Genomic DNA, 57,671 nt, shown 5'->3' with positions numbered 1-57,671 from the left:
TGATGCACCAGATTTTAATTTAAGACTTGAGCTTGCTTTGAAAAAAGTTGGAATTAAGACCGTGCATTATGTTAGTCCTTCAATATGGGCATGGAGATCAAAACGCATTTTAAAGATCGCTGCTGCTACAGATTTAGTTTTGACGATTTTACCGTTTGAAAAAAAAATTTATGATCAACATCGAATTGCTTGTAAGTTTATTGGACATCCTCTTGCTGATAAAATTCCTATGAAATCTGATCAATTTCAAGCTCAGAAAAAACTGTGTCTGAATAGTAATAAACGGTGGTTAGCAGTAATGCCAGGAAGTCGTGAAAGAGAGGTTGAATTAATAGCTCAGCCATTTATTGAAGCATGTTGTAAAATAAAACGGAAGTATCCAGATATTGGTTTTATAGTGGCTGCTGTAAACCAAAAGCGTAGAAAGCAATTTGAAAGAATTTGGCAAGCTACTAGGCCTGAGTTGCAGTTTCTTATTTTTGAGAACGCAGCATATGATGTTATCGTTGCTTCAGATGGTGTATTGCTCACTTCCGGTACGGTTGCTTTAGAGTGTATGTTGTTTAAAAGGCCGATGGTAGTTGGTTACAAAATGAGTAGGATTACAGGTTGGCTAATGAAAAAATTAGCGATTACAAAGTTTGTTTCTTTACCGAATATCCTAGCTGGGGAAGAATTAGTAAAAGAATATATTCTTGATCGATGTTCGTCTGAGTTTCTTTTTTCTGCTCTGAACTGCATGTTAAGAGGTAATCACCATATTCTGATTGAACGCTTTAACGATATGCATAAACTACTTCAACAAGGTGCTGATAAAAAAGCGGTTCAAGCAGTTTTCTCTCTAATCAATCAGTAAAAATTATTATGGCAACAAGAAAAGAGACAGCTATATTTCCACCTTTTATATATCCTGAGGGATATCGATTTATTGCAGGTGTTGATGAAGTAGGCTGTGGTAGTTTAGTTGGTGATGTTGTAGCAGCGGCTATTGTGCTAGATTCGAACAATTCAATTGAAGGTTTAAACGATTCTAAGAGGCTGTCTAATAAAAAACGTTTAATGTTATTTCGTGAAATTCAAAGAAAATCCCTAGCATGGGCAATCGGTCGTTCTTCACCACGTGAGATTGATGAATTAAATATTTTTAGAGCGACGATGATCGCAATGCAGAGAGCCGTATTTGCACTTAGTGTTAGACCGGATCTTGTATTAATCGACGGTAATAAGGGACCCAAATTATCGATGGATAGTATCTCAGTAGTGAAAGGAGATTCGAAGATATTGGAAGTTAGTGCCGCCTCCATTGTTGCTAAGGTTACTCGTGATCAGGATATGCAAGAACTCGACAAACTGTATCCTGAGTTTGGTTTTGCTAAGCACAAAGGTTATCCGACTAAAGCCCATTTAGCTGTACTGAAGGAAAAAGGTGTGATTGATCAATATCGTAAAAAATTTAAGCCAGTGAGAACGAGATTGAGTTTAGAATAACTCAATTTTTTTCTTGGAATTAATTAATGTCAGATCCTAAATTTATTCATCTTCGAATCCATAGTGATTTTTCGATGGTTGATGGTTTATCTAAGGTTCCAGAATTAGTCAAAAAAGTTGCTGAATTAAATATGCCTGCTATGGCGCTAACTGATTTTACTAACTTATGTGGCTTAGTAAAATTTTATGTTGCCGCACATAACTTTGGCGTCAAGCCTATTATAGGCGCTGATTTTTTGGTTCAATCTTTTTGTTTTGGTGATGAATTAACTAAATTAACCCTTTTAGCAGCTGACAATAATGGTTATAAAAATCTGACTTTGCTAATTTCAAGAGCATATTTACGTGGTCATATTCAAAACCAACCTGTGATAGATAGGAAGTGGTTGACTAAATATGCAAAAGGTTTGATTGTTTTATCTGGTGGTAGAAATGGTGATGTTGGTAAAGCTTTACTTAGAGGAAACGTTGCGTTAGCAAGGGAATGCCTTGCGTTTTACCAAGAATACTTTGCTAATTATTTTTATTTAGAATTAATTCGTACTGATCGTTCTGATGAAGAAACTTATTTGAATTTTGTTTTGAACTTAGCTGAAGAATTAGATTTGCCAGTTGTTGCAACCAATGAGGTAGTTTTTCGAGATCAGGAGTTATTTGATGCTCATGAAACTCGTGTTGCGATACATTGTGGTTTCACATTGGATGATCCGGATCGTCCTAAAGATTACAGCCCAAAGCAATATCTTCGTAATGAAGCAGAGATGTGTGAGCTTTTTTCTGATATTCCAGAAGCCTTACAGAATAGCGTTGAAATTGCTAAACGATGTAATGTAACTGTTCGATTGGGACAATATTTCCTTCCAAATTTTCCAACAGAAGGAATGAAAATTGAAGACTTTTTGATTAAAAAATCAGAAGAAGGCTTAGAGCGGCGGTTAAAATTTCTATTTCCAAACAAAAAAACGTATGTCGAACATCAATTAGAATATAAGAGGCGTTTAAAAACCGAATTAAAAGTTATTAATAATATGGGTTTTCCTGGTTATTTCTTGATCGTAATGGAGTTTATTCAATGGTCTAAAGATAATGGTGTTCCTGTAGGTCCAGGGCGTGGATCAGGCGCAGGTTCTCTTGTAGCTTATTCTTTAGGTATTACAGATTTGGATCCATTGGAATATGACTTGCTATTTGAACGTTTTTTAAATCCTGAACGTATATCTATGCCAGATTTTGATATTGATTTTTGTATGGATAAACGTGATCAAGTTATTGATCATGTAGCAGATATGTATGGTCGCAACGCAGTGTCACAAATTATTACCTTTGGTACAATGGCTGCTAAAGCAGTGATTCGAGATGTTGGGCGTGTACTCGGTTACCCATTTAGTTTTGTTGATCATATATCAAAATTAATACCATTGGATCCTGGAATGACGCTTTCGAAAGCACTTGATGCGGAACCTGAATTACTTAAACTTTATGATAATAATCAAGAAGTTAAAGAATTAATTGATAAGTGTCGTATTTTGGAGGGTTGCACTCGCAACGCTGGTAAGCATGCCGGCGGTGTTGTAATTTCGCCGACTTCTATTACCGATTTTGCACCAATTTACTGTGATTCATCAGGCAATTTTCCAGTTACTCAATTCGATAAGAATGATGTTGAGATGGTAGGCTTGGTAAAGTTTGACTTTTTAGGATTGCGTACCCTAACTATTATCGATTGGGCTCTAGGCTTGGCTAACTCTCGTTTAAAGAGAGAAGGTAAGGAGTTAATCAAAATTAAATCTATTCCACGCAATGATCAAAAGTCTTTCAATTTGTTAAAAAGCTCGGAAACAACCGCGATATTCCAGCTTGAATCGCGAGGTATGAAAGATCTGATTAAACGGCTTCAGCCTGATTGTTTTGAGGATATTATCGCTTTAGTAGCCTTATTTCGCCCTGGTCCATTGCAATCAGGTATGGTCGATAATTTTATCGATCGTAAGCATGGACGTGAAATGATATCGTATCCGGATAAGGTCTGGCAGCATGAATCACTAAAGGAAATACTTGCTTCAACCTATGGCATCATTTTGTATCAAGAGCAGGTCATGCAAATTGCTCAGATTCTTGCTGGTTATACGCTTGGTCGTGCGGATATACTGCGTCGTGCGATGAGTAAAAAAAATCCGGAAGAGATGAATAGGCAGCGTTCTATTTTTAAGCAGGGTTCTGAGGCAAATGGTATCAATGGCAGACTTGCTATGAAGATTTTCGATTTAGTAGAAAAGTTTGCAGGTTATGGTTTTAATAAATCTCATTCGGCTGCATATGCATTAGTTTCTTATCAAACACTATGGCTAAAGGCACACTATCCTGCCGAGTTTATGGCTGCAGTAATGACAGCTGATATGGACAATACTGAAAAAGTTGTTGGTTTGGTTGAAGAATGTATCCGTATGAACATTAAATTGCTTTCTCCTGATATAAATTCGGGATTGTATCAGTTTGATGTTGATCAAACTGGATCAATTCTTTATGGCCTTGGTGCTATTAAGGGTGTTGGTAAAAATCCAATCGACGTTATCATTAAAGCTCGTAACAAGGGAGGAAAGTTTAAGAATTTATTTGATTTTTGCACTCGAATTGATCTTAAAAAAGTGAATAAACGCATAGTTAAAAAATTAATTTATGCCGGTGCTTTAGATAAACTAGGTCCTCATCGAGCTGCGATGATAGCATCATTAAGCGATGCATTTAAGGTGGCTAGCCAATACCGCAAGGATGAAGCATTGGGTCAGGTTGATATGTTTGGTGTTTTGACTAGTGCGTTTAAAGAAGTAGGATATAATCCTATCGAGATCTCTCCTTGGTCAGAAAAAGTTTGTTTAGAAGGTGAGCACGACACACTTGGAGTTTATTTGACTGGTCATCCAATTAATTCTTACCTTAAAGAGCTTAATAATTGTATTAATTTTCGATTGAAAGACGTAGTTCCAAGCAAACGTATTACTGTTTCCGGTCTTGTTACTGCACTTCGCATTTATACAAATAAGCGTCGTGTGCGCGTTGGTGTAATGATACTTGATGATCATTCTGGACGTATAGAGGTTATATTGTTTTCCGACATATTAAAAAAGTATGCTGAATTGTTAGAAAAAAATAAAATTTTGATTGTTTCTGGAGAGGTGAGTGTTGATGATTTTAGTGGTAAATCGAAGATGTTGGCGCATGAAATTATGGATTTGAAGATTGCTCGTGAGAGGTATGGTTCTAGTTTATCTATTACAGTTAAGGAATCACAAATTGATGATCGATTTTGGAAATCTTTTATTCACATACTAAAGATGCATCAAGCAGGGAACACGATTGTTAAAGTATTTTACCAATGTTTAGATGCGAAAGCGTGTTTGACACTTGGCGACAGATGGAGAGTGAGTCCAAATGATGCACTGTTAGATGAATTAAGGAAGTTGTTAGGTCCTAGTCAGGTTGAATTTGAGTTCAGCTCTAAAAATTTTAAATAAAATCGACTACAGAAGAACGGGTATATGAGTTTAAATTTTCTAGAATTTGAAAAGCCAATTGTAGAGCTTGAAATAAAAATTGAAGCGTTACGTAATCTCTCTCATCAAGATGAGTCTATGATGGACTTAGAAAAAGAAATTAATCAGCTTGAGAAGAAAAGTCGAGAGTTAAAAAAAAAGATTTTTGGTGATCTGAGTGCTTGGGAAACTGCCCAATTAGCTCGTCATCCATTGCGTCCGCATACTTTGGATTATATCGAAAATATATTTACTGAGTTTGATGAATTAGCTGGTGATCGTGTATTTTCTGATGATAAAGCAATTGTAGGTGGGATTGCACGTCTAGAGGGTTCGCCGGTGATGATTGTAGGTCATCAAAAAGGTCGTGAAACAAAAGAAAAGATAAAACGTAATTTTGGTATGCCAAAACCTGAAGGTTATCGTAAGGCCTTACGATTGATGGAAATGGCAGAACGTTTTAAGATGCCAATTGTGACTTTCATAGATACAGCGGGTGCATACCCTGGTATTGACGCTGAAAAGAGAGGTCAGGCAGAGGCCATTGCTAAAAATTTAAAAGTGATGGCACGTCTTAGGGTTCCGGTAATTTGTAACGTTGTAGGTGAGGGTGGATCTGGTGGTGCATTAGCTGTTGGTGTAGGAGATTATGTAAATATGCTTCAATATTCAACATACTCAGTAATCTCACCAGAGGGTTGCGCATCTATTTTATGGCGTGATTCTGATAAGGCTCCTCAAGCGGCAGAAGCCATGTGTCTTACTGCTCCACGTTTAAAGGAACTTGGACTTATCGACGAAATTGTTGAAGAACCTTTAGGTGGAGCACACCGAGACTACTTTAAAATGGCAGCAAATATAAAAGTAATGCTAGTGGAACAATTGAATGAGTTGGAACAATTTGATAGATGTTCTCTTCTAAATCGTCGCTATCAGCGAATTATGGAGTACGGTTACTGTTGATTTAGATAGAAGAGTTTTTGTTTTTTACTAGGAAGTTTTAGGATTCTGTATGAGTCGCCTGTATGATCATTTTTCTCGTATTATTGATAAGTACTATAATTTAGGTACGAAAATTGTGTTGGGTTTTAGCGGTGGTGTAGATTCGCTCGTCATGCTTGATTTGCTTGTTCAATATCGTAATGCTAAGAGAATTGATTGTATTGCAGTACATGTACATCATAACCTAAGTCAGTTCTCTGATAACTGGGCTAATCAGTGTTTAAATTGGTGCACCAATTTATCTATTACTTGTTATGTTGAAAGAATTGAATTAAACACTTTAGGAGTTGTTAGCTTAGAAAAGGTCGCTCGAGAAGGTCGCCATCAAGCTCTAAAAAAGCACGTTGAAATTGGTGATCTTCTTCTAACAGGGCATCATAGTGATGATCAGTTGGAAACTTTTTTTTTAGCACTCAAGAGAGGTAGTGGTCCCAGAGGACTTTCTTCAATGGCGCAGTGCATGCCTTGGAATTCTGGGTTTATTGTTCGGCCTTTTCTTAATATCACTCGGAGTCTAATTGAGCAGTATGCTAAACAGAAAAAGTTTAGTTGGATTGAAGATGAAAGCAATAATGATACTCGTTTCGATCGTAATTTTATCCGTCACCGAGTACTGCCAGTGATTGTTGAGCGTTGGCCTTCATTTCATAAATCAGTTAATCGTAGCGCTATGCTGTGTGCGGAGCAAGAAAATTTACTTGATGATTTACTTGCGAGTTCGTTTCAAAACGCCATGTCTGTCGATGGAAGTTTATCAATTAGAACATTAGGCGAATACAGCGAAGTCGTAAGGAATAGAGTTATTCGGATGTGGTTTAAGAGCAAGGATTACTTAATGCCTAGCAAAGATCATCTTAGTAGGATTTGGAATGAGATCGCGTTATCGAGGCGAGATGCAAACCCAGTACTTAACCTTGTTGATGCACAAGTGCGAAGATTTAAGAAAAAGTTGTACTTAGTTAATCATATGCAAGATATTAGCGCTTGGAGTGCTCCGTTGAAATTAGGAGGTAGTGTTAAGTTACCGGATAGTTTGGGATATTTATCTCTTGTGAATGGTGAAGGTGCCACTTTATCTTTCAAGGCTCTTTCTCAACAAACCCTAAGTGTTATTTTTAACCCAGCAGGCTTATCTGCTCATCCTGTAGAAAGAGGTTGTTCTCGTAAGCTAAAAAAACTATTTCAGGAATATGAACTTCCGAGTTGGTTGAGGCGTCGAGTTCCAATATTAGTATCGGCTTCCTATAAGGTGGTTGCCGTCGCTGGCGTCTTTGTTGACAAAAAATTTTATGGTCAAGATTGTAAGCTTATTTGGAATAAATAATTTTTTGGTATGAACTCTGGAAGATTATAGTTTTGATAACTATCATCCTTTAAAGATATAAACGATAGCAGTTATTCATGGTTATATTGTAGTTCTGGGTTTAAGATATTAGTTATAGAAGAGATTGAAGCTATGTAAATACGAATTTAAAAAACGTTGAAGCTTCGTTGAGCTATTAAGTTTATATATTTCCTTTTTTTCATTGAACTTTTTAAAGGAAATGTATTATTTCTAAGCTAGAATGACAGAACCTTGAATCGGAAAATATTGAATTTGGTTTGATATTAAGTGTTTTCTAATACCTTAAATTTGATGGAATCGGTATGTTTTCTGATTTAAATGTAGGTCGTCTTCCACCATGCTTGCGATATTGTTTTAATTGGAATACATACGCTAGTACCTGGGCTACTGCGGTAAATAAACCATCTGGGATTTTTTCTTCTAGTTCTGTTGTGTAGTATAAAGAGCGAGCAAGTGTTGGAGCTGGAACGATCTGGATGTTATTTTCATTCGCTACTTTTTTTATTCTCAATGCCATATAGTCAATACCTTTAGCAATCAAAATTGGTGTTTTGTCTAAATTTTGTTTATAACGAAGTGCAACCGAAAAGTATTTTGGATTAGTGATAATAACATCAGCTTCTAGTACGTTTGTCATCATTCTACGTTGAGCCATTTCTCGCTGCAACAAACGAATTCGACCCTTGATTTCAGGTCTACCTTCTGTATTTCTATATTCATCTTTAACCTCTTGTTTGCTCATTTTTAGTTGAGCAGTATGTCGTAAAATTTGAAACGGAACATCTATAGCTACTATTGGTAATAACGAGCAACTAATAAGTAAGGTGAAATTTAGTAATGTACTCAGAGCATCGAAAATATTTTTTGGAAATGCACCCATGTTAAGTTGAAACAATTCTTTTTTAGAAGTGTTAATTAAATAAAATGCAATGCTGGAAACTATTAATATTTTTAAAATTGATTTAATAAGTTCTACCCAAGTATGAAGTCCAATCATGCGTTTAAAACCGATTGATGGATTGATTTTAGACAGCTTAGGCATTGCTGCTCGCGCCGAAAAGTGCAGACCTCCTACCCCAAATGTACCGACGAGTGAGGCGATAAATAATGTGATGAGAATAAGGATTAGTTGACTAAATAGATCTGATAAAGAGTTTAAAATAATGTGATTTAATTTAGAGAGACTAAATATTTCCTCATGACTAAGTGTAAATAAACGATACATAGTGCGAAACAGTGCTTTGGCTAAGGCATCTCCAAACCATATAAGTGAAATTGCGCCAAAAATTAGTACTAGCACCGAAGATAATTCTTTTGATCTCGCAACTTGTCCTTTCGATCTAGCCTGCTGTAGGTGTCTGGGTGTGGCTTCTTCTGTGCGTTCTTCGCCGGAACTTTTCATGGTGCATTTTCTTCTAGAATCGTTATAAGCAATTTAATTGAATTAAACGACATACTTGTTGTTCGATTTGAATTCTGAATAAGTGATAATGGCTATGCAAACTACTGAGGATATACCAACAGAGTAAAAGTCCTACTAAGAGTGTAAAAGCAAAACTGAGTGAATAGATGTTTAACTGCGGTGCGGTGCGGGTCATCATCCCAAAGGATAAGTTAACAGTTAGTAGCACAATGATTCCAGATAGTGATATGTTTAACGCAGTCTTGAACATAATACCGAGCCACAACGCTATTTCTCGAAAATCAACAGCGCTGAGTGAACTTTTTTCTATTGGCAAGGTTTTAAAACTTATAGCCATGAGTTGAATCATTTTCAAATGTCCATCAGTCGATAGAAAAAACATTATTGATAAAAACATAAATAATTGACCAAGTAATGGGGTATTTTGTCCATTCACTGGATCAACCATAGAGGCAAAACCTAAACTGGATTGCATACCGAGTATTTGACCTAAAATTACAAAAGTTTGAATCATAAACTGGGTTATAAATCCCATAGAGATTCCAATAATAATTTGCTCTAGAATAATTTCTAAACCTTTAAAAGAAAATGGAGAAATGTCGTTAGATACTGTTGGAATTGTTGTGCTTATAGTAAAAGTTATCGCGAGTCCTAGGTAAAGACGAATTCGAGGAGTAACGAATCTAGCTCCTGTTACTGACATAACCATCAACATTGATGAAACTCGTACATAAACCCAAAAATAATTCGATATCCAACTTAAAATTATGTTACTTGGATACTCTTCCATTGTCTGTTATATCCTAATATAGTATATGAGGTAGTCGATCAATAATATTAAAGAAAAATTCTGTTAAAATTTGTAGCATCCAATGAGCACAAAACATCAATGTTAGCAATGTAAAAATTAAACGAGGCAAGAAGCTTAATGTTTGTTCATTAATTGATGTTGCAGCTTGGAAGACGGCAATAAGTAAACCAATAAGTAAGCTCGGTACAATAATAACACTCACCATGATAAGTACTACCCATAGTGCTTCTCGGAATATTTCAACAAAAAATTCAGGATCCATAAACTTTAGTTACTATAAAGCAAAGCTACCAACTAACGTAGACAAAATCAAATTCCATCCATCCACTAAAACGAACAATATCAGTTTAAATGGTAGAGATACAATCATTGGTGACAACATCATCATACCCATAGCCATCAAAATAGATGCAATTACAAGATCAATAATCAAAAATGGTAGAAATAGCATAAAACCAATTTGGAAGGCAGTTTTAAGTTCAGAAGTAATGAAAGCGGGAATTAAAATTTGCATTGAAACTTCTTCTGGTGTTACTGCCTTAGATTCCGCGATATTAACAAAGGTTTCTAGATCTTTTATTCGAGTTTGCTTAAGCATAAATGCTTTGATTGGTTCTTGAGCGATTTTAAAGGCTTGACGAGCTGAAATTTCTTCGTTTAGGTAAGGTTGAACAGCTTGCGTATTAACCTTATTGATTACTGGAGACATAATAAAAAAGGTTAAGAATATTGCGATACCAATAATCACTTGGTTTGATGGGGTTTGTTGCAAACCTATGGCTTGACGTAAGATAGACATCACTACCACAATGCGTGTAAATGATGTCATCAAAACGACCATAGCCGGCAAAAAACCAAGTATCGTCATTAATGCAAGGATTTGCAAATTTATTGAGTAGTCTTCTCTACCATCCGGATTAGTGGTTATGGTGAAAGCGGGAATACCATTATCTCTTATCACTATATCGGATGATAGATTGTGTCTTTCTTCTGGCTTAAGAGAAAGACTCTGAGAATTTGCAATAATAGTATTCAGAGTAGGAATGTTAATTCTTTGTTGAGAAGAAGCTGAAAATGTAAAAAGAGAGAGTATAGCGATACATGCTATGTGTAGGATATGACTATTTTTTTTTTCTATTTTCAATGGTCTAATTTTCTTTAGAAAATTGTAAATGCTCTTGAGTTATAGATTTTTCCAATTTAGAGATGAGCTTAATCGATCGGCTGGTTACTCCGACAAGAAATCTCTCTTCTCCTGCTTCGATTATCATAATTCTTTCTTTAGCCCCGACAGGGAGTTGCTGAATAATACTTAAATTTTTTTGATTGATTAATATTGGAAGACGCATTTTTTTAAAAAACCAGGCTAAAAATAACATGAGTGCAATAACGAATAAGAGTGAGCCAAAAGTTGTCATTAGATTAATTTGATCTTCGGATGCAGAAAATGCACTGGATGGAAGTAAAGAAAATAATAAGACTTTAGGTTGCATGAGTTATTTACCTGTTAGAAACTTTTTCTTAGTAGCTAATATTTATTTATCTAAGTTTTTTAATGCGTTCTGTCTGACTAATAACGTCTGTTAAACGAATACCAAACTTGTCATTAACGACAACGACTTCACCATGCGCAATTAGAGTGCCATTAACTAAGACGTCAAGAGATTCTCCAGCAACTCTCCCCAATTCTACAACTGAACCTTGGTTAAGTTGTAATAGATTTCGAATGCTAATTTTAGATCGCCCAACTTCCATAGAGATAGTAACTGGAATATCCAAAATAGCATCTAACTTACGACGCTCATCTTCTGAAATTGGTGACGATGTATCTTTTAATTCATCCAGTGGTGCTGAAATAGCATCATTAACATCGATCTCTTCTGCTTTTGCATCTTCATCTAAGGCTGAAGTCCATTCATCTGCCAGTTTTTGGTCGTCATTTTGATCCATTCTTTGATTCACCTACTTTAATATTCATGATTACTATTTTCCGAAAGTTTTGAGATTTTATATTAGTCAGAAAAAATGAGATCTGTTTTAACTACATCAGGACGTTTAATTTTTTCAGAAATTTTTATTGCCATATTTTCGCCAACACGCCCCATTTTTACACGGAATGTCGGTAATTCTTCGATAAACATCGTGGCGTACTCCGGCATTGTAATTGGGATGATATCATCAACTTGTAGTTCCATTAAATCCCGTAGGGAAATATCTTGATCAAGTAAATTAACTCTAAAGTTAACGGGGACATCCATTATTTCTTCCCGCAGTGCTGAACTCCAGCGAATATCCGTTTCCATCTTATCAGATTGCACGCCTGCATCTAGTATTTCACGTATTGGTTCTACCATCGAATATGGCATAACGATATGGAAGTCACCACCTCCTCCATCGACTTCAATATGAAATGAACTTACGACGATTATTTCGGTTGGGCTAACTATATTTGCCATGCTTGGATTTACTTCAGAATCTAAGTATTCAAATTCTACTTCCATAACTGGAGACCAAGCTTCTTTGTAATCTGCAAAAATGATTTTAAGCAAAAGCTGAATAATTCGGCGTTCTGTTGGAGTGAACTCACGACCTTCAATACGTGCATGGAATCGACCGTCACCACCAAAAAAATTTTCTACCAAAATGAACACTAAACGTGCTTCCATAGTAACCAAGGCAGTTCCTTTCAGCGGTCTAAAGCGTACCATATTTAGACTTGTTGGCACATATAGGGTATTTTGGTATTCACCAAATTTTACCATTTGTACTCCATTAATTGATACTTCAGCAGTTTTACGAAGCATGTTAAACAGGCTGATGCGTAAATGTCGGGTAAAACGTTCGTTAATTAACTCAAGTGTTGGCATCCTTCCACGTACGATACGATCTTGAGAAGAGAAATCAAAATCTATAACAGAACCATTTTTATTTTTCTTTTCCGTTTCATCTTCTACTTTATCTGTTCCATGAAGCAGAGCATCAATTTCATCTTGACTTAATAGTTCGGTCATTTCCTAATACCTAATTTCTGAACAGGCACATATGTCCAATGATTGTCAATGTTCTATCACTGAGATCTTTTCATCTTTGCTTCCATGAGGTGAGATCTCAACAACTATTTCTACAATGGAACCCTTTCATTAAATCTAGTTCACATAGAATTTTAAGCGTAGCAGCTGATTCCATCATGTTTTGTTGTAATATTCAAACTTAAATCTAAATCTACCTTAGTATCTTTCTGATTGTTAATAATATCGTTTGAAGCTGGATTAAAATTTATTCTGCTCTGTTCTAAATAGCGATTTTCTTGTTCAGAATTTTGTTGTTGAACAGAGGTGTCACTTAACTGAATGCCCTGTTGGGCTAACATTTCACGTAAACGAGGGATGGATTGCTCGATTATATCTTTAGTTTGTGGATTAACTACTGTGAAATTTACAGTAGTGCTATCATTGCTTACGTTCATGCGAATTTGTATTTTCCCTAATTCAGAAGGATCGAATTGAATGTTAATATGCTTTAAGTTTTTTGACATTATCATATAGATATGTTCTGCAACTTGCTCTGATATCCTTGTTTTAAATTGCGAAGATATATGAGTCATTGGTATTTGTTCTAAACTCATTTGCGAGTCATTGAGAGTTTGTTGATTTAAAATAGTGATGAATTGCTGGATTAACGCTGTGCTTTTTTGTTCGATAAATAAGTTATGTTCTTCATTTAGATTCTTCATTATTTCAGAATTTGAAGCTGTTTTAGACAATGGTATTTGATTATTAAGTTGCTGTATTGTCAATGCATGAGGTGTTATTGATAATGGTTGAGGTGTCAGTTGGTTGAGATCAACTCGTATTACAAAAGCAGTTTTTGATTCTGACATGTTGTCGGTAGAGGTTATTAATTGAATGTTTTTTTGTTGGATTCTTTTAGCAGTTATAGCTTCTTGAGTTTTTTGATCAATGGTTTCAGCAGTTGTTGTATTCAAAACAGAATTTTTTGTTTGTTGATCTGAAGACAAAGTAACAATTTGTTTCGTCATAATTAGTTGATCAGTTTTCGCTCTTTGTTCTTGTCCAATCTCTTCTATTCCAAGTTTTTCGGTTGAAATTTCGTCAGTATTTTGTGCTGATCGTATTGCAGTTTTCTCTTTTTTTTGTATATTTGAGGTTTCAGTTTTTAAAGATTGAAATGCGTTGTCTTGCTCTTGAAATTTAGGATATTCAGTAAGTGTTTGGTTCTGATTTGGGACGCAATCAATAGCGACTAGGTTTTCTCCATCACTTTTATTTTTATAGAGTTTTTTTATCTCTGTATTGCTAGGCAAGAATTTGCCATCTTTGAGTTTAAATGTATTAGTAAGATCACATGAATTTAATACACCTAAAAGCTCGTCTTTTTCTTGTTTTTCTGAAGAAAAAAGTGATTCTGTGGGTGCTTGTATTGTTTTTTTATTAATATTCAGCTTCAGCTTGATATTTGCCTCTTTATTTTTATCCAATATCTTTTTTTTGATGACATTAGTTTCTTCATCTTTTTTATTGTTGCTTGAACTTTCTGCTAGTAGAGTGATGAGTTCCGTTGAAAAAGTATTACTTTTTATTGAATTAGAAGTAGTGTTTCTTTTTGTTGCGGTTTGATTTTCTTGAAACTGTTCTTCAATTTTAATTGAACTTACATTCATAATAGACGATGCTCATATTGTTGCTGGTAAATGTGATTGAGCTAATACTAAATTGCTAAGCAAAAAATACACCATTTAAAAAAATAAAGTTTATTTTAGTTTATGACGTTTAAATTGTGATGTGAAAAGTTCATCAATCTTCTTTTCTTCACAAAGATCTTGGTTTTTTTGATACTCAGCTTTCTTTTTTTCGATCAATTCTTCGCAAAAACGGCATTGTCTTCGAATTTCTAATAAGCATTTTTGAAAATTATTAATCCGTGATTGCAAATGAGCTTCAGTTTGTTCTTCTCTTGATAGTGTTTCATCAAGCTGTATGAGAAAATAATTTAGATGTTGATATTGATTAGCAGGTAGTCCAGCTATACCTTTTTTGATTAGTTGTTTACAGTACTCCAGTCGATATTCTTTTATCTTTAAAAGTTTTTGGTGATAATTTTTTAGTTCTGCATGAACGGTATTTAGTGCTGAGAGGGTTTGTTTTTCTCGTTTCCTAAATTGTTTTAATAAAAAAAACAGTTTTTTTTTCATCTCATTTTACTCAATTGGGTCAGTTTCAAGAATGCTTTCCAGCATATTAACAGACACATCATATGGCACCCTCTCTTTTATACCTTGTTGTAAGTATTGGTCAAGCTTAGTTTTTAGTGCAAGAGCATTATCAATAATTGGGTTTTTACCTGGTTGATAAGCACCAATAGAAATCAAATCTTGATTTTGACGGCAGATTGATAGTATTCTTCTGACTTTTTTTGAGAGCAGTATATGTTTATCCGTTGTAATCCGTGGCATAATGCGACTAACAGATTTTTCTATATCGATTGCAGGATAATGACCTGCATTGGCCATTTCTCTGGACAGAATAATGTGACCGTCAAGAATTGCACATGACGCGTCTGCTATTGGATCTTGTAAATCATCTCCTTCTGTTAAGATGGTAAAAAATGCTGTGATGGAGCCCTCATCTTTACCGCGATTGCCTGCTCTTTCAATAAGTTCACGAAGTTTGGCGAATACTGAAGGTGGGTAACCCTTAGCCACAGGTAGTTCCCCGACGGATAATGCAATTTCGCGTTGTGCTTGTGCAAAACGAGTTAATGAGTCCATCAAGAGTAATACATCAAAACCCTGATCGCGAAAATATTCAGCAATAGTCAGCGCGCTTTGACAACCTTTAAGTCGCATAAGCGGCGAAGTATCTGCTGGAGCTGCAATGACTACTGAATTCTTACGACCTTCAACACCTAAAATTTGTTCGATGAATTCTTTTACTTCACGCCCACGTTCTCCAATTAATCCTACTATTGTAACTTGAGCAGTTGTACCATGAGTCATCATTCCCAATGTAACCGATTTCCCTACACCGGAGCCTGAAAATAAGCCTATACGCTGACCTTTTCCTACAGTTAGTAGGCCATTAATTGCTTTTAATCCAACATCAAGTGGTTCACTAATTGGTTTACGGATAAGAGGATTGATAGGTTCAGTATTAAATGATGCTCTTTTTTCGGTATAAATTGGACCTAAGTTATCTAATGGATTTCCAACGCCGTCAATTACACGTCCCAGTAGTTCCATACCAACAGGTAGACCTATTTTGTCTGTTAGCGGCGTTATTTTAGCCCCTGGAAGAACTTCAATTATTTGCTCCATTGGCATGAGATATAAATCTTCGCCAGAAAAACCGATGACCTCTACCTCCATTTCACCATGCACAGTTTCAATTTTACACAAACTACCAATAGGTGCTCGGCATCCTGTTGCTTCCAGAGTCAAACCAACAACACGAATTAATTTTCCAGATACGACAGGTTGAGAATCGAGTCCTTGTATTTTATATCGAGTGAGACGTTCAACGAGTTTTAACACTATTCATTACTATTAATATTGTTAGAGATCAAAAAATTACGGATAACACTTTGAATTCTATCTTCTATTTTATAGTCTAAATTTGATTCGTTTACTTTGATTTGAATATCACCACGATTAAGTGTTGACTCAGCGGACAATATCCATTTTCGAGAATCGAGTTCTTTTTTACTATAGAATGAGTGGATAATTTCTATATCATCAGGATGAAGTTTAAGTATCGTGGTGTGTTCCGAAATCGGTAAAGCTTTGATGGATTGTTTAATCGTATCTAGAACAATTTTAGGATTGGTTTTCACCTCGATATGAACAATTTCTTTAACTAAAATCAATATCATATCAATTAGTTGTTTTTCTATCTGATCAGTTATCATTTCTAAAGGTTGATTAAACTTATCGGCTAATTTTATGAAAGTCTGTACTTGTTGTTGAATAAACTCTTGACCTTCTTTTATGCCTTTGATTTTTCCTTGATCGACGCCTTCCTGATAACCTACATCCAAGCCTTGTTTTTTACCTTTATCATATCCCTTCTTAAAACCCGTTTCCTTACCTTTAAGCACACCTTCCTGATAAGCATTTTTTTTAATTGATTCAATATCTTCTTCAGTGAGAGGAGGTATTTCTTTTTTTATTGGTTCATTAAAGTTTAGCGTCCGTTTAGGATTGTAATTAACTGCAGTCTCCTTTCTAATTTTTTTATTTGTTTTATCGCTGTAGTCAGGTAACTTCCATTTTTTAGCTTCCTCAACGATAGCCTGATTTTTGTTAGGGCGCAAGAAGCCTAGCTTTTTCTTATTGAACATATTTGTTCCCTGATTATTTAAGTATTTTCAATACAATTACAAGAATTCATCTGCACCGCTTGAAAGCATAATTTCACCTTTATCAGCCATACGTCGAGCAATAGCTAGAACCTCTTTTTGAGCGGCTTCCACATCAGATATTTTCACTGGTGGCATAGTGTCTAAATCATCTTGCATCATTTCAGCTGCACGTTTCGACATATTCTTAAAGATCTTATCACGCAAGGTGTCATCAGCACCTTTAAGCGATTTTTTTAGAATATCTTGTGGTATGTCACGTAGTAATTTTTGAATACCTTGATCGTTAATTTCTATAAGGTTTTCGAAAACGAACATAAGATCTTGAATTTGAGTTGCCATATCTTCATCTTGATCTCGGATCTGTTCTATTAAGACATTTTCAAGACTGTTATCCATGTAGTTCATAATTTCTGCAGCAGCTTTAAATCCACCAATTTTAGCAGCTTGAGCGCCAGCTTGGCCTGCAAATTGTTTTTCCATAATTTCGTTTAATTCAGCTAAAGCAGAAGGTTGGACTTCTTCTAGATTAGCAATGCGCATCATGAGATCAAGACGATCGCGTTCAGAAAATTGAGATAAAATTTCAGCAGATTGATTAGCTTCTAGATATGAAAGTACAATTGTTTGAATCTGAGGATGTTCATTAATGATAATGCTAGCGACTTGACGTGGGTCCATCCATTTCAATGAATCCAGTCCTTTTGATCCTGTGCCTAATAAAATTTGATCAACTAAATTATTAGCTTTGTCTGCACCAAGTGCTGCCGTTAAGGTGTTACGCATGAAATCTTCACTTTTCACACCGATATTGGTATATTTCTGGATATCTTCCAAAAAGGCACGATAGACAGCTCCTACCTTTTCTTGATTTAAGTTTGATGCGCGTGCCATCGCACTACCTACGCGTTGAACTTGCTTAGGTTCTAAGTGACGAATAATTCCAGCGGCATCATCTTCATTTAAGCTAAGTAGTAGGATGGCGGCTTTTTCATCGCCAATAATGCTAGAGATATCCACGCTGTTTTGTTTTTTTTTCTTGCTTGTGTTTTCTTGGTTCGTAATTTCGTTAGGCATTATTTCATCCAATTTTTTACTACTTGAGCAGCTAACTCAGGTTCATTGGCGACTAAAGATCGCACCGCTTTAAGTATGTCTTCATCTTTATGCAAATTAGGTAAATCAATGTTGGAAGTAAATTCTAATAGTTCATTATTCTCGATATTATCATCGATAAAATTTGCTTTGCTATCGTCGCTAATAGATAAATTGTCTGGTTTATGAAGCTGTTCTTCATTTGTTGTTGGGTTAAGTAATTTTTTCATGGCTGGCTGTAGGAGAACAACTACGATCACAATAATGATTAGAGCGCTAGTAATCCAACGCATCCAATTATTAAAATTTGGATGTTCCCAAATTGGAGTATCGATTGTTGATTCCACTTCAGGTACTGCAAACTGCATACTGAGGACATTTAGTAAGTCGCCGCGCATTTCATTGAAGCCGACGGCGCCAATTAGCAATTGACGAATTGAGTCAAGTTCGCTATTCGATAAGGGAGTATAGTTTGTTTGACCACTATCTGGGTTAATTGATGCTCGATTTTTGACTGCTACTGAAATAGTTTGACGACTAATAGTACCAGTTTGTCGTCTTTCATGACTGACCGTAGTGTCTAGTTCAAAATTACGCGTACTTTCTTTGCGAGTTGAAGCTTTGTCAGCAATAGAATCACTTTTCATTTTTGCTATATCTTCTGGAATTGATGCGTCAGCTGGAGGTTGATTACTAAGTGCTCCTGGTATACCACCAATTATATTACCATTGTTGTAATCTTCTAAAGTGTGCTCGCTACGAGTTGATGGAGATTTTGGATCAAAATGTTTGCGCGTTTGTTCAATTGTACTAAAATCCAATTCAATATCAACTTGAGCTGTGTAGTTGCCAAAGCCTAATATAGGGATAAGCACGGAATCAATTTTTTCACGTAGTGTCTGTTCTTGTTTACGTTCTAGTTCATGTTCTTTACTGCGTGCAGAAGATGCTGAATCTTGGGATCCAGAATTTAATAGGCGACCATGCTGATCGGTGACTGTAATACGGCTTGGTTTCATACCAGGAACGGCGCTTGATACCATATCAATTACTGAGTAAATTTCTTCTTGTTTTAGAAGTGAACCAGTTCGTAACGTTAAAAAAACTGAAGCTGATGCTTCTTGATGATGGCGGACAAAAACACTTTGTTTTGGTAGAGCAAGAAGAACACGCGCTTTACGTACCTGCTGCATTTCTTCAATAGCCTTAGAAAGTTGACGTTCTCTGCTAAGTTTAAGACGCTCCGATTCTAAGCGTTGTGAAACTCCAAATCCCATATCTTTTAATAGTATTTCGTCTCCGGCTTGCGTTTCTTGGTTTAACCCTGCACGAGCAAGATCAAGTTTAAGACTACTATACTTATTTACAGGCACTGAAAGAGTATTGCCTTCTAGTTTATAGTTAGCTTTTCTTTGATCAAGATAGTCCAAAATTGGAATAAGTTCATTTGTTTCATACGTACCCAAAGGACGCATTTCTGATTCTTTAGCCCAGAAAAATAGCATAATGATTAATGCAACACAGATTGAAATGGATAAAATTGAAACTATCTGGCGTAAGAGGTCTAGGTTACCTATTGTTAAGTTAAATTTAGCAAAGTTTTTTCTATTTAAACCAGAATTTTGTTTTTCTACGCTAGGATTTGAACTCGAAACCATTGCGTGATTATCTGATGAATCAGCGAGCGTTAAATCTGTTGTTTGATTTGCATCTGCCACTGCTAATTACCCAAGAACATTAAACTGGCATATTAATTAGTTCTTTATAAGCTTCAATAAGCTTGTTGCGTATCTGAACGGTTGCCTCAAATGCGATGCTAGACTTATTACGAGCAATCATAACATCGGATAACGATATGTTTTTGTCACCACGATCAAAGCTTGTTTGCAAATGACTAGAATTTTTCTGTAATTTATTTACGTTATTAATGGCTTCAGTTAGCATTTTGCTGAAATTCGAATTTACCCTTTGAAGGGTTGAGGAACCTTGCGAAATACTAGATTTGATAAACGAAGGTTGAATTTTATTATCTAAATTGTTGATTTCCATTTTTTCCTCTCATTTTTCATGCTTTGAATTATGCACTACTTTCTAAAATTAAATATAAGATAACGGATCGTTGCTGCTTGTTCTGAATTTAAGTTACAGCTTAATGGGAATTATCCCTAATTTTTTCATTTTTGCTAACTTATAACGTAGTGTGCGTGGACTAATTCCAAGTTTTTTAGCCATTTCCTTACGTCGACCGTTACATTCAGAAAGTGTCTTAAGTATAATAACACGCTCTTGTTCTTGTAGCTCTCCTTCAAGCGTTGTTGAATTGCTCTCTTTAATGTCCATAGTGGATGTTGTTTTTGTAGTTTTGGAATTTGAGTTGGACTCCAATATTTGTTGTAAACTTCCTGCATTTTCCCAATCAATGTTTTCCAACAAAATATGTTCGCTTGTGATGTATCTGTTATTGCTAAGTATTAAAGCTCGTTGTATCACGTTATCAAGCTCACGCACGTTGCCTGGCCAAGAATAGCGAAGTAGTTTTGATATTGCGCTTGCATGAATGCTATGAATGGGTAGTCCTAATTTTTTGCAGTTACGTTCAATTAAATATCTAATAAGGGGCTCGATATCACCTTTGCGCTCACATAGCGCAGGCCACGAAATTGGAAATACGTTTAAGCGATAGTATAAGTCTTCACGGAAGTTAGCTTCTTGTACGTATTGTTTAAGATCCCGATTGCTAGTTGATAGAACTCGTATATCCAGCTTTATGCTTTTATGGCTGCCTAAACGTTCTACTTCTCGTTCTTGAAGAACGCGTAACAGTTTGGCCTGTAGATTTAAGTCCATTTCGCTGACCTCATCGAGCAAAATAGTTCCTCCTTGTGCTTGTTCGAATTTACCTGGGCAAGCTTTGAATGCTCCAGTAAAAGCTCCTTTTTCGTAACCAAATAACGTTGCTTCTAACATGCTATCTGGAATTGCTGCACAATTAATGGCAATAAATGGACCATTTTTACGGTTGGAAGCATTATGGATGTATCGAGATATGATCTCTTTTCCAGAACCACTTGGCCCAAGTATTAGTACATTAGCATTGGTTTTCGAGACTTTATCAGCTAGAGCCATTAACTTTAAGCTTTTATTATCTGCTACAATAACATCACCGTTGTTGTCTGATTTTATGGGAGTATAGCGACTTACCATATTGAGTAAAACTTCGGGTGAAAATGGTTTTGTTATGTAGTCAACAGCACCTTCTTTTATTGCTGAAACTGCGTCTTCGACGCTGGCGTAAGCTGTTATAAGTAGCACTGGTAAGCTTAGATAGTTTCGCTTAATATTTCTGAGCAGGGCTAAACCGTCTGCACCCTCCATTTGTATATCGGAAACAACTATATCAATAGAATGTGATTTAAGCTTTATTAAGGCGTCTTCTGCGCTGTAAGATTCTAGACATTTATAGCCTGATAAGGTTAGTGTGTCTACTAGTGCTTCTCGCAGACCTGGATCATCTTCCACAATTAGAACTGTATTTTGAATCATCATTTATTTTCCTACGCGGATAGAATCTGGAGTATTGGATCTACTATACTGAAGAGGAATATACATAGTAAAACACGCACCATCCCCTAGTTTTGAAACTATTTCTAAGCGTCCAGAATGAGCGGTACATACCATTTGAACAACTGTTAATCCAAGGCCAGTTCCTTGGGAACGGGTAGTAAAGAATGGTTCTGTAATTTTGCTTTGGATGTTTTCAGGTATACCAGGGCCATTGTCTTGTACTGATATTTTAAGTTCATTATTTATAGTTCGAAAAAAAACATTTATTTTTGATTTTTTACCTGCTATTTGAATTGCATTTATCACCAAATTACTTATCGCTGAAGCAATAGAATTAATATTACCTAAGAGTGTGACTCCTCCGTTTTCGACTTCTTGAGAATAATTGATTTGATTATTTGTCAAAGATGTTTCGATCATAGGAGTTAATTCAGTTATTAGATCTGAAATAGTGCAAGTTTCGATAATTTTGTTTTGAGCACCCTTTGCGAACAATAGCATATCATTTATTTGTTTTTCTAGATCATGGAGTCGATCCATCAATTTTGATTGAAAACGTTGTTTAATTTCAGGTGATAAGTTGCTAATTGTGAGATTTGATGCATAAAGTATAGTGCTAGCAAGTGGTGTCCTTAATTGATGAGCGAGTGATGCAACCATACGTCCTAGTGAAGAAAGCCGTTGTAAATCACTTATGCGAGATTGCAGTAAACGTGTTTCTGTTAAATCAGTTATGAATATTAGCTGGCCAGTGCTCGATGGTGAAATGGCTAACTGTACTTTTCGTCCATTTCGTAAAGATATTTCATGTCCATCATCGTCTTTTGGAGCAAATGCTGTTTGAATGATTGAAAACCATTTTTTTCCTAGCAGAGGGACATTCAGCAATTTAAACGCTTCTGGGTTCGCCTCTTGCACAATACCTTGCGTATCGAGTAATATCAGACCAGCAGGCATTATATCCAGTACTTGTTTATATCTTTTGACTTGCTCTTCAAGATTGTCCAGATAGGATCGTTTTTTTTCTAGAGTTATTGGTTGCATGTCATATTTCTATTGGTAAATATAAGTGAATTAATCGGTAGAGTGTAAGTTAGAGGATTCAAAAATAGATTCAATATTAGTGATAATGATCGGAGAGTTATCGTTGCAAATTATATTTACGTATTTTTTCTACCAATGTTGTTCGACGTATACCTAACATATTGGCTGCTCTAGCAACAATACCACCTTGAGCCTTTAGAGCTTGGTTAATCATTTTTACTTCCAATTTAGCGAGAATTTTTTTTAAATTAATGCCTTCTGGGGGTAGATGAGATGTACTGAACTTATCTAGGCTATCTTGGAAAGAATTTTTGTTTTCAGAATTAAATTTTTTAGAAAAAATGTCAGCTAACGCATTACGTTCTTCTTCTGCGGCAGCAATGAGTTTTCTTTGTCCCAATCGAAATTTAGAAGTATCGTTATAACGATATTTAATGGGTAAATGATTCATGTCTATTAAGGTGTTTGGATATAAAATAACCATTCTTTCAATCAGGTTAGAAAGTTCTCGAACATTCCCTGGCCAATCATGTTTTATTAAAGCGTTCATAGCACGAGGGGTAAAGCGAGTGGGTTCGTTATTTGTAGTTTCAGTACGTGTTATGAATTCTTTTAGTAGCAGTGGGATATCTTCTTTGCGATCTCGTAATGTTGGCACATCGATAGGAAAAACATTTAGGCGATAGTAGAGATCTTCACGAAAAGACTCATTAGCAATCATATTTTCTAAGTTTCGGTGTGTTGCTGAAATAATACGAACATTGACTTGGATAGTTGTATTTCCACCGACGCGCTCGAAACTACGCTCCTGAAGGACACGCAGTAGCTTGATTTGCATGGACATTGGCATATCGCCAATTTCATCTAAAAATAGCGTACCACCTTCAGAGAGTTCGAAACGACCTTTCCTGGAAGTAATTGCACCGGTAAAAGCTCCTTTTTCATGTCCAAATAGTTCACTTTCTAAGAGATCTTGTGGTATCGCTCCACAATTTATCGGTACAAATGGAGCACTACGACGAGCAGAATTGTAATGAATACTTCGGGCTACAACTTCTTTGCCGGTGCCTGATTCACCTAAAATTAATACGTTGGCTTCAGTATTTGATACTTGTTCGATTAAATGACGTACTTCTTGGATAATCAAACTTTGACCAACAAATTTACAAAAGAGAGGATCTTTATACAAGTGCGATTGATGTTTCTTTTTTTTATTCGCAAAATTTTTACAATTGAGAAGAGCTTTGCTTAATTGAGGATAATTTAGAGGAAATTCCAAATTTCCTACGTATTGAGGATAGCTCTCTATGGGGTATGAGTGTTTACCGGCAATCAGTAGTGGTATATGATCTGCGTTGGCGAGTTTTTGGATAAGTTGAATGGGAAATTTTTTACTATACAAGGAACCAACAACACATCCTGACCAGAGCGCTGACCAGTCTAGTTCTTCAATCTGCTCTAGAGTGATGACTTCACATTGTTCTCCGAGGAATTTTAAGATATTTTCAAGATTCACACGTACTTGTGCGTCATCTTCGATAACAAGTATTTTTGATAAACCTTGCATAAACAGGGATAATTACCTTAAGTTTTAATTAAGTTTATAGCCAATCAACAGAAACCAGTAGTAAGGAGCGACTGGAGCCGGCATTCATTCTATTGGATAAAATAAATAAGGCAACCAGGCAATTTCTGGATGTGATATTAGTGGAAAATTTAAGATGAAACCTTGATATCAGTTACAGTTAGATTATGATACTTCCGAGGGATTTGATCCCAAGCAGACTTGATTTCACGAATGATTTCGATGACATCGTCTATTGGCTTTGGGGTATTTTTATTGTTTGCTGTTGAAATTTGCGTTATCATGAACTCGTAGAGTTGGTCTAAGTTTTTTGCTACGTCTCCACCATCATCCATTGATAAGCAACTCCTTAAGCTAATTATGATGTCTAACGCTTTACCCAAACATTCGCCTTTTACCGAAATATTGCCCTGCTGCATCGCGGTTTTTCCTTGAATTAAACGCTCTATTGAGCCAGCCATAAGCATTTGGACAACCTTGTGTGGTGACGCTAAAGTCAGTTGACTATCAATAGATACCTTCTTGTATACCTGCAAAGAACCGCGCATAATTTCCCTCTTTTAAAAATAATTGTGTCGTTAAATTTTTTCATACTTTTGAATGGATTTGCAAGCGTATCGATAGGTTTTTAATTTTTCTCCTATCTGGTTGGTTTTATGTTGTAAATGATTAGTGAGTTGCTTTGTTTCTTCCAACAGTAAGACCCAATTTTTGGATTTAGAAAGATTTGGTGTTTCTTTTATGTATTTTAAAATTTTTAGCAATATTTGTTCTCTATTATCAACAAGTTTAATTATTTCTTTAGCATGAATCTCCTTGTTGCTTAAAATTGATCTAATTTTATTATCTAAATTACGTACATCCGTTAATTCAATCATGTTGTTAATTTTATTGCCTCCATCATACTGGTTAATTGATACTGCATTTTTCTGGTTGCATTTTGCATAGAAGTAAATTGGGCATGAGTACGTTTTTCTAGATTATCCATGCGATGCTTAAGCAGCATTTTGTCATCCTTGAGTCGGTAGTTCTTTTCCATTAAACTTTTCTCTTGAATACGAATTGCTCCACTTGTTCCTGTTATATTTTGAATGGCATCTTCTATTTTTCTTGCAAATCCTTGATTTCCGCCGAAAAACATTTTGAGTTTATTAAAATTATCATTGATTTTTCGATTTAAAATACTGTAGTTAACTTCAAGTGTACCTTGGCGCGTAGTAGTAATACCAAATTCAGTTAGTGATTTGATTTCTTGAGGAGCTGGAAGAATTGGCGATGAAAAAACTTTTTTCAGGCGAGAAGCAATGCTCATAGCAACATTATCACCGGCTAGAGGACCTACTTGCCCTGTTTTAGGATCAAGAGAGCTCAGTTCTTTCGACGTTTGGTGAAATTGGTTATAAGCAGCAATAAAACGTTCAATATTCTTTTCTACTTTCTGTGTATTATATCTGATGTCAATTTTTATCGGTGGCTCGTTAAGTTCCATTTTTCTTTTTAAAGTTAAGTTAATTCCATTAATAGCATTTTCCATTATGTTATTGTGGCTAGAAAGTCGTGCGATACCATCAACTATAACTTCTGAATTTTGTGCGGGCTGAACTTGAATCATGCCTTGGTATGTACTTAGTATCTTTTTTGTAACTTGGGGATCAGTATCGTCTATTTCATATTTATACTCAAATTTCTTTAGTGGATTGTCTGATTGTGTATGTGCTGATACTCGTATAGTGTTTTCTTTGCCAGATATATTTGAAGTAAGAACAAGTCGTTTTCCTTCGTTCTCATTAATGATAGATGCTTGTACTCCAGGATTAGTTTGATTTCCGTTTATTTTTTTTGCTATGTCTACTAGCTTAGAGTTATTCTTTATGCTAATTAAAAACCTTTTATTACCAAGTTGAATTTGTAAATCTCCTGGACCAAATCTATCTTCTTGTTGTGGTACAACTCTGGATGCGATTTTATGTTTTTTGGCAAGTTGCAGTACATTCATAGTGTACTGACCAGCAATGGCGCCTGTTGTTGCCATCGCCACAACAACGTTTTCATCAGAAGTATGAGCTTTTCTTGCCGAAAAAGTCTTCTCTTGACGAAAATCTACCATTAAATCCTTCATAGTATCCAACGACGCCTTAAGTTGTCCGTATGCACTAATTTTGGAATTAATATTAGCCACTTCACGATCAATACGTTTCTGTTTGGGTAATCGTTCTGCGTCAACAATCTTCGTAACCATAGAATTTAAGTCTATATTTGCAGCCATCCCTAAAGGATTTAAGTTCATGAAAATGTCTCCTAGACATATTAAACCTTATCTATCAACAGCCCAGAGGTATAACGTGCTACTTGATCTCTAAGATCTCGTAATATTTCCAGCATTGCTTCATCCGGTATTTGACGAATAATCTTACCAGTACTAGTTTCATAAATAGTGACAACATTTCTCTTAGCTTTTTCATCAATACGAAAAGATAAATCAGTATTGATGGAAGAGATAAACTCACTAATTTGCTCTGCCATTTTTTCACGCTCTGTTTCCGGTATTTTCCTATCCTCTTTATTAGCGGTAATGTTGGATGCATCGTTATTGTCCTCAACTGCAATTTTAATACCATTTATTGATGCATAAGGCTGAATGTTAGATGTATCGGATGGTATTTCCATAACAATCTTCCTGTCACCTTAAATTTTTAGTGATATTTGTATTTAAGAAAAGTTGTATTTTTTTTCATTGAATTTTTCCTAAAGCTTATTATTTATATTTATAATGAAATTACATATTCAAAATTTCGATCTGTAGCCTAGAAGAAGAAATCCTATTGATTCTTTGATCTTTTAAATACAGTAGCAATATATTCAGGTTGTATTACGCGATTATCACAGAATATTGTCTATATTATTTCCGTTAAATCATAATAGTCTTCTGCGCTCTTGAATCCGCCTTGCCTTCTTCATACCTAATACCTATCTTAGCGGCTAAAAAAAGGTAAGCTTTAGAAAAAAATAGTGCTTTGTGATTTTTATCATAGTCAATTTAATTATGAAATGCTCTACTACTTCATTGTTGGATATGTTGAATCAACTCAGTTCGAATAAATTTTTCTTTAGTTACTTATTGAGCACGATTTAAAAAGTAACGGTTTTTTTAAAAGTTAAATTTAACAATGAGACTGATTTCATCATATTAAAATATGATGTTGTTCGCTTTTTCATTACTTTAGGCAATTTGATTTATCCTAGTCGTACATAAAGCATGTTACAATCTTGAGTTGTTGACCTGGTGGGGGATGTGTACAAAGTATGGCAAGTCGTGGCATAAATAAGGTTATTTTAGTAGGGAATTTAGGTGCTGATCCAGAAGTCCGTTATATGGCAAGTGGAAATGCTGTAGCAAATATTACGATCGCAACTTCGGAATCTTGGCGTGATAAGACAACTGGTGAACAACGTGAAAAAACTGAGTGGCACCGTGTTGTGCTATTCGGTAAGTTAGCTGAGATTTCAGGGGAATATTTACGAAAAGGTTCTCAGGTTTATATTGAAGGTCAATTGCAAACACGTAAGTGGCAAGACCAAGGTGGTCAAGATCGTTATACAACTGAAGTAGTTGTACAAGGTTTTAACGGTGTAATGCAGATGCTTGGAGGACGTGCTCAAGATGATGTTTCAGAACAATCGACAGATAAAAAACGTGGCGTTTTTGAGAAGGCTCAAGAGTCAACTTCTAAGATGAAATATGATGAACCACCAGTGGATTTTGACGATGATATCCCATTTTAGATGCATTGTTCATATTTAATGTTTCATCTTCGGCAAATTGTGTGCTCCTATAGGTTAAGAAGAGTTTGAAGTCTCTGATGTTGGATTGCTGGTTCTGAGCGTTTTTAATATGTTAAGGTCGTTTGATAGCGACCTGTAGCGTCTGTGATATGTAAATAGGATGAAGAGATAAGCTAGGGGATTGTCATGTTTCAAGAAACGATTGAAGAAAAATTAAAACGAAACCTCGCTCCAATTGAACTACAAGTAGTTGACGAAAGCCATTTACATAAAGTTTCTGGTTATGAAAGTCACTTTAGGCTAGTTGTTGTTAGCGATCAGTTTGCAAATCAACAGTTAGTTGTCCGTCATCGTACAATTAACCAAATTCTTTCAGATGAATTAGCAAATCATATCCATGCATTGTCGATTCATGCATATACTCCAGAAGAATGGAAATCAAAAAAAGAAACCGTTCCTTGCAGTTCTGTATGTGTGAATAAGCAAAAATAGATGAGAGTATGTTGGCAAAGATAGTTTGTTTATAGGAGAGCGGGTTATAATTATTTTTGTTTTTTTTCGTGTAGTATCGAGTTTGGAAAAAATGCTAGAACTGGATAGTCTAGTTAGATTCAATTTTGAGGTAGGGCTATTAATAGGCGTAAAACACAGCGGTTTGGGTGTTGAGAATAATGCTAGAAGCAGGAGCACTGGTGTTACTTACGTCTGGCGAGTTCATTGTTAGAATTTTTCCCAAATAAAAAGTAATGCAAATATGTTTACGATAAGTAAGGGTTTGGATCTTCCCATTTCAGGAGGTCCTTCCCAAATAATTAATAATGGTAAAACTATCAATAGGGTTGCTCTGCTTGGTGAAGAGTATCTTGGCCTACGTCCTACGATGCATGTTCAAGTAGGTGATAAGGTTAAAAAGGCTCAAATTCTTTTTGAGGATAAGAAGAATCAAGGTGTTAAGTTTACTTCGCCAGTAAGCGGTAGAATAATTGAGATTAATCGTGGTTTAAAGCGAATCCTACAATCCGTAGTGATTGAAACCATAGGTGATGAACAAATTACGTTCGCTAAGTTTGAAGCTGGTCAATTAGTTTATTTGGACTGTGACACCATCAAGTCTCAACTGATTAAATCAGGTCTTTGGACAGCTTTACGTACTCGTCCATTTAGCAGAGTGCCAGGTGTTGACTCTTCGACCGAGGCAATTTTTGTCACTGCTATAGATACTAATCCTTTAGCCGCGGATCCTAAGTTAGTTATTAATGAGCAGGTTGATGCCTTCATTGCCGGTCTTGATGTTCTTTCGGTATTAACGAAAGATAAGGTTTACGTATGCAAATCTGATGCTCACCCTCTTTACTCCAATCGATTGAATGTTGAAGAGCATGTTTTTAATGGTCCTCATCCAGCAGGTCTCACTGGCACCCACATGCATTTTTTATATCCAGTAAATGTGGAGAATGTAGCATGGAGCATTAATTATCAAGATGTTATTGCGTTTGGAAAATTGTTTTTAACAGGGGAACTTCACGTTGATCGAGTAATTTCGCTCGCTGGTCCAGCAGTAAAGAACCCTCGTCTTATTCGTACGATTTTGGGTGCTAGCTTGGATGAGGTAACCAATAATGAGTTAGTATTTGGTGATCTTCGCGTAATTTCTGGCTCAGTCTTAAATGGTGTTGAGGCTGTTGGCCCTCTTGCTTATTTGGGTCGTTATCACGTACAAGTTTCTGTGTTGCATGAAGGAGGAGAAAAAGAGCTATTTGGTTGGGCTATGCCTGGTAAAAGCAAATTTTCTATTACTCGTTCTTTTTTGAGTCATTTTTTCAAAGATCAATTATTTCATATGACAACTACTACTAATGGTAGCCCTCGTGCTATGGTTCCTATTGGTAACTACGAGAAAGTAATGCCATTTGATATAGAGCCAACGTTGCTTCTTCGTGACCTATGTTCAGGTGATACGGATAGTGCTCAACGTCTCGGAGCATTGGAGTTAGATGAAGAAGATTTAGCGCTGTGTACTTTTGTATGTCCTGGTAAATGTGAATACGGTCAATTACTTCGTGAATGTCTCGATATAATTCTAAAAGAAGGGTAAATTCATGATTAGAAAATTCCTTGAAAATATGGAGCGTCATTTCAAGTCAGATGCTAAGTACGGGAAATGGTTTGTACTTTATGAGGCTGTAGCAACGTTTTTTTACACGCCAGGTTTAGTAACGAAGAGAAGCTCTCATGTCCGTGATGGTTTGGATTTGAAGCGCATAATGATCATGGTTTGTTTCGCGGTACTTCCAGCGATGTTTTGGGGTATTTACAATGCGGGTGGACAAGCTATATTAGCATTACATCACATGTATTCAGGATCGGAACTCGTTGCTGTCATAGATGATAATTGGCATTACTGGTTAATTGAAAAGCTTGGTGGAACACTTGGTACTGACGCTGGATGGATAAGTAAACTTTTACTTGGATCAACTTACTTTTTTCCGATCTATATAACCGTGTTTGTTGTTGGAGGATTTTGGGAAATACTTTTTTGCATGATAAGGAAACATCAAGTAAATGAAGGTTTTTTTGTCACTGCAATCTTATTTTCGCTTATTCTTCCACCAACACTTTCGCTATACCAAGCAGCTTTGGGTATTACCTTTGGTATCGTTGTTGCAAAAGAGCTTTTTGGTGGTACTGGTTGTAATTTTTTAAATCCTGCGCTTGCTGGCCGTGCATTCTTATTTTTTGCATATCCTGCACAGATTTCAGGTGATTCAGTATGGGTTGCAGTTGATGGTTTCTCTGGCGCAACAGCACTGACTCAATGGATGCAAGGTGGACAAAACGCTTTAATGAATTCTATCACAAGTGGTAAAATCAGTTGGATAGATGCATTTCTTGGTAATATTCCAGGTTCTTTCGGTGAAGTCTCAACTTTGGCGTTAATGATTGGGGCTATCATGATCGTGTATGTTGGGATTGCTTCCTGGCGTATCATTATAGGTGTGATGATTGGTATGATTATCGTTGCTACTTTATTTAATCTACTTGGTTCAGATACTAATCCAATGTTCTACATGCCTTGGTATTGGCACTTAGTTTTGGGTGGTTTTGCATTTGGTATGTTCTTTATGGCAACAGATCCTGTATCTGCTTCGTTTACTCATAAAGGTAAATTCATATACGGAATTCTAATTGGTAGTATGTGTGTGATGATTCGTGTTGTTAATCCAGCATATCCAGAAGGTATGATGTTAGCAATCTTATTTTCTAACCTATTTGCACCACTTTTTGATTATGTTGTTGCTGAGAGTAACGTCAAAAGGAGGTTAGCTCGTTATGGTAGGCAATGATAGCGTAGAGAAAACGATTTTTTTTGTTGTCATACTAAGCCTAGTATGTTCAATGGTTGTATCAACAGTATCCGTTGTTTTACGTGGTCAGCATAAGATAAATACAGTGTTAGATAAACAAAGTAAAATTATTGAAATCTCTGGCATTGATTTTTTGGGTAAAAAAGTCCATGAAGTGTTTGCTAAGCATATTGAGCCTCGTTTGGTTGATTTCGATTCAGGTGATTTTGTAGACGGAAACGCTAAAATTTACGATCAACGCCAAGCAGCTAAGGATCTAACTCGTTCTATTAAGTTGACATATGAGCAAGATGAGGCCAAGATTTTTCGTAGAGCTAACGTTGGTGTTGTGTATTTGGTTAAAGATGACCATAAGATATCTAGGGTTATTATCCCAATTCATGGTAGTGGATTATGGTCAATGATGTATGCGTTTGTTGCGATACAAATAGATGGTAATACAGTTGCTGCCGTTACTTATTATGAGCAAGGAGAAACTCCTGGACTTGGTGGTGAGGTTGAAAATCCAACATGGTCTGCTAAATTTGTTGGAAAAAAATTATTTGATGTAGAAGATAAGCCCGCTATAAAGATTGTTAAGAAAGGTAGCATTACATCTGAGTACAGTGTTGATGGTATTTCAGGCGCAACACTTACAAGCAATGCAGTTCAGCGTACATTTAACTTTTGGTTAGGTGATATGGGTTTTGGTCCATTTTTATCAAAGGTTCGTAGTCAAGGAGGTTTGAGTTAATGTCTATTACACAAAGAAATATCAATAAAAAAAGTGTTTGGACTCCTATATTAGATAATAATCCGATAGCGTTACAAGTGCTTGGTGTGTGTTCTGCTCTTGCAGTGACGACTAAGCTAGAGACGGCGTTTGTTATGACGCTGGCAGTTATGTTTGTTACAGCATTATCTAATTTTTTTGTTTCAATTGTTCGTAAATGTATACCTAACAGCGTGCGTATTATTGTTCAAATGACAATTATCGCGTCTTTAGTCATTGTAGTTGATCAAATTCTTAAAGCATATTTTTATAATATTTCTAAGCAGTTATCAGTGTTTGTTGGACTGATTATTACAAATTGTATTGTGATGGGTCGCACAGAAGCTTTCGCTATGAAGTCGGGACCACTACCATCTTTTCTTGATGGTATTATGAATGGTTTAGGCTATGGTTTCGTGCTCATTATTGTTAGTTTTTTCCGTGAATTATTAGGTTCAGGTAAAGTCTTTGGTTTTGAATTGTTACCTTTGGTAAGTAATAATGGTTGGTATCAGCCAAATGGTTTAATGCTTCTGGCACCTTCCGCATTCTTTTTGATCGGTTTCTTAATTTGGGTGATCCGGATTTTTAAACCAGAACAAATAGAGATGAAGGAGTAAGCTAGCTGTGGAGCACTACATTAGTTTGCTAGTTAGATCGATTTTTGTCGAAAATATGGCTTTATCGTTCTTTTTAGGTATGTGTACGTTCCTTGCTGTATCTAAGAAAGTTAGAACTGCTTTAGGCTTAGGTATTGCGGTCGTTGTTGTACTGACCATTTCAGTCCCATTAAACAACTTGGTTTATGTTTGGATTTTAAAAGAAAATGCTTTGATTGAAGGGACAGATCTGAGTTTTCTTAACTTTATTGCGTTTATTGGCGTTATCGCTGCGCTTGTACAAATTTTAGAAATGGTTCTGGATCGTTTTTTTCCAGTTTTATATAATGCTTTAGGAATTTTTTTACCATTAATCACGGTGAATTGTGCAATATTTGGTGGTGTTTCATTTATGGTAATGCGCGATTACGATTTTGTAGAGTCACTTGTTTACGGCTTTGGTTCTGGTTTAGGGTGGATGCTAGCTATTGTTGCACTTGCAGGTATTCGTGAAAGAATGAAATATTCTAATGTGCCTTATGGTTTACGTGGTTTAGGTATTACTTTCGTCACAGTGGGTTTGATGTCATTAGGTTTTATGTCTTTTTCTGGAATTCAATTATAAGTTAAGTAAACGGCGCAGTTTATAAGGGATATGATCAATGGATATTATTCTCGGTGTAGCAATGTTTACTTTAATTGTATTAGCGTTGGTTTTGATGATTCTTTTAGCTAAACAAACATTGGTACCTGCAGGTAGAGTCACAATTACAGTTAATTCTGATCCGGAAAAGAGCTTTGTAACTTTTCCAGGTAATAAGCTACTTGGCAGTATGATAAGCCAAGGGATCTTTGTTTCATCTGCATGCGGTGGTGGTGGTTCTTGTGGTCAGTGTCGTGTAAAGGTAAGACAGGGTGGAGGTGATATTTTATCAACTGAACTTGAGCATATTACAAAGATTCAGGCGCGTAGAGGAGAACGTCTTGCTTGCCAGGTTTCTGTGAAACAAGATATGGATATAGAGCTACCTGAAGAGGTGTTTGGTGTAAAAAAGTGGGAATGTACTGTTATCTCTAATGATAATAAAGCTACTTTTATTAAAGAGCTTGTTCTTCAAATTTCTTCAGGTGAAGAGTTACAATTTCGTGCTGGTAGTTATATTCAAATTGAAGCTGGACCACACCATATCAGATATGCTGATTTCAGCATTTCTGAAGAGTATCGTAGTGATTGGGAAAAATTGCGCTTATTTCGCTATGAATCTATTGTAAATGAGTCTGCAGTTCGTGCTTACTCAATGGCTTCGTATCCTGAAGAAAAAGGGTGTATTAAATTGAACGTTCGTATTGCTATTCCACCTGCAAATAGTTCTAAGTTGCCACCTGGCATTATGTCCTCATATGTATGGTCATTGAAAGTCGGTGATAAGTGTACAATTTCCGGTCCATTTGGTGATTTCTTTGCTAAAGATACCAATAATGAAATGGTATTTATTGGTGGTGGTGCTGGTATGGCTCCGATGCGCTCACATATATTCGATCAACTGCTACGTCTTAAGTCTAAGCGCAAGATAACCTATTGGTATGGCGCACGTTCTAAACGTGAAATGTTTTATATCGAAGATTTTGATAATTTGCAGGAAAAAAATGACAATTTTTCTTGGTATGTTGCTCTCTCTGATCCTCTTCCTGAAGATAATTGGTGTGGTTATACAGGTTTTATTCATGATGTGATTTATGAAAATTATTTGAAATATCATGAGGCACCTGAAGATTGCGAATATTATATGTGTGGTCCTCCTATGATGAATGCTGCTGTTGTTGATATGTTAAAAAATCTTGGTGTTGAAAGCGAAAATATCATGCTTGATGACTTTGGTGCATAATTTATTCAGTAAGTATTTCAGTCTTGGTTTATAATTGTTCTGTTTGATAAAACAGAGGGGCATCCAAGTGAGATTCTGGTCTCTTTTCCTGCTTACCTTCTTGCTCATTTTTTCTGGTTGTACAAAGGCAGTTAAACAAATATATCTGCATGGTACGACAATGGGTACCACTTATAATATCAAATATCTTGAAACCGAAGAAACTCTAGCCTCAGAAGAATTAGGTGCTCAAATTAGTTATCTGCTTGAAGAAATTAGTAATCAGATGTCGACTTATCGCAAAGATTCTGAATTGAGTCAATTTAATCAGTATCAGAGTAATTTACCTTTTAGAGTATCGCCACAAATTGTGATCGTTTTAAGAGAAGCTATTCGTATTAATCATCTTACTTTGGGAGCGTTAGATATTACCCTTGGTCCTTTGGTTAATCTATGGGGGTTTGGTCCGGAAGCTAAGTTTGTTGATGTTCCTACAAGTGCTGAACTAAAGGAGTGTCAAGCTAGTATTGGTATTCATCATTTAAATGTGACAGATCTCGCTATTAGCAAAAAACTACCAGGTTTATATATTGATCTTTCCGCTATTGTCAAAGGTTGGGGAGTAGATGTCATCGCTAATCACATGAAATCGAAGGGTATTCAAAACTATATGGTAGAGATTGGTGGTGAAATGTATCTGCAAGGTGTAAATCGAAAAGGAGTTCCATGGCGAATCGCTGTTGAGAAACCTACTCTAGACAGACGGAGTATTCAAAAAATTATTGAACCAGGCAATACAGCAGTTGCTACATCAGGTGATTACCGAAATTATTTCGAACGTGATGGGATTCGTTATTCACATATCCTAGATCCAAAAACAGGTAAACCTATTACGCATACGGTTGTTTCTGTAACTGTTTTTGATAAATCGTCGATGACAGCTGATGGTTTAGCTACTGGATTAATGGTTTTAGGGGAGATAAAAGGTATGGAAGTGGCGAATCGGCATAATATTCCTGTATACATGATTGTAAAAACAGAAGATGGTTTTCGAGAAGTGGTTTCTGAAGCTTATAAAACATTCGTTAAGGAAATAGAGTGAAGGGATAGGTTATGAGTACATTTTTTTTGACATTCTTTCTTTTTACCATAGTTATTTTCGGAATGGCAATTGGTTACATTCTACAAAAAAAAGTTGTAAAGGGTAGTTGTGGTGGGTTAGGTTCGCTCGGTGTAGATAAAATATGTAATTGTATTGAACCCTGTAATTCTGCTAGAAAGAATGGTAATGAAGTCTAAAGTAAATTGAACAGAAAGTAATATAGTACCTGCATTGGTACCGTTATTTGCGCGAGCTCCTATAAGTTTTAGCAGTGTTTGTATGTTATTTTGAGTGGTTTCCCTGTTAACTGTAAGTGATTAGGTAGATATTATATAATGTTAGAGATGGTTAGTTGTTGGTATAAACAGCGTTTTTCTGATCCTCATGCAGTAAGTCTTGCGGCTATTTTAGTATTTGGTTTTATTATTATTTACTTTTTTGGTAATCTCATTGCCCCTCTGTTAGTTGCAATGGTGCTTGCTTATTTGTTGGAGTGGCCGGTCGTTAACTTAAGCAGATTAGGTATTTCTCGTACTTTGTCGGTTGTTTTAGTAATACTAATTTTCACGAGTTTAATGCTGATGGCGGTATTTGGCTTAGTGCCTACTATTTGGCAGCAAGTTGGGAATTTTACTAACGATGTGCCTAACATGTATATAGGTTTGCAAAATTTTGTATCTATTGTCCCTAAGCGTTATCCAGAATTGGCAAATTTACAGATTGTTGAATTATTGATAGCTAATATAAAAAATCAAGTTATTGCGGTTGGAGAAAGTATCTTAAAAGGTTCTGTAGCATCATTACTTAGTATTGCAACGTTAGTTGTTTATCTTGTCTTAGTTCCGATTTTAGTCTTTTTCTTATTAAAGGATAAGCAAGAAATGATTTCAATAGTTACTGTTGTACTTCCAAAAAATCGTAAATTGGCAAATAAAGTTTGGTATGAGATGAATGATCAAATTTCGAATTATATTCGTGGTAAGGTTTTAGAAATTCTAATTGTAGGAGGTATTAGTTATGTCGCTTTAGCAGTGTTAGGTTTGCGCTATGCTGTATTACTTTCTGTTGCAATTGGATTTTCTGTATTAGTTCCCTATATTGGTGCTGCAGTAGTTACTGTTCCAGTAGCTATTATTGGTCTTTTTCAATGGGGATTGACGCCCCAATTTTATTGGTTGATGTTGATTTATAGCAGCATTCAAACTTTGGATGGTAATATTTTAGTTCCAGTTCTGTTTTCTGAGGCAGTTAATTTGCATCCCGTGGCGATTATTTCTTCTGTTCTTGTATTTGGAGGATTTTGGGGTTTTTGGGGAGTATTTTTTGCGATACCATTGGCAACTTTGGTTAAAGCAGTATGGAATGTCTTGTCAAATCATGACGAAGATGTTAGCGCGGAAGAGTGATTCTTTTTTTAAAAAAGAGATTTTTTAGAGCAGCCTTTTTTAATTGAGCCATAAATGCAGCTGGATAAGAATTTAGAAAATTTGTGTCCATTATTTTCAAGCATTTTAGGAAACATTGACATTAATGTCATTCCAGGAAATGTATTAATCTCGTTCAAATAAATATGCTCATCTTCTGTTAAGAAAAAATCTATTCGTGATAAGTGTCTTAGACGCATTTGAATAAAGATTTTTCGAGCATTTTTTGAAATGGTAGTTTTCTGTTTTTGTGTTAAATTAGAAGCTTCAATTTCTACAACAGAACCGCTGTTTGCTCCATATTTTTCTTCATACGAATAGAATGCATCATTTGGTGTTATTATTTCACCAGGTTTTGAAATATGCAATTTTCCATTGAACTCGTATGCTGCTACTTCTAGTTCCCTTGATTTGACTGCTTGTTCAACCAACACTTGACTAGAGTATTGAAACGCAAAATTGATAGATTCTTGTATCTTTTTGACATCTGTTACTTTGTAACATCCAACTGAAGACCCTTGTCTTGCTGCTTTTATAAATATTGTTTTCCAACGTTTCAAGGCATTTCTAGTCTTTTCGAAGGCTTCTCTATTATTTTCGTTAAGAAAGAGATATGGCGTATTGGGGATATCTAGTGCCTTATACCAGAGTTTTGATGTTATTTTATTAAAGCTATTACTGCTGGCTTCAGGTCGAGAACCTAAGTAAGGGATTCTTGCAAGTTCAAGCACAGATTGGATATCCCCCGTTTCTCCTGGATATCCATGTATGCATGGTATGGCAAAATCTATTTGTATCGAACTTACTTCACTGTTAAGTTTAGAGTTATTAGTATCTAGATATACTAAGTCATCATTGCTATTATACCAACCATCTTTCTTAATTTTTACGCAAATTACGGAAAAGGATTGCGTTAGTTCGAGTTGAGATTGTAAGTAATTGGCTGACATTAGTGATACTGCATACTCTGCTGAGTTGCCGCCACATAGAAGAAGGATAGTCACTGGCCTCATTGAAAAATTTCCATTTGTATGGCTTAAAAACATCGAAACTGCGACAGTGTAATACACTCATACATAATTTGCATGCTTTAAAGTTAGATAAAATTGAAGTTTTGTTTTTAGAATTAGTTGGTTTACTTTGCAATATCCAGCTAGGCTAGAAGCTAGATTACATATTAGTAAATACAAGCTTGATGCATTGCTCGTTTAACAATGGGATGAAATTTCTCGGAAAGTTTTGTTAGAGGTAAACGTAAATTGTTCTCTACGATAAGTCCCATTTTATGAGCTGCCCATTTAACGGGAATTGGATTAGATTCTACGAATAGACTTTTATGTAATGGCATTAAGCGCTGATTAATAGCTTCTGCTTTTTGTAACTTTTTCTCCTTTGCCAAATGAAACATTTTTGCCATATCTTTGGCAGCAATGTTGCTGGTTACAGAGATAACACCTTGTCCACCTTGTTTTAAAAAATCGAAACTCGAATTATCGTCACCGCTAAGCAAGATGAAGTTTTTTTCACAAAGGTTACGGTGAATCGAGATTCTTTTTAAATCACCAGTCGCGTCCTTCAAAGCGATTATGTTTTCAATTTGAGAGAGACGGGCAACTGTTTCCGGTAATAAATCAACTCCAGTACGAGTAGGAACGTTATACAAAATTTGCGGTATATCACTTTTTTCCGCAATTGTCTTATAATGCTGGTATAAACCTTCTTGAGTTGGCTTATTGTAGTAAGGTGTTACATGCAGAAAGCCAGCAATGCCTATGTCGTTCAAAAGATGGTTGAGGGTTATCGATTTATGAGTCGCATTTGTCCCTATTCCAGCAATAACAGGAATACGATTTTTGGCGTACTCGACGGTTTTGCTTACAACTTCAACGTGCTCTTGAAGAGTGAGTGTTGGAGATTCCCCCGTTGTGCCGACGGATACAATAGCATTTGTACCGGCTGCTACATGGTAATCAACCAGTTTTTTTAGGCTACTAAAATCTATTTCATTCTTTGCATTAAATGGTGTAATTAGCGCAACTATACTTCCTGAAAACATTTATTAGATCTCTAGATAAAGGTTCAAACTGCATGTTACTGTAAGACATTTGATTAATACAAGCAATTAAGCTCGTTTAATTCGTTGGGTGCATATCCTCATAAATATAGTAGGTAATAAAGGGTGTGTTTTTCTAGTTAGAGTTTTGTTTGATGAATGATAACTTAAATTGTTTTAAACAAAAATAGAACATAGTTAGAGGAGCGATGAAATTGATGAGAACATTAAAGTCGGGTGTAGTAGCCCCAGATTTTTTTCTGTTGAATCAAGATGGAAAGACAGTTAGCCTCTCTGGGTTTTTGGATAAAAAAGTATTGCTCTATTTTTATCCCAAAGCAATGAGTCCAGGTTGTACTTTGCAAGCAAAGTGTTTACGCGATGTTAAAACTAAGTTAGAGATGTATGGAGTAACGATTCTAGGAATTAGTACCGATCCTGTAGAATGTTTGAGAAAATTTATTGAACACAACAATTTAACTTTTACTCTACTTTCAGATGAAAATCACATTGTTGCGGAACAATTTGGTGTCTGGGGCAAAAAAAAATTTATGGGTAAGATTTACGATGGTTTATATCGATTTAGTTTCTTAATTGATAAACAAGGTATGGTTGAACATATATTTAAAGGATTTAAAATTAAGAGCCATCATAAGATGATTTTGGATTATCTAGAAAAAAATAGGTAGTTTATAATTTGGATATATGTCGATTCAGGTAAAAATTTTTGACTGATTTGAAATGCACAATATTTAAATATATTTCTGGCTTTTAGATTTGATTTATGTTTCATTTTGAAAAAGAAGAATTTCGAACCTTGAAATAAATAAGCATTGCCTCCATGTAAGTTGTTTATTTTAGAAGAGTGATCTGTCGTGCTCTCGGCTTAAATTTAAAGCCTAGAGGTCTTTATTTAATACTTAAGAGGACAGACTATGTCTGTAATTAAAGTCACTGATCTGGAATTAGCAGATAAGCGTGTTTTTATTCGCGCTGATCTAAATGTGCCAATCAAAGATGGTAAGATAACCTCGGATGCTCGTATCCTTGCATCCTTGCCAACCATTAAATATTGTTTAGAAGCTGGTGCAAAGGTAATGGTTGCTTCTCATTTAGGTCGCCCAGCTGAAGGTGAGTTTGCCGAAGATTTTTCTTTGTCTCCGATTGTTGATCGTTTAAATAGTTTACTAAGTTGTGAAGTTAAATTAGTTAGAGATTATGTAAATGGTCTAGAGCTGAACGCTAAGGAACTTGTTGTTTTGGAAAATGTTCGTTTCAATAAGGGTGAAAAGAAGAATGAAGAAGAGTTATCTAAAAAATATGCCGTATTATGCGATGTTTTTGTAATGGATGCATTTGGTGTAGCTCATCGCGCTCAAGCCTCAACGTATGGCATCGGTATGAGAGCTCCTGTCTCTTGTGCCGGTCTATTGTTGTTATCTGAGTTGGAAGCGTTAAGTAAAGCGATGGATAATCCAGCTCGACCTTTAGTTGCTATCGTTGGCGGAGCTAAGGTTTCTACCAAATTGACAGTTCTTAAATCATTATCTGAGATTGCCGATCAACTTGTTGTCGGTGGAGGTATTGCGAACACCTTTATTTCAGCTAAAGGTTACAATGTAGGTAAATCGCTATATGAAGCTGATTTAGTTGAAACAGCCAGTGAGTTGACAAAAAAATGTTCGATACCAGTAGCTATTGATGTTGCATGCGCCAGAGCGTTTGATGAAAACTCAGAAGCAGAAATTAAAAAGGTTGCTGATGTGCAAGATGATGATATGATCTTTGATTTAGGTCCTGATTCAATAGCTGCTTTGACTAAAATTATTAGTAAAGCTAGGACTATTCTTTGGAATGGTCCGATGGGTGTGTTTGAATTCAAAAATTTTGAAGCAGGTACAGCTGGTGTTTCTAGAGCAATTGCGAAATCTACAGGGTTTTCTGTAGCGGGTGGTGGCGATACCTTGTCGGCTATCGATAAATTTGGTATTAAGGCTGACGTTTCTTATGTTTCTACTGGTGGTGGTGCGTTTCTTGAGTTCGTTGAAGGAAAAGTGCTTCCAGTTGTAGCGATGCTTGAAGAACGCGCTAAGTAATTATTTCTCAAATATTAGAGAAAACAAGGTTTGTTTTAGCATGGTGAGCGCTTTTCTGTTAGCCTTAATTTATAGATAGGTAGCTAACAAGAAGTGATATGACGTTCATTTTTCGGCAAATTTTTAGAAAAGTAGATATAAATGGGATTAATTCTATGTCTAAGATTTTCGATTTCGTGAAACCTGGTGTAATTTTTGGTGATGATGTACAAAAGGTATTCCAAGTAGCAAAGGAGAATAAATTCGCTCTTCCTGCGGTGAATGTTATTGGGACTGATTCTATCAACGCTGTGCTTGAAGCTGCTGCAAAAGTTAAATCTCCAGTTGTCCTTCAGTTTTCGAATAGTGGGGCTGCTTTCTTCGTTGGAAAAGGAGTTAAACTTGAAGGTCAAGGAGCTCAAGTTTTGGGTGCTATTGTTGGGGCTAAGTATGTGCATGCTGTTTCTGAAACGTACGGTATTCCAGTGATTTTGCATACTGATCATGCTTCTAAGGAGCTTCTTCCATGGATCGATGATTTGCTGGATGCTGGGGAAGATTTTTTTGAAAAAAACAATAGGCCCCTATTTTCCTCTCACATGTTGGATCTTTCTAAGGAGCCTTTAAGGGATAATATTGCAATTTGTTCTCGATATCTAGAACGTATGAATAAAATTAGTATGGCGATTGAAGTTGAGCTCGGTTGTACTGGCGGTGAAGAAGACGGTGTGGATAACTCTGGTATGATTTTTTCTGAACTCTATACCTCTCCTGAAGATGTAGCCTATGCTTATGAGAAACTAAGTTCTGTTAGTCCGCGTTTTAGCATCGCTGCTTCTTTTGGGAATGTACATGGTGTTTATAAACTTGGTAACGTTGTTTTAACTCCGACTATTCTTCGCGATTCGCAAGAACATTGTACTAAAAAATTTGGTATTGCTCCTAACTCTCTAAATTTTGTATTTCACGGTGGTTCTGGTTCCAGTGCTGATGAAATACAAGAGTCTATTAATTACGGTGTTGTAAAAATAAATATCGATACCGATACGCAGTGGGCGACTTGGAATGGAATTCGTGTATATGAAATTGAAAACCGTGACTATTTGCAGAGTCAAATTGGTAATCCAACTGGCGCAGATATTCCAAATAAGAAGTATTACGATCCACGTGTGTGGCTACGTGCTGCTCAAGTCTCTATGATTGCTCATCTTGAAAAAGTGTTTACTGACCTAAACGCTGTTGATGTATTGTAATATTAAATTCTTTCTTAGTTCTTGAAAGGAAAAAATAAATTGTTTTTTTTGAATACCAATCTTGGCTGTATCTTTTAGATGAAACAGTATGATATAAAGTTAAAGCTGGAGAGGCAAAATTGGAGGTATTAGTTGCTGGAGGTATAGGATATATAGGCAGTCATACCTGTGTAAAAATGATTGAATCTGGTATGCAACCTATCATCGTAGACAGTCTTTTAAATGCAAAAGTTGAAGTGTTAAGTCGAATTGAAGCATTAACTGGAAAGAAACCAATTTTCTATCAGGGTGACATTCGTGATGAAATCTTTCTAGATATGGTATTTAGAAGTCATAAGATTCAGTCTGTATTACATTTTGCTGGTTTAAAATCAGTTAGTGAGTCAGTGTTAGAGCCTCTGCGGTATTACGATAATAATGTCAATGGATCTTTGGTGTTGATACGGTCAATGCGTAAAGCTGGTGTTAAAAGTATTGTTTTCAGTTCATCAGCGGTAGTATATGGTCATTCTGATGTTATGCCGGTGACAGAAAGTTTTTTGACTGGTATGACAACTAATCCATACGCATGTACCAAGTACATAGTTGAAAGGTGCCTCACTGATCTATTCGCATCGGAAAGCGATTGGAGTATTACTTTATTGCGTTATTTTAATCCAGTAGGTGCGCATCCGTCAGGTGTTATAGGGGAAGATCCGAAAGGTATTCCAAGTAATTTGATGCCTATCATAACCCAAGTTGCAATAGGTCGTCGTGAGTATCTTTCTGTTTTTGGTAATGATTACCCTACGCCAGACGGCACTGGAATACGAGATTATATTCATATTATGGATTTAGTTGAAGGACATGTTGTTGCATTAGAATCAATTAGTGGAAAGTCCGGGTTGCGTGTCTATAATTTAGGTACAGGAAAAGGTTTCAGTGTCTTTGAAATGATAGAAATATTCAATCAGGTATGTGGTGTTCGTATTCCTTATCAAATTTGTCAGCGTCGACTAGGAGATATTGCAGAATGTTGGGCAAACCCTGAAAAGGCTAAGCATGATCTTGGTTGGACAGCAAAGCGTAGTATGATAGAAATCATGGAGGATACTTGGCGCTGGCAACTAAAAAACCCGGACGGTTACTAACTAGTAGAATTCGATCTTCTATCTCTATTATTCTTGAAATTTCTAAATCTTACTTATTAAAAAAAGTTGGGTATTTATTATGGATATACCTTTGTTCTAAAAGCATATCCCTAAAGCTTGGTCCTCGAGTTAACTGCAATATGACTTCATCATCATCAATACGTGAAACAGTACCCTCTATGTGAATTTGATTATCATTGTGTAGGTTTAATGTACCTATCACATCTAATCCGGTGTACAGTAAATCGCAACAACCTTCAATCAAGATTCTAATCCCCTTTTCAGATATCTCACTAACTGGGTACAGATTACCCTTGAAATGTATAGATGGCCTAGCCAGGTTTGGGTATTTGAGACGATAATATTGACGTTTTTGTGTATTAGACTTTCCATCCATGTTTAAGAGCTCCCAACTCCATTTACGACAAGCCTTTTCTAATAAAAATAGGACATAACCCTGTTTTCATATACGTCTAGCCAGTTTTTTAGTGTGTCTAAGCTTCAACTAAATAATGCGTTCCTTATCATAACGCAGAAAAAGACACTAAGAGCGCAAACATAATTTCGACTTGAAACAAAAAACAGCGGCTCTTACTAGATTAAATCTTCCAAACCTTGCTTTCTTCGTTTTCTAACTTAACAATATGGTGGCCCTTAACAGATTTGAACTGTTGACCAATCGATTATGAGTCGACTGCTCTAACCACTGAGCTAAGGGGCCAAAAATCGACTTATCTTTAGGAGGGTTGCTTTGAATAATCAGGGGTAGCAACACTCCTATTACCCAATTATAACGAAAAATTACTTGATAATTATTTTTTTTCAAAAAAATGTGATATAAGTTGTATTTTGTACTGGTTGCAATAATAGCAGCGAATTTACAAAAAACGATTGTGTTAGAATTACTCCCCTGGTTTCCTAGTCGTTAAAAAAGATTATTTAAAGCAAGGGAAGAATTATGAGTGACCTATTGTCGAATCTTGTACCTATGGTTGTTGAGCAAACAAACAGAGGAGAAAGGTCATATGATATTTATTCTAGACTTTTGAAAGAGCGTATAATTTTTTTGGTAGGTCCTATTGATGATCATCTAGCAAATAGTGTCTGTGCTCAGTTACTTTTTCTTGAATCAGAGAGTGCTAAAAAGGATATATTTTTATATATTAACTCTCCTGGTGGGTCTGTGACAGCTGGGTTGGCAATTTATGATACAGCACAGCATATCAGAGCGAGTGTTTCAACTCTTTGTATTGGTCAAGCTGCCAGTATGGGGGCATTCATTTTGGCTTCAGGAGAACCTGGAAAGAGGCTGGCTTTGCCAAATTCAAGAGTAATGATTCATCAGCCTTTAGGAGGATTTCAGGGACAAGCCACAGATATCGGTATACATGCTAATGAAATCCTAAAGATTCGAGGTAATTTGAATAAGGTATTGTCTAAGCATACTGGAAAATTGATAGAACAAATTGAACAGGATACTGAAAGAGATAATTTTATGAGCGCAGAGGAAGCTGTTGCATATGGTCTAATTGATGATGTGGTGCGACGTAAGAATTAATTAGGCTGTTTTTCAGTGAGCAGGTTTTCTAGTGTTTTTTGATAAATATCTGTGAGTCTTTTTAAGTCTGTCACGCTTGTGTTCTCATTGACTTTATGGATGGTAGTATTTGTTAAACCAAGCTCTAGGACTTCAGCTCCCATTTTTGCAATAAAACGACCATCCGAAGTGCCACCATTTGTTAGAAGCCTAGGATTTTTTTGATTAACTTTATAAATAGCTTTGCTTACTGCTTCGAGTAGTTTTCCATGTTTAGTTAAGAATGGACGACCACTGAGACTCCATTTTAGATTATAATTCAAGGCATGCGCATCTAGTGTGGAATGAATGCGGTGTTTTATTTGTTCATCGGTAAGTTCAGTATTAAAACGAAAGTTGAATTGTACATTCAATTCACTTGGAGTCATGTTTGAGGTTCCGTTGCCAGAGTGTAAATTTGAAATTTGGAAACTTGTTGGCGGAAAAAATTCGTTGCCATCGTCCCACTTAGTTTTAGTAAACTTAGCTAAAATTGGTAAAGCTTGGTGTATTGGATTATTCGCAAGGTGCGGGTAAGCAATGTGTCCTTCAGTGCCTTTTATTTGCAAATTACCGTTAATAGAACCTCTACGGCCATTTTTCACAACATCTCCCGCTTTTTGTAGGCTTGATGGTTCTCCAACTATGCACATATTAATTTTTTCATTACGTTTCATCAAAGTGTTTACAACACGTTTAGTACCATTAATAAAGGTACCTTCCTCATTGGAAGTAATTAAAAATGCAATTGAACCTATGTGATTAGGGCTTTCTGAAACAAATTGTTCGACTGCGATGATCATACAGGCTAGCGCTCCTTTCATGTCTGCCGCACCGCGACCGTGTAGGTTATTATTAATGATTGTTGGTTCAAATGGAGGAGTATGCCATTGTTCCAATGAACCAGATGGAACAACATCAGTATGTCCGACGAAAGCAAATAAGGGAGTTTCTATACCGCGGCGAGCCCATAAGTTTGTGGTGTCTTCAAAGATCATTACTTCAATGGTAAACCCGAGTTTTTTTAATCGTTCGATAATTAATTTTTGGCAACCAGCATCCTCTGGAGTCACTGATTTTCGGCTAATGAGTTCTTTTGCAAGATCTAAAATTGAACTATTTATCATTTTTAAGTTCCTTAGATAATTACTTGACTGAAAATGAGGGAATATTGCTCAGCCTTAAATTCTGTAAAATGGGGTATTTGATGATAGTTAGCTTTTCACTAATAGAGTCACCACATTTCCTTGATTTAAAGTATTTTTTGTTCTGGAGTGAGTAGAAGTAAAGTTTACCCTTTTTATTGATTACATTATTCCAATCGAATACCTTGCAAGAAACTTCTACTAGAAGCTGATCAACTCCCTGTGCTTACGGTAAGCATAGAAATTGTAGTGAATACCTTTACTTTCTAGTGGTTTTCTTGGTTGTTTTACGGTATCGCAGTTTGATATACCATATACAGTGATATCCTCTAAGTTGTTACCTGATTTTAAAGTATGAATCTAAAAGTTAGAATCATCACATATAATATCACGATTTAGTGTCATTGATGTTATATTGTTAAGTGTTTATCTTACAATGTTAAAGAAATTAGCATAGGTATATTTTGTTCATTGTTTACCATTCCAATAGCGTTGAAAGTTTAAAGATACTATTAGTAAATTTAATAAAAAATGCACCTCTTAGTAATCCATTCGATAAAGAACATATACTGGTACAAAGTTTAGGTATTTCGCAATGGTTGAAAATAGAGTTAGCCAAAGAATTAGGTGTTGCTGCAAATATTCATTTTTCACTTCCATCAGCTTATATTTGGGAAATGTTTACTCAATTTTTGCCTTATGTACCTAAATACAGTGCCTTCAGTAGAGAGGCTATAACTTGGAAATTGATGAGTATTTTGCCATCTGTATTAGGCAATTCAGAGTTTGATGCTGTGAGACGTTATTTAAAAGAAGATGACAATGCTTGTAAGGTGTATCAACTTTCAGAAAAAATTGCAGATATTTTCGATAGATATATGATTTACCGTCCTGAGTGGATAATAAGCTGGGAACAAAATATTCCAGTACTTGAACTCGATGGTGAACACTTTTGGCAATCTATTTTATGGAGAAAATTGTGTCAACATACTCTAAATCAAGGTCAGCTGCATTATCATCGTGCTAACTTATACAGTAGTTTTATTAAAAAGATTATGAATGATCCAATTGATATTAGTAGTCTTCCTAATCGCTTATTCGTTTTTAGCATCGCATCTTTTCCACCATATTATTTAGATACACTTAAGGCATTAGGAAAACATATTGACGTACACTTAATGTTTAATAATCCCTGTCGGTATTATTGGGGTGATATTCGCGATAGGAAATATCTGACTAAAAAAAGCTACGAGCACTGTGATAATCAAGGAGTGCATTTTCATAGAGAAAGTTCCCGGTTTAAAAAAACTTCTAAAAACATTTGGACTCACTCAGATGGCCTACATATGCAACATGCCGTGGGCAATAGTCTTCTTGCTTCAATGGGCAAGCTTGGGAGAGACAGTCTCTACTTTCTATCACAAGTAGAAACCGAAGGATATGATTTTTTTATTGATATTGAGCGTGATACTCTATTGCATCATATTCAAGCTGACATTCTCAATTTAGAAGAGCACCAAAATGATCAACAGTTGGATTCAAGCCACCACAAGAAAGTTATAAAATTGGGTGATTTTTCTCTATCTGTTCATGTTTGTCATACTCCTATGCGCGAAATAGAAGTATTACACGATAGACTACTAACAATATTCGATTCTGAATCTACTATAAAGCCGCGTGATATTGTTGTCATGGTAGCGGATATAAATTCTTATGCTCCTCTAATTCAGGCAGTATTTGCTAGTGCGTCAAGTAAACATTATATCCCGTATTCTATTTCCGATCATAATGCTAAGAAGGAAAATCCAATTCTATCGGTTTTTATGCAATTGATTACATTACCTAATATGCGTTGTTTAGCCTCTGAATTGTTAGCATTACTCGAAATTCCAGTTATTATGAAGAAATTTCAAATTGATGAAGATGAGTTTCTGATTATTCAAAAATGGGTCAGAGAAACGGGCATTCGTTGGGGACTAGATTCAGAAATGGCACGGGAATTTGATCTACCTGTCAGCGAGGAAAATACATGGAAATTTGGTATTGCAAGGATGCTATTGGGATATGCTATGTCTGAAAGTAGCGGATTGTTTAATTTAGCAGGGACTCTAGTTTCTCCATACGATGAAGTGCAATGTACGGAAGTAAAACTAGTAGGTAAGTTATCGTATTTTATTGAAAAAATTAATCTTTATCGTCGATTACTTAGTCAAACTCAATCTATTGATAGTTGGTGTAGAGTTATATCTAATTTATTGAACGATTTCTTTTCTGTTGGTCTTGAAGAAGAAATAGCATTGCAATTGATTCGTGATTCTATTGGTCAGCTTAAAGAACAAATTAATCATGCTGCTTACCAGCAAGATATAACTCCAATCATTATTATTCAGTATTTAGAGAAGAAATTTTCGAGTGAACATATTAGTCAGCATTTTTTAACTGGGCAGGTTAATTTTTGTACTATGATACCGATGTGTTCAATTCCATTTAAAGTAGTATGTTTACTTGGGATGAACGATGGAGTTTACCCACGTTCAGTTCCACCAGAGAGTTTTGATTTGATGATAGGACGAACTAAGCATGGTGATCGCTCACGAAGAGATGAAGACTGTTATTTATTTTTAGAAGCAATTCGATCGGCACAACAAGTGTTTTACGTTAGTTATGTCGGGCGCTCTATTCAAGATAATACTGAGTGTTTCCCTTCGGTATTAGTATCTGAATTAATGGACTATTGTTGTCAAAATTATTGCTTAAAAGGTACTGAGGCACTCTCAAGTGATGATTCTGCTGTAAAATTGTTACAATCATTAGTCTTTCAGTATGGAATAGCAGCATTCAGCCCTTCTTCGTTTACCGGTAGAACTGGTAGCTACGTTAAAGAATGGATACCGGCTGTACGTGTTCAAGTGCAAAAAGGGGAGAGAGTTGAGGATAATCAAAAGAGGTCGTTTAGTGAACCTTTGTTTGGAGTAACTTATCTATTAGAGCTTAATTTGCTAGAGTTACAAAAGTTTTGGTTTTTACCAGTTCAGTATTTTTTCAATCGTCGTTTAAATATAAAACTTGATCCAGTATTATCAATAGTAGAAGACGATGAGCCATTTTCACTCTCTGCTTTAGAAAGTTACCGAATGCGTACTGAGTTGCTAGATACATTGTTTAAAAAATGGTCAGAAACGCATTCTAGATTTTTTGATGAAGATAGAGTAGTGCTTGAATTTATGAAAAGACAGCGTGCACAAGGTAGACTTCCTCCTGGGGTTTATGGTGATATTGAATTTGAAATTAATCGTATGCAAGTACAAGTTTTACTAAACACTGTAATGTGCTTATGCGATTTCAAACAAGAGGATATTAATGTCAATATAATTCTAGATATTTCACGTAATGGTAAAAGTGTTCACTTAACTGGACGTATAAAGCAAAATTACCAGTTTTGTTTGGTGCGTTATCGTACCGGTAAAATTCGATCTCAGGATTATCTTTCTGCTTGGATTGATCATTTGGTCATGAGTACGATAGGTTATAGTAAATCGACTCATATAGTTGGTTATGATCGAAAGAACGGTTTGGAGCATTTTATCTATCCTCGTATTGATGATTTGACTCAGGCTAAAAGTTTGCTTGAAGAATTGATATGTTTATTTTATCAAGGAATTAGTCAGCCTTTAGCCTATTTTCCAAGGACAGCATTAATGGGTATAGAAGCAGGTTTTCACCGTGGTTGTTGGGTTAATGATGAAAGGAAATCGTTGAAAAAAATGGCTGATACGTTTAATGATAGTTATGCTTCTATTGGTGAGGGTAGTAATGTGTATATCGCGCGCGTTTGGCCGAAATGGAATAGCGAATTGGCAGTTCAAGCGAGGTCATTGTCAAATTTAGTAATAAAAACGCCTAGGTTAATGAAAAAGAATATTGATGATATTAAGTGATATTATTTTGGGAACATAGAACTAAAATGTTAGTAAATTCCTTTTTGTTTAAAATTTTGTCTTAATTAAATATTTTAACTACGTAAGAGATACGTTTAAGAATAAACAATAATCGGATTGAATAGTATCTTTACGATCTTTTTTCGATGAGAACTTCAGAATCGGCTCCATTAGAAGTTATGACGTTTCCTTTGCACGGAGCAAGGATTATAGAAGCGTCTGCAGGCACAGGTAAAACATTTGCTATTGTTGGGCTATACTTACGCTTGCTTCTTGGTCATGGTAATTTTCGAACTCGGCATCAAGAAGTGTTAAGGGTTGATCAAATTTTAGTTGTAACCTTTACTGAAGCTGCTATAGCTGAATTGAAAAATCGTATTCGTTTAAAAATTCGTGATGTTCGAGTAGCTTTTTTACGTAATCAAACTAGCGATCCTTTTATTAAAAGAATTTTAGAAGATTTAAGCGATCACAAACAAGTCATAGCTATTTTGCTCAATGCAGAGCGGCAGATAGATGAAGCTGCGATTTATACTATCCATGGTTTTTGCCAGCGTATGCTTTTTCAGAATGCATTTGAGTCTGGTAGTCCTTTTAATAGTGAATTTGTTCCCAATGAAAGTCACTTGAAACTGCAAGTTGTGACCGACTATTGGCGTAGAAATTTTTATCCCTTATCGCTAAGTTTAGCGTCCGAAGTAAGGAAATTATGGGCCAGCCCTCTAGATTTGCTGTATGAAATTGATAGTTATTTGAGTGATCCTCAATCTGCCTGGTCCATTAAAATGATAAATGAAAATTTAATTGATCTTCATCAGAAGAACTTAAAACGAATCGATGAACTAAAAACTCTTTGGATGAAATATAAAGATCATTTGTTAGATCTGATTTTGAATTCGGATGTTAATAAACATAGCTACACTGAGAAATCTTTAAAACTGTGGTTTAATACTATATCAGCATGGTCCGCTATGGAAAATACAGGATATAATTTTCCTGATAAGCTAGAAAAATTTGCACAGAATGTTTTGATTAAGAAAACTGCGATAGGTAGTAATGCGCCAACCCATTTTGTATTTGATATCATCGCAAGTTTTTTTACGGACCCAATAAGTTTGAAAATTCCGTTGATAACGCATGCAGTAGCACATTGCCGAGCATCATTGATTAGAGTAAAAAAACAAAAACAGTGTTTATCATTCAATGATTTGCTGGTTCAGCTTTCAGAATCGATTGATATGGATGATCAATCTTTATTAGCAGAACGTATTCGAACTTTATATCCAGTAGTAATGATTGATGAGTTTCAAGATATTGATCCTCTTCAATATAGTATTTTTAGCCGTATTTATTTGGACTATTCTGAGTGTGGTTTGTTTATGATCGGTGATCCGAAGCAAGCAATTTATGGTTTCCGCGGAGCAGATATTTTTACTTATATCAAGGCACGAAATGAGGCTATAGCGCGTTACACTTTAAACACAAATTGGCGTTCAAGTGCTGATATGGTGAGAGCAGTAAATCAGATATTTTCTAAACCAACAAGTCCATTTATATACGATGATGATATTCCGTTTTTAGAAGTTGATTATAGTTCAAATGCAAATCAACGTTACTGGTTGTTAAACGGAGATAAACAACCTTCAATTACCTATTGGTTGCATTCAGAAAACCAAAGACTGCTATCTAAAAGTGAATATCTTAATGTGATGTCCAAAGCCACAGCAAGTCAAATTCAGACAATTTTAACTGTTGCCAAAAAAGATAATTCTTACTTTGTCTCTGGTGATAAAAAAATGCAAATTCAGGCTGCTGATATTGCTGTTTTAGTACGTACTATCAGTGAAGGTCACTTAGTGAAAAGAACATTAGCTAAGCAAGGGATCGCTAGTGTTTTTTCAAATGCAGTCAGTGTTTTTTCTAGCATGGTTGCACTAGATGTAAAGCGTTTAATAGAAGCTGTGTTATTGCCAGAAGATAATATGGTTTTGAAATCTAGTCTTGCTTCAGACTTGTTTGCTTTAAATATTGCTGATTTAGACGCGTTTAATAAAGATGAAATTCTGTGGGATAAAATAGTTAATGAGTTTAGGAATTATCGTACAATTTTAATGCAACGTGGAGTTTTTTCAATGATTCGCTCAGTAATGAGTAAGCGTTGCATAGCCGAGTGTTTACTAAAAAAAGACGATGGTGAACGTATGCTTACAGATTTAATGCATATTGGGGAACTTTTACAGCAAGCAAGTCATAATTTGGATAGTAATCATAGTTTGTTGCGTTGGTTAACGAAGAAGATTAGTTGTGCACAAAATGGTTTAGATTGTGCTGAAGAGCATACTCAACGTCTTGAGTCAGAAAGAAACTTAGTAAGAATTGTTACTATTCATAAATCAAAAGGTCTTGAATATAATTTGGTATTTTTGCCCTTTGTATTTAGCTATCGTAAAGTGAATAAGAATACGTATTACCATGAAAAAAGTGAGCGAAGAATTTTTTCATGTACTCATAATGTACTTAAACAAGCTGAAAAAGAACGCTTAGCAGAAGATTTGAGACTGATTTATGTGGCGTTAACACGTGCTGTATACGGTTGCTTTATTGGTGCTGCTCCGATTAGAAATGGATATTCAGCCAAAGAGCCAACTGGAGTTCACAATAGCGCTATAGGATATCTACTTCAAAATGGTAAGGAAGGTAATATTGAGGATTTGTTGAACTCAATTCAGTTTCATGTAAATCGTAATCTAGCAGTTGTGATTTCGGATGTGCCTACGGTTAGTGATGAAATTTTTATTGATGTTAGCAAGCCTATTGAGTTATTTAGAGCAAAAGAATTAAAGAAACATATTGACAGATTATGGGGCATCACGAGTTATTCTGGATTGATAAAGCAAAGTTTGTATCATAGTAGGCATGATTCAATACTGCGGTTGACTGATTTTTCTTTGGATGAGCGATCAGACAAAATAAATGCTACGCAATCTGAGCGTTCGATTTTTACTTTTCCGCGCGGTGTGTCATCAGGCGTTTTTTTGCATAGTCTATTTGAGGAGATAGAGTTTACGCTTCCAACAAATAGTAAAGAAAACATTTTTGCGATTAAGGAACTGATGAGAAGAAGCCAATTAGAAATAGAGTGGTTACCAGTACTTCAAAAGTTGCTTTATACGGTCTTAAACACACCATTGGATGGAGAAGAATTAATTTTGAATCAAAAGAGACCGCAAGAAAGATTGGCTGAAATGGAATTTCTTTTACCTATAGAAATTTTAACATCATCAGCATTAAATAGAGTCATTCAATACTATGATCCTATTTCTGCTAAAGCAGAAGATCTTGGTTTTGAAAGTGTTCAAGGTATGTTGAAAGGTTTTATTGATTTAGTATTTAAGCATTGTGGAAAGTATTATGTACTCGATTGGAAATCGAACTACTTAGGGGAAGATGTCTCTTACTACAATAAAGAAGCTCTTGAAGATGCAATGATCAACTATCGTTATGATTTTCAATACCAAATTTATGCATTAGCATTGCATCGTTTTCTGCGTAGCCGCATATCTGATTATAGTTATGAGAAACACTTTGGCGGGATTTATTACTTATTTTTGCGTGGAATGGATGGTCAATCTAATCACGGTATTTTTTCTACTAAGCCGGAATTGGGATTTTTAGAGGATATGGAAAAATTGATTAACGGTAAGCCTGTCACCTATGTTAGATAAAATAAGTTTATCATGAAGACTTTATTGATGGATACTTTACAGGAATTAGCTGAAGTAGGATCTATAAATCAACTGGATTATCAATTTGCTCGCTTCGTTTCTGATCAAATACAGCAGTATTCGGATGAAATTGGTTTTATTGCAGGTGTGGTTAGCCATGAACTTAGCAAAGGTCATGTTTGTTTGTCCTTACTTGATAATGGTCAGTTAGATTTAGCGAGTAAATTGGGTCTTTATGGTGATTTTTCCGTGCAATTGAATAAAAAATTGTCTTTAATTCATTGGCCAAAGGTTCTGCATGCCTGCAATCTTATTGGTAAACAAGGTACATCCTTGCCTTTGATTTTTGACGGTGTCAGGCTTTATTTACATCGTTATTGGCAATATGAAACTAATTTAGCAGTTAGTTTAACTAACCTTGCGATGCCTGTAAGATTACAATCCTCTGAGATCAAATTTTTTTCTAAACTGCTTAATCAATTGGTTAATCGAACTTACCATTCTTTGTTTAATGCACTAATTACAAGGATCAATGAAAATTCTTTACTTCAAAGCCGACAGCTAATGTATGAACATATAGGTGTTGTCAATTTTGATAAATTAGATTGGAAAGCAATAGATAAAGTTTTGTTGGATGCTAAGTGTGTAGAAGATTTGAAATTACTCGATATCTTAATTCCAGAATCAGCTTGCATTAATTTTCAGAAGATTGCAATAGCAATAGCATTAAGTCGTTATTTAACAGTGATCTCCGGCGGGCCAGGTACTGGTAAAACAACCATAATAACCCAGATCTTAATTGCATTGATTAAACAACTTAAACAGCAAGGTATTACTCCAATTATTAAATTAGTCGCTCCAACAGGGAAAGCGGTAAGACGCTTAACTGAATCCATTAGAAAGGCAGTAGCTCAGTTATCTGTGGAGGAAGAATTGAGAATACACGTTCCTACTACATCAAGCACGATACATTCTTTACTTGGTGTAATTCCTGATAGGACAAGGTTTCATCATAATCGAGATAATCCATTGAGTTTGGATGTTTTAGTAGTTGATGAAGCATCTATGGTTGATTTACCGATCATGTGTAAATTGATTGAATCATTGCCAAATCATACACGGTTAATTTTGCTTGGTGATAGAGATCAGTTAGCATCTGTGGAAGCTGGTGCAGTATTGGGAGATATTTGCTCATTCTATCAAGATGGATTTAGTCCTACACAGAGGGAATTAATTGTAGCACTTACAGGACATCAATCTCTGAAAGTCAGTTCTTCTATTCATAATATTTCTGACAGTTTATGCGTGCTGAATAAAAATTATAGGTTTAACTCAACTTCAGGTATTAATCAGTTGGCTAAAGCAATCAATTCAGGAAAGATGAGTCAGGTTGATTTAGTGTGGCAGAAAAATTTTACTGATATTGAGTATTATCCATTGGATAGCGAATATTATGAACAAATGTTAAAAACGATAGTCAAGGAATATGGGCGTTATTTAAAAAAAATTGAGGAAATTGAATTACATCCTGAGTTAGGACAAGTTGAGTGTCAGCAGGAACAAGCAAGGATGGCATTAGAGATATTTAGTCAATGTCGTTTGTTATGTGCAGTTCGTGAAGGAAATTTTGGTGTTAATGGTTTGAATCAAAGTATTGAGTCTGCTTTAGTTGCAAAGAAGCTTATTCAAATAGACGGGATTTGGTACCATGGTAGACCTGTGATGGTCACTAATAATGAATATAAATTGGGGATTTATAATGGTGATATTGGTATTTGCTTGAGGGATAATAGTGATATTAAGAATCGTTTAAAAGTATTTTTTCAATTGTCAGACGGTAGTATTGCATCACTCTTTCCCAGTTGTACGCCTAGGCATGAAACTGCCTACGCTATGACAATACATAAATCTCAGGGTAGTGAATTTGATCTGACTTTCATAGTTTTACCGTTGAAATTTAGTTCAATTCTGACTCGAGAGTTAATCTACACTGGGGTTACTCGTGCAAAAAAACATCTAGTTTTATATGCAGATGCAAATATTTTAAGACGTGGAATTAAAATTAAAACTCAACGTGCAAGCGGTTTGATTGATAGGTTGAAAGAGTTAAGCTAAGAAGTGAAAGGTTATTTTTGCTCGGGTTTCCGAATACTATCAGAACAGTATATGAAAAATCTTGGATATTATGCTTGGTATATCTGAAGGTTTTGTTTTTAGGATTTAATTGGGCATAATTGCTTATCATGGTGTTTTAGAGTGGAGTGTATCAAACTGATTAGGTTTTTTGCTATAATATAGGTTGACTAAAATTAGCTTAGGAGTAAAGTTACGAGCCAAAGCTAAAATGGTGGAGAGATGTTTACAAATGTTTTTTTGAGTTAGAAGTTTTATTGTTGTCTTTCTAGAGTATCTCCATTAATACCAATGATTAAGAGTATTAGCCATGCCAGTATCGCTTCTAAGTGCGTTTCTTAAGAATTTTCTTGGGAAGTCGCCTAATTGGTATAAGTTTCTTATAATTTTTTTTCTGATTATCAATCCTGTTGTTTTTTTCTTAGTTAGCCCGTTTGTCTCCGGTTGGTTTTTAGTTGTAGAATTTATTTTTACTCTTGCTATGGCTCTTAAATGTTATCCTCTTCAACCTGGAGGATTGCTTGCTATTCAAGCTGTATCTATTGGTATGACTAGTGCAGATCAAGTTAAGTATGAGCTCGTTTCAAACGTTGAAGTGTTGTTATTGCTCATTTTTATGGTTGCTGGCATTTATTTCATGAAGCAACTGTTGCTTTTTATTTTTACTAAGATCTTGCTTGGTGGTATCCGTTCCAAAACAGTGCTTTCAGTTGTATTTTGTCTTGCTGCTGCGTTTCTTTCGGCTTTTTTAGACGCCTTAACTGTGATAGCTGTGGTTATTAGTGTTGCGATAGGTTTCTACTCTATTTATCATAGGGTTGCTTCAGGAGGAGGAACAGCATCTTCTCACGATCACGCACGTGAACTGCATATTCCTGATCGTCATGATTTAGAGAACTATAGGGCTTTTTTACGTTCGCTTCTCATGCATGTAGGTGTCGGCAGTGCGTTGGGTGGAGTAATGACGATGGTAGGTGAACCTCAAAATCTCATTATTGCTGGTGAAGCTGGTTGGCAATTTGGAGAATTTTTTATTCGCATGGTTCCAGTTACTATACCGGTATTTTTTTGTGGCTTGTTAATTTGCGTATTAGTTGAAAAGTTCAAAATATTCGGTTATGGAGCAGAGTTACCTGAGAATGTCCGCCAGATTCTTATTGATTATGATAATGAAGAACGTGAAACTCGTACAAAACAAGATGTCATTAAATTATGGATGCAAGGTATTATTGCGATTTGGTTGATTGTTAGTTTAGCTATGCACCTAGCAGCTGTTGGTTTGATTGGTCTTTCGGTTATTATTTTAGCAACTGTATTTACTGGGGTTACGGAAGAGCGCTCCTTAGGTAAGGCTTTTGAAGAAGCGTTACCATTCACTGCTTTATTAGTAGTTTTTTTTTCCATCGTTGCAGTCATTATTGACCAAGATCTATTTAAACCAATTATAGATATGTTGCTTGATATTGAAAATAAGAGCATGCAGTTGGCTTTGT

47 protein-coding genes, 1 tRNA gene and 5 pseudogenes (2 of these 53 cut by a window edge) are annotated in these 57,671 nt (G+C 35.7%); 25 read left to right on the top strand and 28 right to left on the bottom strand.

What is annotated here, in order from left to right:
• The 5 genes in view from lpxB to tilS are tightly spaced (at most 49 nt apart) and all read left to right on the top strand, a layout consistent with a single transcriptional unit that may run on beyond the window.
• Positions 1-856, top strand: the 3' portion of a protein-coding gene (gene lpxB / locus CF67_RS01290) for a lipid-A-disaccharide synthase (protein WP_034413360.1). The gene continues 284 nt to the left of window position 1, outside the view; the window shows 856 of its 1,140 coding nt (coding positions 285-1,140); the start codon falls outside the window, past its left edge; it ends in the stop codon at positions 854-856.
• A gap of 8 nt (positions 857-864) precedes the next feature.
• A complete protein-coding gene (gene rnhB / locus CF67_RS01285; RefSeq protein WP_034413357.1) occupies positions 865-1,488 on the top strand; it encodes a ribonuclease HII in 624 nt (207 codons plus the stop codon).
• Positions 1,489-1,514: 26 nt separating this feature from the next.
• Positions 1,515-5,000, top strand: coding sequence for a DNA polymerase III subunit alpha (gene dnaE / locus CF67_RS01280; RefSeq protein ID WP_034413346.1), 3,486 nt, complete (start codon positions 1,515-1,517; stop codon positions 4,998-5,000).
• A 24-nt stretch (positions 5,001-5,024) separates the two neighbouring features.
• Positions 5,025-5,981 carry an acetyl-CoA carboxylase carboxyl transferase subunit alpha gene (accA, locus tag CF67_RS01275; RefSeq protein WP_034413343.1) on the top strand — a complete coding sequence of 319 codons (957 nt, stop codon included), beginning with the start codon at positions 5,025-5,027 and terminating at the stop codon, positions 5,979-5,981.
• A 49-nt stretch (positions 5,982-6,030) separates the two neighbouring features.
• A complete protein-coding gene (gene tilS, locus CF67_RS01270) occupies positions 6,031-7,344 on the top strand; it encodes a tRNA lysidine(34) synthetase TilS (RefSeq protein WP_034413340.1) in 1,314 nt (437 codons plus the stop codon).
• Positions 7,345-7,639: 295 nt separating this feature from the next.
• Here the strand turns inward: tilS and flhB are convergent, their stop codons facing one another.
• The 23 genes and pseudogenes from flhB to CF67_RS01165 form a co-directional block, all read right to left on the bottom strand.
• Positions 7,640-8,767 (bottom strand): flagellar biosynthesis protein FlhB, encoded by a 1,128-nt coding sequence (gene flhB / locus CF67_RS01265; protein WP_034413337.1) that lies wholly within the window; start codon positions 8,765-8,767, stop codon positions 7,640-7,642.
• A gap of 22 nt (positions 8,768-8,789) precedes the next feature.
• Positions 8,790-9,578, bottom strand: coding sequence for a flagellar biosynthetic protein FliR (gene fliR, locus CF67_RS01260; protein ID WP_034413334.1), 789 nt, complete (start codon positions 9,576-9,578; stop codon positions 8,790-8,792).
• A 13-nt stretch (positions 9,579-9,591) separates the two neighbouring features.
• Positions 9,592-9,861: a flagellar biosynthesis protein FliQ gene (gene fliQ, locus CF67_RS01255; RefSeq protein WP_034413332.1), complete on the bottom strand. Its 270-nt coding sequence runs from the start codon at positions 9,859-9,861 to the stop codon at positions 9,592-9,594.
• Between the two features lie 12 nt (positions 9,862-9,873).
• Entirely contained in the window at positions 9,874-10,743 is an 870-nt protein-coding gene (gene fliP / locus CF67_RS01250) for a flagellar type III secretion system pore protein FliP (protein WP_420887586.1), read from the bottom strand.
• Positions 10,744-10,747: 4 nt separating this feature from the next.
• Entirely contained in the window at positions 10,748-11,092 is a 345-nt protein-coding gene (fliO, locus tag CF67_RS01245; RefSeq protein WP_052538012.1) for a flagellar biosynthetic protein FliO, read from the bottom strand.
• Positions 11,093-11,138: 46 nt separating this feature from the next.
• The gene (gene fliN, locus CF67_RS01240) at positions 11,139-11,549 is read right to left on the bottom strand and encodes a flagellar motor switch protein FliN (protein ID WP_034413329.1); all 411 of its coding nucleotides are present in this window, start codon (positions 11,547-11,549) and stop codon (positions 11,139-11,141) included.
• A 62-nt stretch (positions 11,550-11,611) separates the two neighbouring features.
• Positions 11,612-12,610, bottom strand: coding sequence for a flagellar motor switch protein FliM (gene fliM / locus CF67_RS01235; RefSeq protein ID WP_052538010.1), 999 nt, complete (start codon positions 12,608-12,610; stop codon positions 11,612-11,614).
• A 152-nt stretch (positions 12,611-12,762) separates the two neighbouring features.
• Entirely contained in the window at positions 12,763-14,280 is a 1,518-nt protein-coding gene (locus CF67_RS01230; RefSeq protein WP_034413327.1) for a flagellar hook-length control protein FliK, read from the bottom strand.
• Positions 14,281-14,370: 90 nt separating this feature from the next.
• Positions 14,371-14,811, bottom strand: a complete 441-nt coding sequence (fliJ, locus tag CF67_RS01225) for a flagellar export protein FliJ (protein ID WP_034413324.1) — start codon at positions 14,809-14,811, stop codon at positions 14,371-14,373.
• Positions 14,812-14,817: 6 nt separating this feature from the next.
• A complete protein-coding gene (locus tag CF67_RS01220; protein ID WP_034413323.1) occupies positions 14,818-16,149 on the bottom strand; it encodes a FliI/YscN family ATPase in 1,332 nt (443 codons plus the stop codon).
• Positions 16,149-16,955: a flagellar assembly protein FliH gene (gene fliH, locus CF67_RS01215; protein WP_034413321.1), complete on the bottom strand. Its 807-nt coding sequence runs from the start codon at positions 16,953-16,955 to the stop codon at positions 16,149-16,151. Before fliH ends, CF67_RS01220 begins: the two co-directional genes overlap by 1 nt.
• A gap of 36 nt (positions 16,956-16,991) precedes the next feature.
• Complete coding sequence (gene fliG, locus CF67_RS01210) at positions 16,992-18,050, bottom strand: flagellar motor switch protein FliG (protein ID WP_034413320.1); 1,059 nt, start codon at positions 18,048-18,050, stop codon at positions 16,992-16,994.
• The gene (gene fliF / locus CF67_RS01205) at positions 18,050-19,786 is read right to left on the bottom strand and encodes a flagellar basal-body MS-ring/collar protein FliF (RefSeq protein WP_034413318.1); all 1,737 of its coding nucleotides are present in this window, start codon (positions 19,784-19,786) and stop codon (positions 18,050-18,052) included. Before fliF ends, fliG begins: the two co-directional genes overlap by 1 nt.
• Positions 19,787-19,805: 19 nt before the next feature.
• Complete coding sequence (gene fliE, locus CF67_RS01200) at positions 19,806-20,117, bottom strand: flagellar hook-basal body complex protein FliE (RefSeq protein WP_034413317.1); 312 nt, start codon at positions 20,115-20,117, stop codon at positions 19,806-19,808.
• Between the two features lie 93 nt (positions 20,118-20,210).
• Positions 20,211-20,378, bottom strand: a pseudogene (locus CF67_RS05185) (helix-turn-helix domain-containing protein); the annotation flags it as partial.
• Between the two features lie 68 nt (positions 20,379-20,446).
• Positions 20,447-21,611, bottom strand: a pseudogene (locus tag CF67_RS01195) (sigma-54-dependent transcriptional regulator); the annotation flags it as partial.
• Positions 21,612-21,614: 3 nt separating this feature from the next.
• On the bottom strand, positions 21,615-22,676 hold the full coding sequence (locus CF67_RS01190) for a sensor histidine kinase (RefSeq protein WP_034413315.1): 1,062 nt from the start codon (positions 22,674-22,676) through the stop codon (positions 21,615-21,617).
• 97 nt (positions 22,677-22,773) lie between these two features.
• Entirely contained in the window at positions 22,774-24,243 is a 1,470-nt protein-coding gene (locus CF67_RS01185; protein ID WP_034413312.1) for a sigma-54 dependent transcriptional regulator, read from the bottom strand.
• A gap of 149 nt (positions 24,244-24,392) precedes the next feature.
• A complete protein-coding gene (fliS, locus tag CF67_RS01180) occupies positions 24,393-24,809 on the bottom strand; it encodes a flagellar export chaperone FliS (RefSeq protein WP_034413309.1) in 417 nt (138 codons plus the stop codon).
• Between the two features lie 30 nt (positions 24,810-24,839).
• Positions 24,840-25,139 (bottom strand): flagellar protein FliT, encoded by a 300-nt coding sequence (locus CF67_RS01175; protein WP_034413307.1) that lies wholly within the window; start codon positions 25,137-25,139, stop codon positions 24,840-24,842.
• Positions 25,136-25,882: pseudogene (fliD, locus tag CF67_RS05180) on the bottom strand (flagellar filament capping protein FliD); the annotation flags it as partial. The gene CF67_RS01175 and the pseudogene fliD, both read right to left, overlap by 4 nt.
• A 141-nt stretch (positions 25,883-26,023) precedes the next feature.
• Positions 26,024-26,527, bottom strand: a pseudogene (locus tag CF67_RS05175) (flagellar cap protein FliD N-terminal domain-containing protein); the annotation flags it as partial.
• A gap of 41 nt (positions 26,528-26,568) precedes the next feature.
• A complete protein-coding gene (locus tag CF67_RS01165; protein WP_034413304.1) occupies positions 26,569-26,928 on the bottom strand; it encodes a flagellar protein FlaG in 360 nt (119 codons plus the stop codon).
• A 636-nt stretch (positions 26,929-27,564) separates the two neighbouring features.
• Here CF67_RS01165 and CF67_RS01160 point away from each other — a divergent pair.
• The 11 genes and pseudogenes from CF67_RS01160 (at position 27,565) to CF67_RS01110 (ending at position 37,132) form a co-directional block, all read left to right on the top strand.
• Positions 27,565-28,044, top strand: a complete 480-nt coding sequence (locus CF67_RS01160) for a single-stranded DNA-binding protein (RefSeq protein ID WP_034413302.1) — start codon at positions 27,565-27,567, stop codon at positions 28,042-28,044.
• Between the two features lie 186 nt (positions 28,045-28,230).
• Entirely contained in the window at positions 28,231-28,536 is a 306-nt protein-coding gene (locus CF67_RS01155) for a BolA family protein (protein WP_034413300.1), read from the top strand.
• Between the two features lie 262 nt (positions 28,537-28,798).
• Positions 28,799-30,139, top strand: a complete 1,341-nt coding sequence (locus tag CF67_RS01150; RefSeq protein WP_034413299.1) for a Na(+)-translocating NADH-quinone reductase subunit A — start codon at positions 28,799-28,801, stop codon at positions 30,137-30,139.
• Positions 30,140-30,143: 4 nt separating this feature from the next.
• Positions 30,144-31,388, top strand: coding sequence for an NADH:ubiquinone reductase (Na(+)-transporting) subunit B (locus CF67_RS01145; protein WP_034413297.1), 1,245 nt, complete (start codon positions 30,144-30,146; stop codon positions 31,386-31,388).
• Positions 31,375-32,142: a Na(+)-translocating NADH-quinone reductase subunit C gene (locus tag CF67_RS01140; RefSeq protein ID WP_034413295.1), complete on the top strand. Its 768-nt coding sequence runs from the start codon at positions 31,375-31,377 to the stop codon at positions 32,140-32,142. Before CF67_RS01145 ends, CF67_RS01140 begins: the two co-directional genes overlap by 14 nt.
• On the top strand, positions 32,142-32,780 hold the full coding sequence (locus CF67_RS01135; protein ID WP_034413292.1) for an NADH:ubiquinone reductase (Na(+)-transporting) subunit D: 639 nt from the start codon (positions 32,142-32,144) through the stop codon (positions 32,778-32,780). The genes CF67_RS01140 and CF67_RS01135 overlap by 1 nt, the downstream gene beginning before the upstream one ends.
• Before the next feature lie 7 nt (positions 32,781-32,787).
• Positions 32,788-33,384 (top strand): NADH:ubiquinone reductase (Na(+)-transporting) subunit E, encoded by a 597-nt coding sequence (gene nqrE, locus CF67_RS01130; protein ID WP_034413289.1) that lies wholly within the window; start codon positions 32,788-32,790, stop codon positions 33,382-33,384.
• 37 nt (positions 33,385-33,421) lie between these two features.
• Positions 33,422-34,645, top strand: coding sequence for an NADH:ubiquinone reductase (Na(+)-transporting) subunit F (nqrF, locus tag CF67_RS01125; RefSeq protein WP_034413287.1), 1,224 nt, complete (start codon positions 33,422-33,424; stop codon positions 34,643-34,645).
• 67 nt (positions 34,646-34,712) lie between these two features.
• Complete coding sequence (locus tag CF67_RS01120) at positions 34,713-35,726, top strand: FAD:protein FMN transferase (RefSeq protein WP_034413284.1); 1,014 nt, start codon at positions 34,713-34,715, stop codon at positions 35,724-35,726.
• 11 nt (positions 35,727-35,737) lie between these two features.
• Positions 35,738-35,905, top strand: a pseudogene (nqrM, locus tag CF67_RS01115) ((Na+)-NQR maturation NqrM); the annotation flags it as partial.
• Positions 35,906-36,061: 156 nt separating this feature from the next.
• Complete coding sequence (locus CF67_RS01110; RefSeq protein ID WP_034413280.1) at positions 36,062-37,132, top strand: AI-2E family transporter; 1,071 nt, start codon at positions 36,062-36,064, stop codon at positions 37,130-37,132.
• Positions 37,133-37,140: 8 nt separating this feature from the next.
• On the opposite strand, the gene CF67_RS01105 is transcribed toward CF67_RS01110, so the two are convergent.
• Together CF67_RS01105 and dapA are read right to left on the bottom strand one after the other, a co-directional pair.
• A complete protein-coding gene (locus CF67_RS01105) occupies positions 37,141-38,163 on the bottom strand; it encodes a D-alanine--D-alanine ligase (protein WP_034413278.1) in 1,023 nt (340 codons plus the stop codon).
• A 164-nt stretch (positions 38,164-38,327) separates the two neighbouring features.
• A complete protein-coding gene (gene dapA, locus CF67_RS01100) occupies positions 38,328-39,206 on the bottom strand; it encodes a 4-hydroxy-tetrahydrodipicolinate synthase (RefSeq protein ID WP_034413275.1) in 879 nt (292 codons plus the stop codon).
• Between the two features lie 215 nt (positions 39,207-39,421).
• On the opposite strand from dapA, the gene bcp reads away from it, so the two are divergent.
• The 4 genes from bcp (at position 39,422) to galE (ending at position 43,661) form a co-directional block, all read left to right on the top strand.
• Positions 39,422-39,892, top strand: a complete 471-nt coding sequence (gene bcp / locus CF67_RS01095) for a thioredoxin-dependent thiol peroxidase (RefSeq protein WP_034413272.1) — start codon at positions 39,422-39,424, stop codon at positions 39,890-39,892.
• 246 nt (positions 39,893-40,138) lie between these two features.
• Positions 40,139-41,299, top strand: a complete 1,161-nt coding sequence (locus CF67_RS01090; RefSeq protein ID WP_034413261.1) for a phosphoglycerate kinase — start codon at positions 40,139-40,141, stop codon at positions 41,297-41,299.
• Between the two features lie 155 nt (positions 41,300-41,454).
• Positions 41,455-42,531 carry a class II fructose-bisphosphate aldolase gene (fbaA, locus tag CF67_RS01085; RefSeq protein ID WP_034413427.1) on the top strand — a complete coding sequence of 359 codons (1,077 nt, stop codon included), beginning with the start codon at positions 41,455-41,457 and terminating at the stop codon, positions 42,529-42,531.
• Positions 42,532-42,650: 119 nt separating this feature from the next.
• Entirely contained in the window at positions 42,651-43,661 is a 1,011-nt protein-coding gene (gene galE, locus CF67_RS01080) for a UDP-glucose 4-epimerase GalE (protein ID WP_034413257.1), read from the top strand.
• A 49-nt stretch (positions 43,662-43,710) separates the two neighbouring features.
• Here galE and CF67_RS01075 read toward each other — a convergent pair whose 3' ends face one another.
• Together CF67_RS01075 and CF67_RS01070 are read right to left on the bottom strand one after the other, a co-directional pair.
• Positions 43,711-44,058, bottom strand: coding sequence for a PilZ domain-containing protein (locus CF67_RS01075; protein ID WP_034413255.1), 348 nt, complete (start codon positions 44,056-44,058; stop codon positions 43,711-43,713).
• A 248-nt stretch (positions 44,059-44,306) separates the two neighbouring features.
• Positions 44,307-44,382 (bottom strand) — tRNA-Ile (locus tag CF67_RS01070).
• A gap of 237 nt (positions 44,383-44,619) precedes the next feature.
• Here CF67_RS01070 and clpP point away from each other — a divergent pair.
• On the top strand, positions 44,620-45,219 hold the full coding sequence (clpP, locus tag CF67_RS01065) for an ATP-dependent Clp endopeptidase proteolytic subunit ClpP (protein ID WP_034413253.1): 600 nt from the start codon (positions 44,620-44,622) through the stop codon (positions 45,217-45,219).
• On the opposite strand, the gene dapE is transcribed toward clpP, so the two are convergent.
• A complete protein-coding gene (gene dapE, locus CF67_RS01060; protein ID WP_034413251.1) occupies positions 45,216-46,364 on the bottom strand; it encodes a succinyl-diaminopimelate desuccinylase in 1,149 nt (382 codons plus the stop codon). The genes clpP and dapE overlap by 4 nt on opposite strands.
• 482 nt (positions 46,365-46,846) lie before the next feature.
• On the opposite strand from dapE, the gene recC reads away from it, so the two are divergent.
• From recC to nhaB, 4 genes are all read left to right on the top strand, one after another.
• Positions 46,847-50,320 (top strand): exodeoxyribonuclease V subunit gamma, encoded by a 3,474-nt coding sequence (gene recC / locus CF67_RS01055; RefSeq protein WP_034413237.1) that lies wholly within the window; start codon positions 46,847-46,849, stop codon positions 50,318-50,320.
• A 146-nt stretch (positions 50,321-50,466) separates the two neighbouring features.
• Entirely contained in the window at positions 50,467-54,045 is a 3,579-nt protein-coding gene (gene recB / locus CF67_RS01050) for an exodeoxyribonuclease V subunit beta (protein ID WP_034413235.1), read from the top strand.
• Positions 54,046-54,057: 12 nt separating this feature from the next.
• Positions 54,058-56,160 carry an exodeoxyribonuclease V subunit alpha gene (gene recD, locus CF67_RS01045; RefSeq protein WP_034413232.1) on the top strand — a complete coding sequence of 701 codons (2,103 nt, stop codon included), beginning with the start codon at positions 54,058-54,060 and terminating at the stop codon, positions 56,158-56,160.
• Positions 56,161-56,488: 328 nt separating this feature from the next.
• Positions 56,489-57,671, top strand: the 5' portion of a protein-coding gene (gene nhaB / locus CF67_RS01040; RefSeq protein WP_034413424.1) for a Na(+)/H(+) antiporter NhaB. 359 nt of this gene lie beyond the right edge of the window; the window shows 1,183 of its 1,542 coding nt (coding positions 1-1,183); it begins with the start codon at positions 56,489-56,491; the stop codon falls past the right edge of the window.

Origin of the sequence: Candidatus Photodesmus blepharonis, from assembly GCF_000731795.2 — a bacterium.
Classification (GTDB): Bacteria; Pseudomonadota; Gammaproteobacteria; order Enterobacterales; family Vibrionaceae; genus Vibrio; species Vibrio blepharonis.
This window is presented reverse-complemented; position numbering and strand designations above follow the sequence as displayed.

What these genes read in the sequence shown, in the direction of transcription:
- rnhB (WP_034413357.1), top strand. Translation starts at nt 865, where the DNA reads ATGGCAACAAGAAAAGAGACAGCTATATTTCCACCTTTTATATATCCT.
- dnaE (WP_034413346.1), top strand. Translation starts at nt 1,515, where the DNA reads ATGTCAGATCCTAAATTTATTCATCTTCGAATCCATAGTGATTTTTCG.
- accA (WP_034413343.1), top strand. Translation starts at nt 5,025, where the DNA reads ATGAGTTTAAATTTTCTAGAATTTGAAAAGCCAATTGTAGAGCTTGAA.
- tilS (WP_034413340.1), top strand. Translation starts at nt 6,031, where the DNA reads ATGAGTCGCCTGTATGATCATTTTTCTCGTATTATTGATAAGTACTAT.
- flhB (WP_034413337.1), bottom strand. Translation starts at nt 8,767, where the DNA reads ATGAAAAGTTCCGGCGAAGAACGCACAGAAGAAGCCACACCCAGACAC.
- fliR (WP_034413334.1), bottom strand. Translation starts at nt 9,578, where the DNA reads ATGGAAGAGTATCCAAGTAACATAATTTTAAGTTGGATATCGAATTAT.
- fliQ (WP_034413332.1), bottom strand. Translation starts at nt 9,861, where the DNA reads ATGGATCCTGAATTTTTTGTTGAAATATTCCGAGAAGCACTATGGGTA.
- fliO (WP_052538012.1), bottom strand. Translation starts at nt 11,092, where the DNA reads ATGCAACCTAAAGTCTTATTATTTTCTTTACTTCCATCCAGTGCATTT.
- fliN (WP_034413329.1), bottom strand. Translation starts at nt 11,549, where the DNA reads ATGGATCAAAATGACGACCAAAAACTGGCAGATGAATGGACTTCAGCC.
- fliM (WP_052538010.1), bottom strand. Translation starts at nt 12,610, where the DNA reads ATGACCGAACTATTAAGTCAAGATGAAATTGATGCTCTGCTTCATGGA.
- CF67_RS01230 (WP_034413327.1), bottom strand. Translation starts at nt 14,280, where the DNA reads ATGAATGTAAGTTCAATTAAAATTGAAGAACAGTTTCAAGAAAATCAA.
- fliJ (WP_034413324.1), bottom strand. Translation starts at nt 14,811, where the DNA reads ATGAAAAAAAAACTGTTTTTTTTATTAAAACAATTTAGGAAACGAGAA.
- fliH (WP_034413321.1), bottom strand. Translation starts at nt 16,955, where the DNA reads ATGTTCAATAAGAAAAAGCTAGGCTTCTTGCGCCCTAACAAAAATCAG.
- fliG (WP_034413320.1), bottom strand. Translation starts at nt 18,050, where the DNA reads ATGCCTAACGAAATTACGAACCAAGAAAACACAAGCAAGAAAAAAAAA.
- fliE (WP_034413317.1), bottom strand. Translation starts at nt 20,117, where the DNA reads ATGGAAATCAACAATTTAGATAATAAAATTCAACCTTCGTTTATCAAA.
- CF67_RS01190 (WP_034413315.1), bottom strand. Translation starts at nt 22,676, where the DNA reads ATGCAACCAATAACTCTAGAAAAAAAACGATCCTATCTGGACAATCTT.
- CF67_RS01185 (WP_034413312.1), bottom strand. Translation starts at nt 24,243, where the DNA reads ATGCAAGGTTTATCAAAAATACTTGTTATCGAAGATGACGCACAAGTA.
- fliS (WP_034413309.1), bottom strand. Translation starts at nt 24,809, where the DNA reads ATGCGCGGTTCTTTGCAGGTATACAAGAAGGTATCTATTGATAGTCAA.
- CF67_RS01175 (WP_034413307.1), bottom strand. Translation starts at nt 25,139, where the DNA reads ATGATTGAATTAACGGATGTACGTAATTTAGATAATAAAATTAGATCA.
- CF67_RS01165 (WP_034413304.1), bottom strand. Translation starts at nt 26,928, where the DNA reads ATGGAAATACCATCCGATACATCTAACATTCAGCCTTATGCATCAATA.
- CF67_RS01160 (WP_034413302.1), top strand. Translation starts at nt 27,565, where the DNA reads ATGGCAAGTCGTGGCATAAATAAGGTTATTTTAGTAGGGAATTTAGGT.
- CF67_RS01155 (WP_034413300.1), top strand. Translation starts at nt 28,231, where the DNA reads ATGTTTCAAGAAACGATTGAAGAAAAATTAAAACGAAACCTCGCTCCA.
- CF67_RS01150 (WP_034413299.1), top strand. Translation starts at nt 28,799, where the DNA reads ATGTTTACGATAAGTAAGGGTTTGGATCTTCCCATTTCAGGAGGTCCT.
- CF67_RS01145 (WP_034413297.1), top strand. Translation starts at nt 30,144, where the DNA reads ATGATTAGAAAATTCCTTGAAAATATGGAGCGTCATTTCAAGTCAGAT.
- CF67_RS01140 (WP_034413295.1), top strand. Translation starts at nt 31,375, where the DNA reads ATGGTAGGCAATGATAGCGTAGAGAAAACGATTTTTTTTGTTGTCATA.
- CF67_RS01135 (WP_034413292.1), top strand. Translation starts at nt 32,142, where the DNA reads ATGTCTATTACACAAAGAAATATCAATAAAAAAAGTGTTTGGACTCCT.
- nqrF (WP_034413287.1), top strand. Translation starts at nt 33,422, where the DNA reads ATGGATATTATTCTCGGTGTAGCAATGTTTACTTTAATTGTATTAGCG.
- CF67_RS01110 (WP_034413280.1), top strand. Translation starts at nt 36,062, where the DNA reads ATGTTAGAGATGGTTAGTTGTTGGTATAAACAGCGTTTTTCTGATCCT.
- CF67_RS01105 (WP_034413278.1), bottom strand. Translation starts at nt 38,163, where the DNA reads ATGAGGCCAGTGACTATCCTTCTTCTATGTGGCGGCAACTCAGCAGAG.
- dapA (WP_034413275.1), bottom strand. Translation starts at nt 39,206, where the DNA reads ATGTTTTCAGGAAGTATAGTTGCGCTAATTACACCATTTAATGCAAAG.
- bcp (WP_034413272.1), top strand. Translation starts at nt 39,422, where the DNA reads ATGAGAACATTAAAGTCGGGTGTAGTAGCCCCAGATTTTTTTCTGTTG.
- CF67_RS01090 (WP_034413261.1), top strand. Translation starts at nt 40,139, where the DNA reads ATGTCTGTAATTAAAGTCACTGATCTGGAATTAGCAGATAAGCGTGTT.
- fbaA (WP_034413427.1), top strand. Translation starts at nt 41,455, where the DNA reads ATGTCTAAGATTTTCGATTTCGTGAAACCTGGTGTAATTTTTGGTGAT.
- CF67_RS01075 (WP_034413255.1), bottom strand. Translation starts at nt 44,058, where the DNA reads ATGGATGGAAAGTCTAATACACAAAAACGTCAATATTATCGTCTCAAA.
- clpP (WP_034413253.1), top strand. Translation starts at nt 44,620, where the DNA reads ATGAGTGACCTATTGTCGAATCTTGTACCTATGGTTGTTGAGCAAACA.
- dapE (WP_034413251.1), bottom strand. Translation starts at nt 46,364, where the DNA reads ATGATAAATAGTTCAATTTTAGATCTTGCAAAAGAACTCATTAGCCGA.
- recB (WP_034413235.1), top strand. Translation starts at nt 50,467, where the DNA reads ATGAGAACTTCAGAATCGGCTCCATTAGAAGTTATGACGTTTCCTTTG.
- recD (WP_034413232.1), top strand. Translation starts at nt 54,058, where the DNA reads ATGAAGACTTTATTGATGGATACTTTACAGGAATTAGCTGAAGTAGGA.